Genomic DNA, 57,671 nt, shown 5'->3' with positions numbered 1-57,671 from the left:
CCACGCCCCCTTTCCCCTGCGTTCAATGACGTGCCCTGACATTGCAGGGAAGACGGGCCCGCGCCGCCGAGGATTAAAACTTGGCAAGGTCCGGTATCGCCCGTCGAGTTCGCTGCAGCGCAATATTATGTTGCGGCTCGATTCTCCGGGAATTTCGATGCTGCCTGTATATATCAATGGAAAGTTTTACTCGGGCGGCCTCAACGGCGTTCACCGCGTTGCCGACCGCCTTGTTCGGGAAATCGATGCGCGTCTGGGCGTTCCCGGCGCCCCGCGGGTTACCCTGCTCCTGCCCACTCGCGATGGCGGCGACTGGAAGCCGATGCTGCGCAACATCGCAGTGCGGGAACTGGACGAGGTCGCCTCGCAATATTGGGAGCAACGCAGGCTTCCCGCGCTCTCCTCCGACGGCGTGCTGGTCAACCTCGCGAACCTCGCGCCGCTGCGCCACCGCCGCAAGGTGACGCTCATCCATGACGCGCAGTTCCTGTTCCCTGACAGTTCCTATCCGCTGCGCCAGCGCGTGGGCTACCGGTTCCTGGCCCCGCGCATGGCCCGTTCGAGCGCAGCCGTGCTCACCGTCAGTGACTATTCCCGGCGCGTGCTTGATGTGATGGGTGTCTCTGCGGCGCGGCGCACGCACGTGCTCTACAACGGCGCCGACCATATCCTGGAGGACGATGCTGACTGCTCGGTGCTCGCCGCGCACGGCCTTGCGCTGCGCGGCTACGCACTGATGTTCGGCAGCCCGAAGGCTTACAAGAACAATGCCGTGGTTTTCGCAGCCTATGCGCGAAAAGCACCGGCGGGTGTGCCGCTGGTCGTCGTCGGTGCTTCGCGAGATGCCCTGGCCGCAGCCGGGTTGGCAGTCCCGGAGGACGCGATATTCGTCGGCCCTTGCGGCGATGCCGCGCTGCGCGCGCTCTATGCCGGTGCGCGATGCCTGCTTTGCCCCTCCCGTACCGAAGGTTTCGGCCTGCCTCCGCTCGAAGCGATGCTCTGCGGCACGCCCGCCGTAGTGGCACCGGCGGGCGCAATGCCCGAAGTGTGCCGCGACGCCGTTCTCTATGCCGACGTCGATGATCCCGCATCCTGGGCACAGGCGATAGCCGCGCTCGATCCCGCCGGCCCCCTGTTCGCACATAAAGTGGAATCCGGTCTCGCCCGGGCTGGCGAGTTCACTTGGGGACGCGCCGGAGCCGAGTTGCTCGATACCATCCTCACCCTCAGCGACCGGTCATGGCGGAACCTCGCATGAGAAATCTTCCGCCACGCGTCTCCGTGATCCTGCCGTGCTACAACGGCGAAGCCTTCCTGCGCGAAGCCGTGCAGTCGATCCTCGAGCAAAGTTTCACGGATTTCGAACTCATCATCGTCGATGACGGCAGCACCGACGCCTCGCCCGTGCTGCTGGCCCGCATGGCGCAGGGAGACGAGCGCATCCGTGTGGTGACGCAGCCCAACGGCGGTATCGTCGCCGCGCTCAACACCGCAATCGATCATTCGCGGGGAGAATACATCGCCCGCATGGACGCGGACGACGTGTCATTTTCCCGGCGCCTCGCCTTCCAGGTCGCCTGGCTGGACGACAACCCGCACACCGTCATCGTCGGCGGCCAGGCGGTCTCGGACCGCCATCCTACCGCAGCCAGCATCCGTACTTGCGGCGGGCGGCACACAGCCACCGACCTTTCCGTATTTCCGCCTCGCGTCGCGGTGTCGATGCACCCGCTGATCATGATCCGGGCAACGGCGCTCAAGGCCATGGGCGGCTATCGCAACGACTACCGCCATGCCGAGGACTATGACCTGTTCATCCGCGCCGCCGCCTTCGGCCGGATCGACAACCCGCCGGTCGATGTACTCTTCTATCGCCGCCACGACGGCGCGATTTCGGTTGGAAACGTCGAGGAACAGGAGCGCTCAGCCGTCCGAGCCGAACTCGACGCCCTGGTTCGCGCCGGCTCCGCCCTGCCTCCGCGCCTGGTGGTGAAGGCCTATGTCCGGCTGCGCGTATTTCGCCGCTACCGTGCGATCTCGCGCGAAAAAACGCGGGCAATGCGACCCGCCATGCTGGCGAGCCTGTGCGGTGTCGTGCCCGCGGCGCTCGCATCGAGCCGTTTCCGGCGTCTGCCCTTGTTGATCGGGGCCGCCCTCGTGCGCTCGTTGCGCACGGCATGAGCGCGGCCCCAGACTCTCAACTCGCCTGCAGAGCGAGTGTCGCCGCGACCCAGTTCGACGTGGCGGAGATCGTGTAGGCCGCCGGATCCTCGGCACCCGCGCCCAGTTTCCAGGCGGTGGCGTTGGTCGATTGGCCGCTCGCGCTCGACACGCGCGACGTGATGCCCGAATACCCCGTCGGCCCCGAGGAGATGGTCGCGGTACCGTCCAGCGCGAGCGCGGCTATATAGAGACTTGCGCCGCTCCAGCTTGGCGTCAGCGCCGGCGGATCGGCCGCGACGGCATTGCCCCGCGCATAAGTCGAAACTTCCGCCGCACCGCGTGCTCCCGTCACCCGCAACACACGGGTCACGGCCTGCTGCGCACCAGAAAGCCCCACGTTGAGCACCTTGCCCCCCTCGGTCCCGTCCGCAGTCCTGGTGAATATCGCCAGCAGATGCTGGTTGGAATTCGCCGAGTAGGCGGCGCGCTGGGTCCATGCTCCGGCGGTGGCGTTGTCCCACCCGACCGTGACGGTGCCATCCACGCTCATCACGGCGACGAGAACGTCTCCGGCATTGACCGTGGCCGGCATGGTGACCGTCACTGCGGTCGCATCGGCGGTATTCCAGCTTTCGGTCTGATCGGCCACCGCGATCGTCGCCGATGCGGCCACGGTCAGGTCAAATTCCGCCTGCGCCGCCGCGCCGAGGCTGTCCGTAGCGCGCAGGATCACGCCGGAAGTCGTGCCGGATACCGTCGGCGTTCCCGAGATCACGCCCGTCCCGGTATCGAGCGAGAGGCCCGCAGGCAGCGGAGCGGAGCCGGTTGCCAGCGCAAAGGTGAACGGTCCCGTGCCCTTGACCAGCCGTGGCAGGTAACCCGTGTACGTCAGGCCCTGCTGTGCAGGCTGGGCGACGTACTTGAGCGTGAACGGGATCGCGGCATAGGCTGCCAGCAGGTGCGCGGCGCGCGCGCCAGCATGCACCTCGTTGGGGTGAACCCCGTCCGACGAATTCGCGGTCATCGCCATGCCTCGCCCGGCATCGGTTTCCGCATCGGAAAGAACGAACCCGGCGTCGCTAGCCACAAGGTCGATCGCATCGAAGCAAGGCAATCCATCCTCGGCTATCGGGTTGGAGCGCAGCCAGGCATTCCAGGCATCGCGCGCACTTTCCTGCGCCGCGGTGAAGCTGGTGTCGGCATAGGCCTGCTGCCAAACCACCGTGGAGAACCCGTAAGCCCGCAAACGCGCCGCCATTCGCCGTGCCTGCACCTTCATCGCCTCCACTGCAGAGAGCGCGGTCGCACTGTCGGTCACGTACGACTTGATGTCGTTGTGGCCATAGTCCGCGAAGTAGACGTTCGGCACGCCCGGCGTGATGTAGCCGGCCGAGACGGTGTCGAAATCGTTGTAGTGCTGATCGAGCCTGTGCCCGGCAATCCCGATGTTGCGCAGCAACACCGACGCTGCCGAGCGGTGGTGCATGGCCGCAGTGATCGTGCGATTGTTCGCGCCGCCGGTCCCGAAGACGATGCTGTCACCGCCGCCGAGGAACGACAGCGTAGCCGGTTCGCAGGTCCCGAATACCGTCTTGAGCGTCGCCTTGATCCCGGTCACTTCGGCATCGGACGGGGCACTGCCATAGACTACGAACGCGCGCCAGTCGGTCCGGCCGCCATATTCGATCGCCTCGCCGACTTCGCCGCCAGCGTTGAGGGTTGCGGGGGCAGCGGCAGGGTATGTGGCGGTCTGCTCGTCGCGGTGCACGACTTGTTTCGAGGCGTTCGAGACGAGGCCGATGACCGCCAAGTTGCTGACACTCAGTGCCTGCGCATTGGTGGCGGTCGCCGGAATCGACGCGCTCGCGACCATCGGCTGCATTGCAAGATTGCCCGCCGTGCGCGGACTGGTGAGGCCGTAGTCGGTCGTGCCCGCGCCGAAAGCCCAATACGCGCAGGTGGCGGCCTGCCCCGGCGTTCGTGCGACCATGAAGACCGCGCAGTCCGCGCGCGGAATGGCCAGTGTCGCCGGGATCAGCATAGGGCTGTCGGTGTCGTAGTTGGTCACGGTCGGTCCGCCCTCGCCCAGCCATAGAGACGGTTGCGCAGATGCGCTCGGCTGCGTGAGATGGCGGCCGTTTCCGGTCTGATCGTAGACTAGCGCGACACCGAGCGTGGAGGTGCCCATGAACGCAGCGGCCGCCGCGATATCAAGCGCTTGCCCGGCGAACCCGATGTCCTGCTCGGCACCGTCGGAGGCGCGGCGGACCCGTAGGGCCGGCCCGTCATACCCGGCGACAAGCTTGCCCAGGCCATAGGCTCCCGCGAGCGCGGCGCTTGCAGGCAGCCAGGTGCCCTGCTCCGGAGCCGCCGTCGCGCCGGTCAGCGTCACGGCATATTCCACCGCGCGCAACGACAGACCGGATCCCGCGCTCTCCCGGATCAGCGCGACCTGGCTTTCCCCCGCCGCAAGGGCCGAGGCGGCAGACACAAGTTTGCCGGAGATCGAAAGGTTCGCATGGCTACCCGGACGCAGGCTGAAGGTCGAGCCGGCGCCGAGCGAGCGCGCCAGGGCCAGCAGGTCGCCATTGCCGGATACGGTTCGGGCGCGGTTGGCGACGCCGCCGGAACGACCGCCGGAAACAAGGCGCACCATGCTCACGCCTCCCCGACGAGATCGGCGGCAGTGGTCCCGGTTGCCCGCACATAAAGCGCGCGTACGGCGACGAAGCTCGCATCGGGAAGATTGCGGTAAGTCACGTCGGTCGTGCCGTCGATGCCGCGCAACACGATGTCGCCTCCGGTTCCGACGTAGATACCTTTGGGCACCAGCGCCAGTTGCTCGGTATCACTCGGCACGATGGGATAAGGTGCGCGCGAAGGGGCGAAAGCGGCATCGGATTGAGTCTCGAAAGGATCGGACATGGCATGCTCCGGCTGGATGGCGAAGAGTTCGACGCGACTCGTATCGCATCGATGTTCGACTTATGTTCCATCGGATTCGGTGTAGGAAAGTTGTTTGTGCGCGAATCCGCGTCACAGGTTTCGCGCAGCGCTCAACGCCAGATTTTGTCGCATCCGGCGGCGCGACAGGCGATCGAACGACAAAGCTGCATCCAGGCATGCGCCTGCGGCCGTTCGTCCCTCTCGGGGCAGCACGGGCACGTCGAAGCGGTCGGCCACCACGCGAACTTTGGCAGTGCCGTCCTCCACCGCTAGCGCAGGAGCATCGGCGAGGATCGCGAAGATCAGCGCATGAAGGCGATTGGTCACCACCAGCGCGGCTTCGCGATAGAGCGTCACCAGTCTGGCAAGGTCGTAGCCGTCAAAGACCGTGATCTCCCGGTCCGGCCAGCGTGCGACCAGACGCGCGGCGACGGCCTTGTCCATGCAGGCGCGCGGGTCATGACAGGCAATGGCCAGCCCCGCTCCCGGCAGGCGGTCCAGAGCCCGGGCCACTACCGCGTCGAGCGCGTCGCCCTCGATCGAGCGCCCCTCGCTGGGATCGGCACAAGGCGCCACGATTATCCATCGCCGTGGCCCGCCTCCCGGTATGATCGCATGCGCTCCGCCGGTCGGCAGGAACACCATATCGGCATGAACGGCCCGCGCTTTGCCCGGAAACAGCCGTTCCAGATTTTTGCTCGAGCCCTCGTCTCGCAGATTCACCACGCCGCACTGCGCGAGAATCGCCTGCCACAAAGCCCGCCGCAACGGCGACCTGATCACGCTCACGCCAAGTCCGCGCGTGACGAGCGCTCCCCCGCCAAGCCTAGCGCTGACGATCGCAAGCAACAGCCCGACAAGCGCCGCGATCGAGACGTTGTCCCGAACGAGTTGCCCGCCTCCCAGCACGATCTGCGCTCCGAAAGCCCGGCGCGCGAAACCGAGCACCGCCCGTCCGGACACGAGTTCGCCGCCAGCAGTGATCACTTGACGCTCGATTTCTGCGGGAAGAGGCGCCCAGCGCCGCACGATCCCGCCGCGCCCCTCCGTTAAGGCGAGGTTCTGCAGCAACAGCTTCAGATCGCCCAGATTGTGGAGATCACCGCAGACGAACACTTGTCGTCGCACGCGCCCGCGCGCGGGGCTACCGACCGCATCGAGGGGTGACGCCGGCATGCTCACATCTCGAGAATTCGGCGGGGGTCCACTCGTCCGCGCAGGCAATCGAGCAGCGCGATGATGTTCCCCAGCAGGCGTCCGCGCCGGTCGATCAGCGGCTCCGGCCACAGGCTGCGGCACGCGTTCGACACAAGGTTCTGCATCATCAGCCGGTAGCCGAAATCGCGCCGCATCGTGCCCTTGCGCTGCAGGTAGACCACATTGGCGACCTGCGAGTAACCCAGACGCTTTCCGGATGTCCGCCCGCCGCTGACGCCGAGATGAACACCCGTGACGGCTCCCGTCGAAACCTGGCGCCCCTTGCGCCCCAGTCGGCTGGTGAAGTCGATGTCTTCCTGCCAGCCGTACAGAGGCAGATTCTCGTCGAAACGCATGCCCCTGGCGGCGCTCATGCGGATCGACATGTTGCACCCGTAGAGTTCATGCCTGTGGCGCATCGCGGCCGGTGGGGCGGCAGGACTGGCAAGGATCGCCTTCGCCTCTGCGACGCTGAAACCGCCGCGCCGCACCCCGTCCGCGCGCAGTTCGCCGGTAATGCCGACAAGTTCCGGATGAGCAACGAAAAGCGCCTCGACACTGGCGAGATAATTGGGCGCAGGAACGAAATCGTCATCGAAAAAGACGATGATGTCCGCCACGTTCTCCAGCGCATCCAGCGCGCGGTTGCGCTGACGGCAGAGCCCTTTTTCCGAGAACAGCACTTGCGTCCGGCCACGTGCGGAATCGATGCCGGCCACGTCTTCGGGATCGACTGCGGCGACAAGCACGCCGTCAGCGCGGCGTGTCTGATCCGCAAGAAGGTCCACCGTCTGCCGCACCACCTGCGCGCGGCCGACGGTCGCGATCACGACATGGATACTGGGCAAGCGACTGTTCCTCGTGTTTCGACGTCATCAAGATCAAATGGGCGTAGAAAAATGGCCGACAAATACATCCATCGCCAACCGAATACTTTTATTCGCCACAAAGGTACGGCCATGACGGCGATCATCATCGTTAAAATACATTCACCATCTGCGAAGAGCCGATCAGTTCTGTTACGCCATGCTCCGAAGACATGACCTGCCGGTCTGCGCCATGGAGTTGCTTACGAATGAACGCCTCGTCCAACGCCATACGCCCGGCCATGGCGCCGGACGGAAGTGCACAAGACGAAGCGCGTTTGCTTTCACGGATTGTCCTGCTCAATGTGAAGTACAGCCCCAACCTGGGCGACGGCTTGCTCAGCGAATGCCTGGAACGGGAACTGGCGCGCGCACTGCCGGATTGCGAAGTCACTTCCATCGATCTGGCGGGGCGCACCGGTTATCCGTCAGGCTACGGCCGAACACGCGGGATCGCACTTGCCCTGCTCGAGCGACTGCCCGGCAGGCTGCGCCGCTGCGCCGCGTGGACGATGCTGCGCCTTGTCATCGCGGTACGCCTGCGGCGGCATTACAGCGCCGGGCTCGAGGGCGCCGAAGCGGTGATCGTGGGCGGAGGAAACCTGCTCACCGATGCCGATCTCAATTTCCCGATGAAAATCTCCGGCGCGCTGGCTCAGGCTGCCCGCCGTGACCTGCCTGTCGTGATCTATGCCGTCGGCGTCTCCTCGCGGTGGTCGCGATGGGGTTCGCGGATTTTCGCACAGGCTCTGGAGCGGTCACGGCTGGCCTGGGCCTCGGTACGCGACGAAGGATCGCAGAGAGCCTGGCAGCGGCATTTCGCGGGATACGCAGTCCCACCGGCACAGCTGACCGTCGATCCCGGCGTGCTCGCCAGCAGCCATTACCCGCAGAGCCTGCGCCGTCCCGGCACGCGCAAGATCGGCGTATGCATCACCGATCCGCTGGCAGTACGCTATCATAGCGATGCGGCCTGCGCGGCGAACCTCGAAGCGTGGTATCCTGCGGCGCTGCGATCGCTGGTGGAGCACGGCTTCGAAGTCGTCCTGTTCACCAACGGCAGTCCGGAAGACAGGGAATACCTGCACCACCGGCTTCATGCCTGGGTTCGCCAGGCCAAAGGCCCGGTCATGCTCGCGCGATCGTTCGACACGCCCGCCGATCTGGCCGCGCTGGTGTCCGGGTGCGACGCCATCGTCGGCCACAGAATGCACGCATGCATCGCCGCCTATTCCTTCGGCATTCCGGCGATCGGGCTGCGCTGGGACGAAAAGCTCGACAGTTTCTTCCGACTGGCCGGTCGCGCCGAGCATATGCTGGATCCGTCCGCCATCGCGGCCGAGGAAATGGGCACCCGGACCGCCGCCGCTATCGCCGACCACTTCGATCCCGCCCCCCTTGCCGCCCGCGCCCGCTCGGAAGTCGAAGCCCTCGCAGCCACCCTTCGAACGGCCGCGCTGGCGCGCCCGAGGCGCGTCCGATGATCGATCGCATCGTCCAGATCAACGATCTCAGCGACCCAAAGGGCGGAGCAAGCAAACTCGCGGTCGAAGCGGCCTGCGGACTTGCGGCGCGTGGCCACCCGGTAACTTTCATCACGGGCGATGAAGGACACAGCCCTGCATTGACCGCCGCGGGAGTGGACATCGTCGCGCTGGGGCAACAGCGGCTCAAGGCAAGCGGGCGCTTCAGCGCATTGGCGAACGGCCTGTGGAACCGGGCCGCCCATGCCATGGTCTGCGCATGGATCGCCGCCCACGATACTCCGCAAACCGTGTACCATCTCCATGGCTGGGCACAAATCCTGTCGCCCGCAGTGTTCGGCGCTCTCACCCCCGTGCGCGACAGACTGGTGATTTCCGCTCACGATTTCTTCCTCGCCTGTCCGAACGGCGCGTTTGCATGGCTCAAGTCAGGCAATGTGTGCCCGCATACGCCGCTGTCCCAGGCGTGCCTCATCACACCTTGCGATCGTGACGGCGCGGCGCACAAAGCGTGGCGCAGCGTGCGTCAGGCAATCCACCGCAAGGCTTTTCACCCTCGATCCTCTCCGCCGGTCCTCGCCATTCACGAAAGCATGCGCGAATTTCTTTCCCGAGGCGGAATTCCGGACCACGCCATCGTCACTCTGCCCAATCCGGCCGTCCCTTTCTCACAAAGCCGCATCCCGGCCGAGCGCAACCGGGAGGTCCTTTTCGTAGGCCGCCTGGAAGACTCCAAAGGCGTGGACCTTGCCGCAAGAGCGGCCGCGATGGCCGGAGCACCGTTGAGCGTGGTGGGGGAAGGCCCATTTGCCGATCGCGTCACGGACCTGTACCCGGCGGCGCGCATGCTGGGCCGGCGTTCTTCGCCGGAAATCCGGGAGATCGCAGCCCGGGCGAGAATGCTTGTCATGCCAAGTCGCTATCCGGAGCCATTCGGCCTGGTCGCGATCGAAGCGGCGTGGAGCGGGCTGCCGGTAATCCTTGCAGAAACCGCGCTACTGGCGCCGGACATCATCGGCTGCGGTGCCGGGCTCGCGATTGACCCGCGCGACACGCCGCGCTTCGCAGCCGCAATCCTGCGACTTTCCGAAGACGACACCGCAATTCGCGCCATGAGCGAGGCCGCCTATGCCGCAACGCGGCCTCTTGCCTTGACCCCGCAAACCTGGATCGATCGGATCGAGGGTATACTGCACCAGAGGATCGCCCCATCGCCCATCGAGGATCAGGTAATCAGCGCCACTATCCCCGCCCATAGCGCAAGACTGAGCGCCCCCGCCAGCAGCCACCATTTCCAGACGATGGGCCTGCCGCCGGCGGGCGCAGGACGCGACCGGGCATTCGATGAAGCGGACGGCGGCCTTGCGACAGCGTGTTCGTCCCTCGGGTCGTCACCCGCCATGATCAGCAGTTCTTGCCATGCAACGTCGTAATACCCGCCCTAACGATAGGAATTCTGCCGGGTTTCTAGCATGGCGCTACCGGACGGTCGAGCCGCCGAGGACCGAAACGTGCTGCAGTCGCTAGACTTGTCCGATCCACTCGTCGCACGGCACTACATGGCGGCAATGCACGTCCTGCACGGATTGCCGGGCTTCGACTGGTACGACGGCTGCTTTCTCGCCAAGTTCGAGGCCGCGCGCAGGATGCTGGCTATCGTCAGACCTGGTGAAAGCCGGCGCTTCGCCGCAGCATTCGATACCTTGCGGACGAGGGCGGATTTCGAAGTGCGGCGGGTGCACAACGTCCTGCCGCCGGCTCGCTTTGCGGATTTTCTCGCTCAGTTGCGCGCCGTTCCCGCGTCCAGCCTGCATGGCCACGAACGCGGCGATTTCGGCCGCCGCATTGCCCGCGATCTGCCGATTCTCGCGGAATTGCAGTTGGAATTGATGCCGCTGGTCGCCGAACTGGCAGGCGAAGCGGTGGAGCCCTGCTACACGTTCCTCAGCCTCTACGACGGCGCAGGAACCTGCGCGCCGCATCTCGATGCACCGTCGGCGAAGTGGACGCTCGATCTGTGCCTCGCCCAAAGCGATGAATGGCCGATCCATTTCAGTTCCGTGGTCCCCTGGCCTACCTCCGATGCCGACGGAAACGTGCCGGCCACCACGGCTTTCCGGTCCCATTCGCTGCGCCCCAATGAAGCGCTTCTGTTTTCGGGTTCATCGCAGTGGCACTACCGGGACGCGATTCCTGACGCGGGTTTCTGTCACCTTGCATTTCTGCACTACCATCCTGCAGGTTGTGCCGATCTCGTTCGCCCTGCGCGATGGGCGGCACATTTCGATATGCCGGAGCTGGCGATTCTCGACGCGGTGTTTGAAACATTGCGCCCGGATCGTCGTCAATGAGTGGTTGGACATATGGCGTGTTCGGCCTCGAGGTAGAATTCCCTCGTGAAGTCATGACCTTGCGCAGCGCGCAGGTTACGCCGCAGCGCCCAGCCGACGTCCGCATAGCTTTCGCTGCCGTGCCGCCGCAGCCATGCATGGAAACGGTCAACGATGACCTCGACGTCGCATGGAGCACAGAGGGTCTGACCATCTCCGTCGAAGAAGTCGGCCGCTTTCGCGTGAGCAATGGCGACACGGTGATCGTCGATCCCTGGCCCGGCGCCACACCGGCAGAAATCGACTTATACCTGGCGGGATCGGTCATGGGCGCGGTACTCCACCAGCGCGGAATGCTGCCGCTGCACTGCAATGCCTTTGCATGCGACGGTCGAGCGATCCTGCTTTGCGGCGATTCCGGAGCAGGCAAGTCAACGCTCGCCGCCTGGTTCGAGAGCCGTGGCTACCCGCTGCTGACCGACGATGTCTGCGCCGTCACTTTCACGCGGGAGGGGCACGCGGTAGGTCACCCCGGAATGCCGCGACTGCGGCTTTGGGACGACGCGCGCCATGCGATGGGCCGAAGCAAGGCGCCGGTCTCTTCCATCCCGTGGGCCGAAGGCAAGTTCGAGATCGAGATGCACGCAGATCGCGTCAGGGCCGAGTTGCCGATCGCCGCGATCTATCACCTCCTTCCGGCGGAACCTGACAATCACTTCGGCATCGCCGGATTGCATGGCCTGGGTGCAGTCGATGCCATCACCGCGTCCATCTATCGGCGTAGAATCGCAGACCTTGCCGGAGGGGCGAGGCGATATCTGCGGGAAGCGGTGGAACTGGCCTCCTCCACACCCGTCTTCCGTATTTCGCGAACCTGGGGATTCGAGCATTTTTCAGCACAGTCCCGCCAAATCGAGACACATTTTAAGTCGATTTTGAATGAAATTTCATCACCATGAAATTGTGTTAATCGCTGATTTATAGAGATGATTATTTATACAATCCGAGCGATACATGCATTCGGATAATGATTACTGTGATTCTCATGGAACACGAATTCATTTCCGTACTCATACTCAAATGAAAGGTTGGTTAGATATGGCCAATTCGGAAAATTCCGCCGGCGTATCCGGCCGTCTGTCGTGGCAGCGCCCCTCCGTCGTCCGCATGGGCGCGGCCGATGCGGAAGGAAACACGATGATGTCGATGGTCACGGACACGCTTCGTCCGCGTCGCATGATGGGTTCCTGAACAGGGGAGGCCGGTGCCGATGCCCATTTCGGGGACCGGGGCCGGCTTCTTCCCCGCATTTGCGCCCCATCAAAGGACCGGACCGATCATGGCCACGACGTACCTCGAAACCTTCACGAAGGTTCCCACGACCGCAACGGCCGAGATCGACGGCCAACTCGTGGCGCTCGATATCCAGGCGGGAATCTGCTTCGGACTCGATCCTGTCGCAACCCACATCTGGAAGCTGCTCGATGCGTATCCGACCGCTGACCGCCTTTGCGCGGCGCTGCTGGAACTCTACGATGTCGATCCCGCCACATGTGAAGAGCAGACCCTTTCACTTCTCCACGAACTTGCCGACATCGGCCTGATCAGCCGGGCCTGATCACGGCAATGACGGTGGCCCTACCCGAGATACCCGCGTGACGGCGATCTGCGCCCGCTGGAACCGCGACGGCGCGGACGCTTCCGAGACTGGCCGGATTTTCGCACCGGCCGCGCGGCGATACGGGCGCGCGCAGTGGCATGAATGGAGCGACGGCGCCGCTTTCCTCGGCAAATGCCTCTATCCGCTGATGCCGCAAGACCGTCTGGCGGACCCGCTGGAGGACACTAAGCCTGCAGGTTCATCTCGCTGGATCATTGCCGCCGACGTCCGACTGACGGAACGCGAAGACCTTGCCCGGCAGCTTTCGCTCGATGCCGGCGGCCTGTCCGACAGCGCGCTGGTCGCCGCTGCGCTGGAACGGTGGGACGAGGCGGCGTTCGAGCGCATTTACGGCGTCTTCGCAGTCATCGCATGGGACCGGCACGGCAGGCGCCTGATCATGGCACGCGATGCGCTGGGCGAGCGGCCGTTGTTCTACCATGTGGAAGGCGCGCTCTGCTCCGCCGCATCGATGCCCGACATCCTGCTGGCCGACCCGCAGGTGCCCCGGGCACCCGATCCCGGCCAGTATCGCCAGTTCCTGAGAATGAACACATTCGGCCCGGGATGCTCGGCACTCCAGGGCATCCGTGTCGTCAGGCCCGGTCACATCGTCACGGTCGGCACCGCAGGCGTCGAGGAAAAACTCTGGTGGAAACCCGACCTCACGCCGCTGCAATTGCCGGAGCAGGCCGACTATGAAGCCGCGCTCGGCTCGGCGCTGGAAGCGGCAGTGGCGGCCTGCCTGCACCGCACGGCGGGGAAGTTGGGGACGCACCTCAGTTCCGGGTTCGACAGCACCGCCATAGCGACGACGGCGGCCCGGTTGCTTGCCGCACAGGGCGACAGCATCACCGCGTTTGTCGCCGCGCCCCGTTCCGGCCCGGGGCGCACGATGGCGCCGCGCCACATCGCCGACGAATCGCTGCTGGCGGCTCGAACCGCCGCGATGCACTCGAACATGGACCTGGTTCGGCACGTGCCGCGTAGCGGGCCGCTGGCAGCGCTGCATCGGACGCGCGGCCTCTATCCCACGCCCATCGCGAACTTGTGCAATCTGCCCTGGTTCGAGGAGATCAACGACCTTGCCCGCGATCACGGGGTAAGCGTCCTGCTGCACGGACTTCAGGGCAATACGTCGATCAGCGAATCCGGCGTCTGGGCCTTGCGCGAACTCGCCCGGCAGCGGCGGTTCGGCACCTGGCTGAAGATCGCTCGAGGCCTCGTGCGCGGCGGCTGGATGCGCTGGCGCGGGGTGCTGTTCAACACCATCGAGGATCGCCTTCCCGATCGGCTCTGGCGCTGGGCCATGGGCGCGTCCGGCCAGACCGTGGAGGATGAACGCGCGATGTCGCTGCTCTCCCCCGGAGCATACACGCAGGCTGCCGATGCCCACCGCCGGGCCGCCATCGCTGCCGGAGAACCCGAGCCCGACCTCGACGAGCACGGCCGGGAACGCGGGGTCACCTCGCTCGACTTCCGGCTCGGCGCCCTGCGGACGAACGGGGATGGCGACATGTACAAGGCGATGCTCGCGCAATGGGGGCTCGACCTGCGCGATCCGACGGCGGACCGGCGCCTCGTCGAACTCTCGCTGCGCATCCCGGTCGAGCGACTGATCTGGAACGGCGAACCGCGCGCGATCCTGCGCCGCATCCTGGCCGACCGCGCTCCGCCGGAAGTGCTGGATAACCGGCAGCGCGGCTACCAGAGCGCCGACTGGGCGCAATCGATCTGCGAGGACCGGCAAGCCTTCATCGAGGAGATGGAGCGGCTGGAACTCTACGAGCCGACCGCGGACTTCCTCGACACCGCCCGCATCCGCCGTCTCGTCGACACCCTGCCCGCCGCAGACTCCCCCGAATGGGACAGCGATGAGGCCGAGAACAGCTATCGCCTGGCCTGCCTGCGCACGATTTCGGCGGCAAGCCACATGCGGCACATCGCAAGGAGCAACCTGTGACGCCGGACGCCCGACAAGTCCCCGCAAGCACCGTCCCGATCGATACCCTGCTGGCTTCGGTCCACGGCAATCCCGTCGCCATGATCAATTGCGCGCGCACGCTATTGATCGCGAGCGGCGACGTTACGCGTGCCCGCGCGGTCTGCCATGAAGCGCTCGCGATTGCCCCCGGCCACCCAGAGGCGCTCGCCCTGGCCCGCCCGATCCTGTCGGACGGGATCGGCGCCTGGTATTTCACGATGGTCCTCGATGCCCGTCGCCATGCCCTCTATGCCAAGGCGCTCGGCCAGGTCCTTCGCAGCGGCGGCGTGGTGCTCGACATCGGCGCGGGAACGGGGCTTTTCGCGATGCTGGCCGTCCGGGCAGGCGCAACCCGGGTGATCGCCTGCGAGCGCGATCCGCAAGTCGCGCGGGCCGCGGAGCAAGCCATTGCGCGCAATGGCTTTGCGGATCGCATCACCGTCCTCCCGATCGATTCGCGCGAACTTCGGCTCGGACGCGACCTGCCCGAACCGGCCGACGTGCTGCTGTGGGACAATCTGGCCAACAATTTCTTGGGGGCCGGATGCGCGGCAACCCTGGCGGATGCAAAGGCGCGGCTGGTCAGGCCGGGGGCTCCGGTGTTGCCGGAACGGGCCGAACTCTTCGCCGCCCCGGTCACCGACCTGGAAGCGGCCGAGCACCGGATGGGCGTGGTCGAGGGTATCGACATGAGCGCCTTCAACATCTTGCGCTGCAGTGATTTCACCATTGCGCGCGGCAAGTTCGAACTGCGCGGCGCTCCTGTCACGCTGTTCGACTTCGATGCAGCGGGCGGGCGCATCCACCCTGGCCGCGCCAGCGCAGAAGTCTCGCTAAAGCGGGGCCGGGTCGACGGGATCGCCCAGTGGCTGCGCTTCCACCTCGGCGAGGGGCTGGTCTACGATACGCTGGACGAAGACGTGCGCGCCTTCGGCGCCCAGTTCCACGTCACCGAATGCTTCGAGGCGGACGAGGGCATGAGCGTGCACCTCCATGGCGCCCACGATACCCTCGACACCTGGTTCTGGCTGGAGCGGTGAACCGGGAAGACCTCTCAACGCTGCGCATCAAGTTCGGCCGGTTCGACTGGGAAGAGCGCCGCTGCCTGGCCGAGGCGATGCTGCTCCTTGTACTGGCGGCGGTGGCGTTGCGCATCCTGCCGCTGGGGCTCTTGGGGCGAATCGCGGCGGCAGGACCTTTCGGCGCATCACCGCCAACGCCCGAGCGCAGCGAAGTGCTGACGTGGATGGTCGGCTGGGCGATCGACCGCGCCGCCAAGCGCAGCCCGCTGAGGGCATTGTGCTTCGAACAAGGGATGGCCGCACAGATCATGCTGCGCCGGCGCGGGATCGATTCCACGCTGCTGTACGGTATCGCTGCCATGCCCGGATCATCGCGCCCCATCCGTGCCCACGTCTGGATCGAGACCACGCAGTTCCCGGTCATTGGCGCACCGGAACCCGGCGTCTTCGCCCTCCTCGCGACATGGCCCCGGGGACGGCGCGCGATCTGGGCGGACTGCGCGGCGTGACCGTGCGGTCACTCTTGCGGGCAGAATTCACATTCCTGCTGCTTGCCACCACCTGGCCGCACGATGCGGCAGCGATCGCAGCCATTCGCGCGGCGGCGAAAGACGTAACGGATACAGACCTGCTGATGGCCCTGAGCCGCCGCCATCATGTGACCGGCCTCGTCGCGCGGGCAGTCGGTCACTGCCACCGCTTCGCCGGTTCGCGCCTGCGCCGGGACTTGCAGGCAGAAGCAATGGCGCTGGCGGAGGAGCAGTTCCGGCAACTCATGCAGACGCATCATGCCGTCGCTGCCCTGCGTGCCCAGGACATTTCCGTAGCCGTGCTCAAGGGCGTTCCCGCCGCGCTGGCCGTCTACGGCGAGGTAGGCGTAAGGCGCAGCGTGGACATCGATCTTCTCGTCGGACGCGATCATGTCGATCGGGCGCGCGTCGTGCTGGAGCAGATCGGCTACGCTCGCAGCGCTCCGCCGCCTGGTGCCACCGCGCACGAACTGCAAGGCAGCAGGCGCTACGGCAAGGACTGGGGCTTCGATCACTTCCACAGCGACACCGGCATCGAACTGCACTGGCGGCTGTTCCAGAACCCGCGCCTGCTCGGCTGCGTGGATGCCGGGGATGCGCAGGCGCGCACGGTGGCCCCCGGGTTGAGCCTCCCGGTCCTGCCGCCGCACGTCACCGCACTCTACCTTGTCCTGCACGGTGCCGAGCACGCCTGGTCCCGGCTGAAGTGGCTGGCCGACCTTGCCGCGCTGCTGCGACAGGACACGCACATGCCCGGCCGCATCGCGGCGGCCGCAGCCGCGCAGGGCCTCGCGCAACCGGCGATGGCGGCGCTGCTGTTGTCTCGTGAACTGTACGGGACGCCCATGCCGGAGGAAACGGCGATGCCGGGATGGCGGGCACGTGCACTTCACGCCGTCGCCCGCGCCAGCCTGCTGGGTGCACAGGATGGCGCTGAACTGGAGGATTGCGCAACGGCAACGACGAGGAAGAACCTCAGCCACTACCTGTTCAGCCGTGATCCGCGCTTCTGGTGGCACGAACTTGCCTACGATCTTTTCCATGACGCTGACGGACGCGGTTTGCGACACGTCGCACAGCGGACGCTCAACGTTCTGCGGCTGCCCGCTGCTGCGAAAGTCTCCCCCCGTTAAAGCGGTTTCCGATCCGACTGCATCGGAGAAACCGCTCTAAGTCATTCGTTTACCGCATTTTCCGAGTCATCAGATGTTTCCATCTGATTGGAAAATGCTCTAAACGCGATTTTCAGGATTGGGCGCTAGCGAATAGTCATGAGCTTTCCCGCAGTGACACCGCAGCATCTGGTAATCGCGGCAAGGGCCGCCGCGCCCCTGTGCCTCGGAGGCCTTGCCTGGGCGGTGTTATGGATGGCCTGCACGCCGACCGTCGCCGCTGCAGGGTTCCTTCTGGGCGCGTCGGTCCTGCTCATGGGAGCGCCGCGGATCAGGGCCGCGGACCTGGTCGGTGCACTCCTGGTGTTCATGACCGTGCTGGAATGCATCCATGCAGGAGCTTCGGGAACCCTCGACGGTGCGCGTTGGCAGGCCTGCGTGGCGGCGGCTGGCACCACGGTTCTCTTGCTCAAAATCCAGCATTTGCGCGGGCTTGCCCGGCAGGATGCCTATGTTCCTCTGCGCCATCTGGAGCGCCGGAATGCCCTGTTCGGACGTACCGCGCCCGGTCGCCGCGCAGCCTGAATTACACTGGCAAAGCCGGAGAACCGGCCGAAAATCGCTTGATATTGCAACTTGCTAGCATTAGCGCAATTTCGCGAGAGGGAAGCGAAAGCCCGCAATGCCAACCGGCACGTGCTTTCTCCAGGGGGGAGCGCCGTTCCGCGTGTCCCGCATAGGGGACAAGGCCGAAGTGACGCGCAGAATTCTGTTCCAGATCCATTGGCTGCTGGGCATCACCGCAGGCCTCGTGCTGGCCGCGATGGGCCTGACCGGCGCCGCGATGAGCTTCGAAAACGAGATCATGCGCGTGCTGAGCCCCGCCATCGTCACGCTAAAACCCGGCAACGCACCGCCGCTCTCGCCCGATGCGGTAATTGCGCGCGCCTCCGCCCTGCACGAGGGCCTGAGGGTGGAGCGGCTCACCGTCGAAGCCGATCCGACGCGCGCATGGCAGGTGCAGTTCGAAGCCGGTGCGGACAAGCGGCGCGGCGAGCGCAGCTACGTCGATCCGCGCGACGGCCGCCTGCTCGGCGAACCGGTCGGCGCCGGGTTCTTCCAGACCGTGCAGGACCTCCACCGCTGGCTGGCACTTCCCGGCGGACCGAAGGGCTGGGGCCGCCAGATCACCGGCTTTTCCACGATCGGACTGATCTTCTTCGCCTTGTCCGGCCTCTACTTGCGCTGGCCCCGCCGCGCGCTCGACTGGCGCGCGTGGCTGGTGCTCGACTGGCGCAAGAGCGGGCGCAACCTCTACCGCGAACTGCATGTGGTGATCGGCAGCTGGGTCGCGCTCGTCTACCTGCTCAGCGCGTTCACCGGGCTATGGTGGTCCTACGAGTGGTATCGTCAGGGCGCGATGGTCGTGCTCACCGGCTCGGCGAAGGGCGAGGCCGAGGGCGGGCCGAAGAAGGACAAGGGCGCGCCGCGGCCTCCCGTCCTCCTCGCCCCGGCCTGGAAGACGGTAGAGCGCGAGACCGCCGGCCGCTTCGATTCGGTCTTCGTGACGCTGCCCGAAGCGGGCAAGAAGGCGACTTTCCGCGTGCTGCTGGCCGGCGCGCGGCATGACCGCATGACCGACAACCTCACCATCGACCTCGCCAGCGGCCGTCTGCTCAAGGCGGATCGCTATGCCGACAGGGTACTCGGCAAAGTCGTCGCGACGAGCATGTTCGAAATCCATCGCGGCGCCATCTTCGGGCTCCCCGGCCGCATCGTGATCTTCGTGACCAGCCTTGCCATGCCGCTTTTCGCGGTCACCGGGCTGCTGCTCTACATCGCGCGGCGCCGCCGCAAGCGCGCTCTCGCGCAAGTCCAGGGACTGCCCGCCGGCGGCGCAGCCAACACGGACATGCTGATCGCCTTCGCCAGCCAGACCGGCGGCGCCGAGCGACTGGCGCGGCAGACGGCAGCGGTCCTCGGCGGCGCCAAGGTCCTGCCGCTGTCTTCGGTGGACGGCACGGTGCTGGCGGAAACGCGGCGCGCGCTCTTCGTCGTCAGCACCTATGGCGAAGGCGAACCGCCTGACCGCGTCCGCCGTTTCGCACGCGAAACGATGGCCTTGCCGCCTGCGGCGAAGGACCTCGACTACGCCGTTCTCGCTTTGGGAGACCGCGAATATCCGCAGTTCTGCGCCTTCGGGCACGAGGTCGATCGCTGGCTCCACACAGGCGGCGGGCGGCGACTGTTCGATACCATCGAGGTCGATGGCGAGGACATCGATGCCGAGCGCCAGTGGCAGCAGCAACTGACCGCGCTGGGCGCCGATCCGATGGCGGCGGAATTCGCTCCCGCGCGCTACGGGCGCTGGCGTCTGGCCGGGCGAGAACTGCTCAATCCGGGCAGTCCGGGCGGTCCGGCGTTCCTGATCGCGCTCGAACCGCTCGACGGGGAAACGCTCGACTGGCAGGCCGGAGACATCGCCGAAATACGCCCCGCCAACGACCCGGCGGCGGTTTGCGCCCTGCTGGACAGAACGGCACTCAACGGCACCTACGAGGTACATAACCGCAGCCTTACCGCACACATCGCCGAATCCGTATTGCCCGAAACCCTCGCAGGCACGCCCGAAGAGATAGTCGCTGGACTGCGCCCGCTTCCTCACCGCGAATACTCGATCGCCTCGACCCCGACCGACGGATGCATCGAACTGATCGTCCGGCAGGTCCGGCGCGAGGACGGCAACCTCGGCCTCGGTTCGGGCTGGCTGACCGCGCATGCGCTGCTGGGGACGGAGATCGCGCTGCGGCTCCATGCCAACCCCGGCTTCCGCGTGTCCGAAGAGCAGCGCCAGCTGATCCTCATCGGCAACGGCACTGGCCTCGCGGGCCTGCGCGGCCACCTGCGGCAGGCGGCGGCGGCCGGAAGCGCCGGTCACTGGCTGTTGCTGGGCGAGCGTTCGCGGGAGCACGATGCCTTCCTCGACGCCGAACTGCGAGGCTGGCTGACGGACGGCACGCTGGCGCGGCTGGAGCGCACCTGGTCGCGCGATCCCGATTGCGGCCGCTACGTGCAGGAGGTGATCCCGCAAGTTGCCGACGCCCTGCGCGAAGCGGTAGGGGACGGGGCCACGATCCTCGTCTGCGGCAGCCTGCTGGGCATGGCGCCCGCCGTCGATGCGGCGTTGCGGGCCGTGCTCGGCGATGCGCTGCTGGAGGAGATGGCCGAGGGCGGCCGCTATCTGCGGGACATCTACTGAGCGTCAGTGGAAGTCGCGCGAGCGCGGCAGGATGCGCACGTTGCGCGGGTGGCCGCGTGTCGCATGCCCCGAGGTGGGGCGGTTCGGATCGTAGACCGGATGGCGCACCGCGTCGCCCGGCATCGGCTCGGGCTTGAGCGCGGGCGGAGCCGAGAGACGGGACAGCGCCTCGCTGGCGTCGGTCACGCAGGTGACCATCAGGTGGACGACGCCCTCCTTGCTGTGCTGCACTTCACCGTCGATCACCATCAGCCGCGCGGCCATCACCGCGCGGCGCTGCTTCTCGAAATCACGCGCCCACAGCAGGGCATTGACCACGCCGGTCTCGTCCTCGATGGTGATGAAGATCGCGTTGCCCTTGCCCGGCCGCTGGCGGATCAGCACCACCCCCGCGACGCGCACCTTCCGGCCGTCCTTCGCGGCATTGACCCCGGCGCAGGTCAGCGCGCCCTGCCCTTCGAAATGCGCGCGCAGGAACTGCATCGGGTGGCCCTTCAGCGATAGCCGCTGCGTCTGGTAATCGGCCACGACTTCCTCGGACGGCGCCATCGCCGGGAGCGCGGCGTCGGGCTCCTTCGCCAGTTCGGGCGCATCGAGCGCGGCGAACAGCGGCAGCTGCACCGCCGGAACCCGCCGCGCCTCCCACCCCGCCTGCCGCCGACTCTGCCCCAGCGAGCCAAGCGCATCGGCATCCGCCAGCAGCCGCAAGGCGCGCGAAGGCAGGTTCGCCCGGCGCGCGGCATCTTCGAGGCTGGCGATGGGGGCAACCTTGCGGGCCTTCTCCAGCGCCTCGGCCCAGTTCTCCTTGAACCCGCCGATCTGCCTGAGGCCAAGGCGCAGGATACGTTCGCCTTCCAGCGTGTTGTCCCAGCAGCTTGCGGCGATGTCGATGGGCCGCACCTCCACCCCGTGCTGGCGCGCATCGGCGACCAGCTGCGCGGGCGCATAGAAACCCATCGGCTGGCTGTTGAGCAACGCGCAGGTGAACACCGCCGGATAGTGGCACTTCAGCCATGACGAGACATAGGCCAGCAGCCCGAACGCCTGCGCATGGCTTTCGGGAAAGCCGTATTCGCCGAAACCCTCGATCTGCTTGAAGCAGCCTTCCGCGAAATCCTGCGGGTAGCCGCGCCGAACCATACCGTTGACGAACTTCTCCTGATGCTGGTGGATCGTACCGTTGCGTCGGAACGTGGCCATCGAGCGGCGCAGGCGGTCGGCCTCTGCAGGCGTGAACTTCGCCGCGACGATCGCAAGGCGCATCGCCTGTTCCTGAAACAGCGGTACGCCCATGGTCTTGTGGAGCAGATCCTCCATCTCTCCCGGTGGCCCCGGAAAGACCACCTCCTCCTCCCCCGTGCGCCGCCGCAGATAGGGATGGACCATGCCGCCCTGAATCGGCCCCGGCCGCACGATGGCGACCTGAATGACGAGATCGTAGAGGATGCGCGGCTTCATGCGCGGCAGCATCGCGATCTGGGCGCGGCTCTCGACCTGAAAGGTGCCGATGCTGTCGCCGGTGCACAGCATGTCGTAGGTCGGCCCGTCGTCCGGCGGGACGGTGGCCAGTTCCAGATCGCGCAGACCGTGATCCCGCAGCAGGTCGAAGCTTTTGCGGATCGCGGTCAGCATGCCGAGCGCCAGAATGTCGACTTTCATCAGGCCGAGCGATTCCAGATCGTTCTTGTCCCACTCGATGAACGTGCGGTCCTCCATCGCCGCATTGTGGATCGGCACCAGTTCGTCGAGCCGCCCTTCGCTCAGCACGAAGCCGCCGACGTGCTGCGACAGGTGGCGCGGATAGTTGAGCAACCGCCCGACCATGTCGCGCAAGCGCTCCACCTGCGGATTGCCGGGGTCGAAGCCCGCCTCGGTCAGCCGCGTTTCGGGCAGTTCGTCGCCGCCCCAGCTGCCCCAGACGGTACCCGAAAGCCGCGCGGTGACATCCTCGCTCATGCCCAGGACCTTGCCGACTTCGCGGATGGCGCTGCGCTGGCGATAGCAGATCGTGGTCGCGGCGATCCCGGCGCGCTCGCGGCCGTAGCGACGGTAGATGTACTGCATCACTTCCTCGCGGCGGGAATGCTCGAAATCGACGTCGATGTCGGGCGGCTCGTCGCGCTCGGCGGAAAGGAAGCGCGTGAACAGCAGCTTCTCCTGCACCGGGTCGATCGGGGTCACGCCGAGGAAGTAGCACACCAGCGAATTCGCCGCGCTGCCGCGTCCCTGACACAGGATAGGCTTTTTCAGACCGCGCGCGTAATGCACGATGTCGTGGACGGTGAGGAAGTAATAGGCGATCTTCTGGTCCCGGATCAGGCCGAATTCCTCGTCCAGCTTCTCGCGATATTCAGGCGGCAATCCAGCAGGGAAGCGTTTTTTCGCTCCTTCCAGAGTAAGGTGTTCTAGCCACGGCTGTGGCTCCCAGCCTTCGGGCACCGGTTCGTGCGGGTATTCATACCGCAGATCGTCGAGGGTGAATTGCACGCAGGCCATCAGGTCCTGCGTCGCCGTCAAGGCATCGGGGCAGGCGCGGAACAGGCGGGCCATCTCGGCGGGAAACTTGAGGTGGCGCTCGGCATTGGCGGCGAGGCGACGGCCGGCGGTCTGGACGGTGAGCCCCTCGCGGATACAGGTGAGCACGTCCTGCATCGGGCGGTCCTCCGGGCTCGCGTAAAGCACGTCGTTGGTGGCGATCAGCGGCACGCCCGCGCGGGCGGCCAGCGCCATGCGCTGCGCCAGCCGACGCGCATCGCGGCCCGCGCGCGGCATCGTGGCGGCGAGCCAGAGCTTCGGCGTCAAACCGCGCAGGGTGGCGAGCAGCGCTTCGTCCGCGCCCCCATCTCCCGGCATCACGATCAGCGCCAGATCCTGCGCGTGCTCGGCAAGGTCGCTCAGATGCAGCTCGCACTCGCCCTTCTTCGCCTTGCGGTTGCCCACGGTGAGCAGGCGCGTCAGGCGGCCCCAGCCGTGGCGGGTCATCGGGTAGGCGACGACGTCGGGCGTGCCGTCGGCGAAGACCAGCCGCGCGCCGACCAGCAGGCGCAGCCCGCTTTTCGCCCGGCCCATCTCCTTCCATGCGCGATGGGCGCGGACCACGCCCGCCACCGTATTGCGGTCGGCGATGCCGATGCCGGCCATGCCCATCGCCAGCGCGCGCGCGACCATCTCCTCCCCCGGCGAGGCGCCGCGCAGGAAGCTGAAGTTGGTTGCGGTGACCAGTTCGGCGAAGTTCACGGGAACAGGCCGTGGAGATACCAGCGCGGGTCGGGTTTCTCGCTGAACAGGCCGTGGCGGAAGATCCAGTAGCGGCGGCCCGCGCCGTCCTCGATGCGGTAGTAGTCGCGCGTTTCCCCCGCACCTCCCGGCATGTGGCCGCCGCGTTTCAGCCACCATTCCGCGCCGATCCGCTCCGGTCCCTCGGCCAGCGTGACGTCGTGGAGGCGGCCCTTCCAGCGGAAGCGCTGGGGCGGGCTGTCGGGCACGCCGGCGATCACCTCGACCGGTTGCGGCGGGTCGAGCAGCAGCAGCGGGCGGGGTGGCATGTCTTCGGGCTCCGGCCATGGGGCGCCTCGCAGGCGCAGCGCAGGAACCAGCGCCTGCGCCTTCTCGGGCAAGTGGCGGTCACGCGGGATCAGGCGGCGCACGCTGTCCTCGCCCAGCCGCACGCTGAGCTGGTCCACCAGCGCCGAAACATTATCGGCGTTTTCTTCCTTGCCGCTCTCAAGCAGGATCTGGCGCGAGGGCAGGTGATCGGCGTGGAGCACCGCCAGGGTGATCGCATCGAAGCCGAAGCCGGGGTCGAGCGGGTCGGAAAGCGTGTCGATCCGCTCGCGCAGCAGGCGCATGACGGCGGCGGGATCGCGCACCGCAAGGCCCGTCTCCACCACCAGCCGCCGCCGCTGGTTGTCGCTGCGGTGGAGCGTGACCGCCCAGCGCCGCCCGCCCAGCTGGCGCTGCTCCATCGTGCGCCCGGCCTGCGCGAGCATGTCCTCGACCACCTCCAGCGCATCGTCGGTGCGGCCCAGCGGTTCGGGAAAGCGCGTCTCCAGCCGGATCGGCTCGGTCAGGCGGACGGGAATGACCGGGCTGCCGGTCTCTCCCAGAATGGCGCGCAGGCGGCTGACCGCAAGCTCCCCGAAGCGCGCCGCCAGCCCCGCCATCGGCCGCGCGGCAAGATCGCCCAGCGTCTCGAGGCCCGCGCGGCGCAGACCGGAAAGCGCGCCCTCGTCCAGTTCCAACGCGGCGACCGGAAGAGTGCGAACGTCGTCCTTCCCACCGAAGCGGGCAAGCGCACGGGCGGCGGCAGAGTGAGGCGCGAGGGCGTGGCGGGTAGTCGGACCGACATCCTTCACCACGCGGCGCACCAGCGCCTCCTCCCCGCCGAAGAGGTGCGCGCAGCCGGTGACGTCGAGCAGCAGGCCATCGGGCGCATCGAGCGCGACGAGCGGGGTAAAGGCGATCATCGCCCCCGCCAGCTGCTCCAGCACCCGCGCGTCGGCGACGGGATCGTGCGGCGCGGTGGCAAGGTCCGGGCTGCGCGCCCGCGCATCGGCGAGGGTCATGCCGGAAGACAGGCCCTGCTGCATCGCGGTCACGTCCACGGCAGCGAGGCGCAGCGCCTGTCCATCGCGCGCGACGAGAGCCTGCGGGGCGTCTCCTTCAGGCAGTACGCCGGAGCGGCGCGCGCGCTCGCACGGCAGAAAGGGGAACCACAGTGCCAGGTAGCGGCGGCCCGCGCTCTTCGGTGGCGGGCCGGGTGTCGAGGGGGAGTTCGCGGAAACCGCCATGGTCTTCATTCCATTCCAGCCGCCAGCGTTGCCCCGCCGGGCCGCCGCGTCTGCGTACGAGTTCGACGAGCAGCGTCGCGGCCCCCGGCGCGCGCGTCTCCAGAGGGGCCGAGGGGGCGCTGGAAACCGTCCAGCGGGTATGTGCGGCGCTGGAGCGCGGCTCGGCATCGCCGCGCAGGATCACCACCGGGATGCGCGAGCCTTCCGCCGCAAGGATCAGGCGGCGACTGGCGACGAGGTCGTATTCGCGCATCGCCCCCCAGCTTTCCATCAGTACCGCCGCCGGACCGCTGCTGCGTGCCGCGTCCAGCCCCGCGCGCAGCAGGGCAGCGTCGTTACGGGCATCGACGATCACCAGCCGCGCCGGGTCCACGCCGAGCGCGCGCAGTCCCTCCCCGCACGGCACGAGGCCCGCGCCCTTGCGGCGGGGGCGTAGCAGAAGGATCGGGCGCGCCGCCTCCGCCTCGACCATACCGAAGGCGAAGGCCAGCGCCGAAGCCCAGTCCTCCGCCTCCGCATGGACCTCGTGCAGTTGCGCGCGAGCGAGGGGCGGGAGCGTGCCCGGGGGCGGATCTTCGATACAGGCGGGGGCCTGAGGGCGGGACATGGGACGGGCCTTACGAATCGGGAATTATGTTCTTCTTATGTTCCCATTCTGGAGGCAGGTCCACACCGCCGTTCGATCCCCGCCGGAAAGGCCGTAAGCACATCCCGTCATCCCCGCGAAGGTGGGGATGACGAGGATAGGTGGATAATCGCGCTAATTGGGGGTCAAGCGATTGCCGCGATTGCCTTCGTTCTCAGCCCCGCGAACCGTTCCACCGTGTCTGCCGCCTCGCGCACCGGGCAACGCGTGCCGAAAGTCGGCGTGCCGTCAGCCAGCCACGCGATGCCGTCGATGGTGTAGGTCATGCGCTCGCGCTGCTGCTGGACGTAGTCCCCGTGCGCCGCGAAGGCGCGCTCGATCGCGGCGACGGGGTCGGCGTCGGGGGCGATCACCTCGCCGAAGTGCCACATCGCGTAGTCCTCGCTGTCCTGCCAGTCGACGCCCTTGGCATCGACGAACAGGCACGGGCGCGGGCGGACGAGGAATTCGTAGACCTGGCTGCTGACGTCGCCCACGTAGAGGTCCGCGCCCAGCGTATAGGTCATGTCGTTGCAGCGCGGCGAGCCGAGATCGACGGTGACCTGCCCCGGGATCGCCAGCGCCTCCCACGCGCGCCGCTTCGCCGCCGACCATCGCTTCGCCAGCCGCACGTGCGGCGCGACGACGAGGTTGTAGCGACCGTCCGCCGCCACTGCCGCGATCAGCCCCCGCCCAAACGCCTCGATCGAGGAGAGCTTCTTCGAGAAGTGCGGGTTGTAGAGGATCGTCGGCCGCGCGTTGTCGAACAGCGGCGGCCGGGCCTGCGCATTATCGAGCACGGCGGCCAGCTTGATCGGGCCGGTGACGGTGCAGTCCTGCGCTCTCACGAAGCCCGCTTCAACGAGGCGATCGCGGTCCTTGCGACCTGCCAGCATGACGTGATCGAACAGGCGGAAGCGCGGCTCGAAACCGACAGCGCGGTCGCCCGCACCGTGGGGGATGTGAAGGATCGGCGGGCAATCCCCCGGCAGGCGCTTGAGCATGGTGGAGGTCCGCTCGGCGCAGAGGATCACCGCCGCATCGCGCAGCCGCTTCGCCCAGAGCGTAAGCCGCACGAACTTGTGCATCGAGGACGGCAGCAGCGCAGTGACGGCGGGCAGGCGCATGACGACGATCTCGGGCGCCGCGCCCTGCCCTGCATAGGCCATGGCCGCCGCCACTTCGGCCTCGGCGGAAACGAACAGGCGTACCTGCCCCGGATGACGGCGGGCAAGCTCACAGGCGACCGGCACGATATGGCCGAACTGATGCGCGCCGCCGATGGCAAGCACGTGGATACGGGAATGGACGTTCCGGGAGGGCATTGCGCCTCGTTACAGCAGTGATGTGGAGCGACTCTGGAACATTCGTGCAGATTTGCCCATGTCCGTCCGAACTCGGCGATGGCCGGCGTCGGGGATAATCCCGGTCGCCGCATGCAGATGCTTCTGGTCGAAAAAGGATACGAACAGCAGATCCCCCTCTTGCGAGGGGAGCCCGAAGGCCATGATCAGTGCTGTTCGAATACTGCCTGGTGCGGTCGAGAAGACTCGAACTTCCACGGGCTTTCGCCCACAACGACCTCAACGTTGCGCGTCTACCAATTCCGCCACGACCGCTAAATCTTGGAGCTGGATTTGCATCCGCTCCGGGGCAGGAGCGCGCCACTAGCGCACGAATCCGGACCCGGCAAGTGAGTCTTGCAGATTATTTTCATCCAGCGTCATTTTCCTTCCTCCGGACCGAGAATGCGCCGCTTCATCCGGTGGATGGCCAGCCACACCCCCGCAAGCACCAGCGGAGCCAGCAGCGCGGTGCCCACATGGGCGTGAATCCTCAGGCCCAGTTCCTCCACGCCTTCCAGTACCTTGGCGATCAGGCCGAGCGCGTAGTAGCTCACCGCGACGACCGAGAGCCCCTCCACCAGCTGTTGCAGGCGCAACTGACGCGAGGCGCTGCGCTCCATCGAGGCGAGGAGCAGGCCGTTCTGGTTCTCGATTCGCGTCTCAATTCGCACCCTGAGCAGCGCCAGTGCCTGCGAGGTGCGCTGCGACAGCTGCTCGGCCCGGCGGCGATGCGCGGCGCAGGTCCGCACGGCGGGCAGGAAGCGGCGCTGGGTGAAGTCCGCCAGCGAGACTTGCCCCGGGATCGCGGCGATGTTGAGTTCGGCCAGCCGCTCCTCGACGATGGTGGCGTAGGCGGCGGTGGCGCTCATGCGGAAGTCGGAGGCGCTGGCCTGCGCCACCAGTTCCATCGAGAGGCGGGTCACGTCCTCCAGCAGATCGTCGTCGGTGACTTCAGGGCGGGCGACGGCGCGGTTGGTCTCGCCCAGCATTGCCTCGATGCGGTCGAGCGCGCGCCAGCCCTCACGCGCGACGGGCAGGCCCAGCAGCGCGAGGTTGCGGTAGTTGCCCAGCTCCTGCAGCCGCTGCAGAGTGCGGGAGAAAGCACCGGGAGCCATCCCGCAAGCCGCCGCGAGAATCACCCCGAAGCCGTCCTCGCGCAGCCGAAAGTCCGACCAGATCCGCGCCTGCCGCTCTCCGGGCGCATCGCCGATGTAGCAGGTGACGAGGTCGTCCGCCGCGAAGCCCAGTTCGGGCAGCAGCGCCAGCGCCGCCGCCTCATCCTCGACCAGCTGCACGCGCGAGGCGCGGATGACCTTGCCCGGCAGGCTCCCCGCCCATGCCAGCGCATCGGTGAGAGCAGGCCGGATCGCCGCGCCGCCGGTCACGAACAGCGTCGTCGTACTCGCCTCGCTGTGCCGCTCCCATGTGAAGGCGAGCCCCGGCGCGAGGGTCCCGGAAAGATGGCGAGGCCGACTGCACGGCTCTATCGGCCCGGCCGAGGGCAGCGCGCGCATCGCCGCCAGTTCCTCCTCGCGATCGGCCGAATCGAGCAGCCGCACGAACTGCACGATCGACGCCGGCGCGCGGACCAGAGGCCAGCGTCGCAAGTGCATCTCGCTCACTACCATGCGGCGCAGTTCGTGCTCGTTCAGCAAGTCCGCTCCCCCTTTTGCCCGGCGCCAGACTGCGCCTGCGGGGCGGAGGCGGACAAGTGACCCTTGGTACGATGCCCCTTCGCAGGATGCAGGCCGGGTCCAAAGTCCAATATCGACCCGCCATGCCCCGTGCGAAAGCGACAGGCCACAGGACAGGCTAACGGGAGACATGACATGAACATCAGGCAGAAGCGCGTGGGCCTCGCCGCTGCGGGAGCGCTGGCGCTGATGGCCTGCCTGGGCGGGCAGGCCGCGCTGACCTCGACCGCAGAGGCCGCCCCCGCCGCTCCGGCCGCGCCGCCGGTCTCGTTCGCACGCTGCGCGGTATGCCACAACGTTGCCAAGGGCGCGCCGAACAAGCTCGGCCCCAACCTGTTCGGCACTTATGGCCATAAGATGGGCCAGGGGAAATTCGCTTTCTCGGACGCCGTGAAGAAGTCGGGCCTGACGCTCGACGACGCCACGCTCGACAAGTGGCTGGAGAACCCGCGCGCGCTGGTGCCGGGCAACCGCATGAGCTTCCCCGGCCTCAAGGATGCGGCGAAGCGCAAGGAAATCATCGACTACCTCAAGAAGCAGCGCTGAGTTTCACGACCGACTCTCAAGGGGCCCGTCCGCCGCGACCCAGCGGCGGGCGGGTTTTTCTTACCCCCCGTTCGCCGTTGCGAGCGCAGCGAAGCAATCCAGGGCCGCATAAACCGCCGTGGATTGCTTCGCTGCGCTCGCAATGACGATGGTGGGTGACGATCAGCTCGGAGCCACCACCACCGGCTCCGCCCGCACCAGTGCGCGGCCTGCGGCGTGCCAGCCCTCGATCCCCTCGGCGAGCCAGTAGACGTGGCGCACGCCGCCTTTCGCCAGACGCCGTGCGGCGTTCCAGCCCATCCAGCAATCGGTGCGGCAGAACAGCACGACCGGCAGACGCGGCCTTCCCCGGCGCGCCTCGGCGACCGCCTGCTCCAGCCCGCGCCAGAGCACCGGATCGACCGGACTGCGCCCCGTCTCCGGGTGCCAGAGCGCGCCGGGCACCGTCTCGTGCGGCTGGCTGAGGCGCCATTGGCCGGTCGCGGGGTCACGGTGGCCGGACTCGACCGGAAGCACGTCGATGAACAGGGCTTCGTCCAGCCCGAGCGCGTCCTCCAACGCGATCCGGCGGGCGGGCGCAGGCAGCCGGTCCACCGGCGCGCGGTAGCGGGCGGTGCGGAAGCCATCGGCGTCGAAATCGTCGGCAGCGCGCGCGACCGGGACGCAAACGGCCGCCAGAATCAGCCCTATCGCCAGCCTTCGTCCGATGCGTTCCATGGCTCCTCCCAAGGTCCAATATGACGCGAGCGAGGCCCGGCCTACATTGGCCCTTGGTATGATCCGCAAGAAGATCCTGCTGGCCCTCATCGCCACCCTCGCCGCGCCGGTCCCGGCCGCTTTCGCGCTGCCTGCGGACCCGCTGAAATCGCCGATGTGGGAGTATCACGCCGAGCGTCTGTTCGGCGACGCCACGGTGCGCTTCGACTCTGCCGTGAAGGTCGAAATCCCCGAGATCGCCGAGAACCAGCGCGTCTTTCCCGTCACCGTCGATGCGCGCGCCCTTCCCGACGTGAAGCGCATCCTGATCTTCGCCGACCTCAACCCGATTCCCGTCGCGGTGGACTATGCCCCCCGCGCCGCCGCGCCGTTTCTGGCGACGCGGATCAAGCTCGACCAGCGCACCCCGGTGCGCGCGGCAGTGCTCACGACGGACGGGGTGTGGCACGTCTCGGGGAACTGGATCGATGCGGCGGGCGGCGGCTGCTCGGCCCCGCCGGTCAGCCGGGTCAAGGGCGACTGGGCCAATCACCTCGGCGAAATGCACGGCGCGGCATGGGCACTCAGCGGCACTCAAACGCGCCTCAGGGTGACGTTACGGCACCCGATGGACACCGGCCTCGTCGAGAACATCGCCGCCTACAACATCGAGCGGGTGACCGTGACCTCCTCGGCCGGAACCCCGCTCGCCGACCTGCAGGTCTTCGGAGCGGTGGCCGAAGACCCGGCCTTCACCTTCATCGTCGACGATGCGAAGGGGCCGCTCTCGATCGCCGCGCGCGATAGTTCGGGGCTGGAATTCGACGGCACGGTCACCCCGCGCAGCGCGGCGCTGGCCGCCAGGTGAACCTCACCCGCCGCAGCCTGATCGGCGCCGCGCTGGCGCTGCCCGTCGCCGCCCGCGCCGAGACCTTCGCCGGGGCCTATGCTCCCAAGGCCGAGCCCGTCGCCGAGGGCGTGTGGATGGTGCGCGGCGCCGATGCGCCGATCCTGTTCGACAACGGCGGCATGATCGCCAACAGCGCCATCATCGCCACCGACGCGGGCGCGGTGCTGTTCGATCCGGGCGTCTCGCTGGAGCATGGCAAGGCGCTTGGCGCGCTGGCGCAGGCGGTGACGGGCAAGGCGGTGGGGCGGGTCTACGTCAGCCATCTGCACCCCGATCATGCGCTGGGGGCGGCGGCCTTCGATCCCGCCATCGTCCACGCCCTGCCCGCCACCCGCGCCGATCTGGAGCGCGACGGCGAGGGGTTCTCCGATGCCATGTACCGCCTGCTGTCGGACTGGATGAAGGGCACCCATGTCGTCCTGCCGCTCGGCGACGTGGCGGAGGGGGAGGCCCTGTTCGGCGGGCGCAGGTTCCGGCTCTTCGCGATGCAGGGGCATTCGGCGGGCGATCTCGCGCTGCTCGACGAGGCGACGGGGACGCTGCTGGCGGGCGACCTCGTGTTCCACGACCGCGCGCCCTCGACCCCGCATGCGGATCTGGTGAAGTGGCGGGCGGCGCTCGATCGGCTGACGGCGGTGCAGCATGGGCTGCTGTTGCCGGGGCACGGGCCGCTGGACCGGGACGGCGGCGCGATCGCGCAGACGCGGGATTGGCTGGACTGGCTGGAGGCCACGCTGACGCAGGCGGTGGCCGACGGGCTCGACATGACCGAGGCGGGGGAACTGCCGATCCCCGAGCGGTTCGCCGGGCTGAAGGCGGCGCGCTACGAATTGCAGCGCAGCGTCTCGCATCTCTATCCGGGGCTTGAGGCGCGGTTGCTGCCGAGGTTGTAGGCTCAGTCTCGGGCTCGGGCCCACCCCGCTGCGACTAGGGCCTGCGGCCAAGTCTCGCTGCCCCTCCCGCAAGCGGGAGGGGGTGAAGCGCGTCAGCCCTCCCGCGTGCGGGAGGGCTGGGAGGCTTGGCAGCTTGCTGCCTAGCCGGACGCGGTGGGCCAAAGCCGCCCTCAAAACCGCGCCCGAACCGACACCGTCAGCCTGCGCGGCGCACCCGGAGCATAGGCGCGCGGATTGTCCGCACCGGGCGCCTCGGCCAGTTCGATCTCGTCGATCTCGGAGAACGTGCCCATCGTGACGTAGTGCCGGTCGAACATGTTGCGCAGTTCCGCCGCCAGCTCGATCCCCGGCGCGACTTCCACCCGGCCCATCATGTCGAACACCGCGTAGGCCGGGGTCTTCGCATTGTCGTTGCCCTCATCGCCCACCAGCACCTGCCCGGAGCGCGCGCGCATCGCCAAGCCCAGTTCCCAGCCTCTGCCTGCCCGGCCTGCGTAGAGGTTCACCGAATGGCGCGGCACGCCCGGCAGGCGATCCCCGCGCTGGACTTCGACCAGACCATCCTCGTCCGCCTCGGGGTTGGACGGGCTCGACACCGCGAAGTCCTGCCGGAACTTCGCATCGGTGAAGGCATAGCTGCCCGACAACCGCCAGCCGCCCTGTCGCCAGTCGGCCGAGGCCTCGATCCCCTGCCGCCGCGATTCGCCGAGGTTGGCGAAATAGGCCCGTCCGCGCACTTCCGAGGCGATCATGCGAATGTCGTTCTTCGTGTCCGACCGCCAGCCGTTCACCCGCCATGTCAGCGCTGCCCCAAAAGCATTGGCGCCGCCCGACAGCCCGGCATGCCAGTTGCGCGCGGTCATCGCCTTCAGCGGCGGATCGGCGATGAAGAAATTCGCCAGCGTGCAGGGCGATTCCGGATCGGCGCAGGACAGCTCCGCAGGCGTCGGATTGCGGCTGGTTAGCGCGAAGCCCGCCGTCGCATGCACATCCGCGCCCACCGCATAATCAAACTCGATCGAGGGATTGAGGCGGCTGAACCGGTGGCTGCCGTCGAGCGCATCGCCCAGCCGGTCGTCCAGTTTCACCGTGTTGCGCGACCAGCGCCCCCCGGCCTCGACCGTCAGCGCGGGGGTCAGCGGAACTTCGGCGCTGGCGAAAAGCGCCAGGTCGCTCATGCGGGTGACGACGTCGACCGGGGTGATGCCGCCCTCCTCCGAGGTCAGCAGCAGGCCGAGGCCCTCGACCGAGCGGTCCTCCTCCAGTTCGCCCAGTTCGGTGGTAGCGGTGAAGCGGGTGCGCGCGCGTTCCCACGAAGCGCCCACGGCGAAGCGGCGGGTGCCGTTCTCGGTCTCGCGCTCGTCGAGCCATTGCAGCATGGCACCGCCGCTGCGGGTCCGCTCGCGGCCTCGGTTGAACACGGCGTAGTCGTCCACCGCCGGGTCGTTCACCACGCGGGCGCCGTTCGCCAGCAAGGGTTCCTCGAACTCGTCGTCATCGCCGAGGCAGAGGTAGCCCGCATCGTCCTCGCAGGCGCCGAAGTCGGCGAGGTCGCCGTTGGCGCTCTTGCGGGTGAGGGTCTGCCAATGGGTGCGCAGTTCGATGCGCCCGGTCTCGCCTGCCGCGATCCACGGTGCGGCGACCAGCCGCGCGAAGCGGGTGTGGGTGACGTCGGGCGTGGTGAATACCGCGTTCCACTTGGCGGCGAGCAGTTCGACCGGGGCGACGCCGTTGCCGGTGAGATCGGTGTCGGCGGCGAGGCCCTGCACCTCGATCCCCCATGTTCCGGCATCGTGGACGCCCTTGGCGAACACGCGTTTCAGCGTCGAGGGCGAGGCGACGCGCCAGCCGTCGTCATGCCGCGCCTCGGCGACGACGAGGAGGTTGTCGGCCTTGTCGCCCAGCCCCAGCGAGGCGCTGCCGCCCAGGCTGCCGACCGTGTCCACGTCCGCCTGCAGGCGCAGGCCGGAGAGGCTGACGCCATCATGCGTGGTCAGCAGCAGCGAGCCCGCCAGCGTATTGCGGCCCAGCACCGGGTTGGCATCGTTGAGCTGCGCGTTCGCCAGCGCCATCTCGGGCACCACGTCGAGCAGCACCACGTCGCCGAACGGCTGGTTGAAGCGCACCCCGTCGAGGTAGACCGCCATCCCCTGCTCCGCGCCCTGCAGCGCCGAGGCGGAGAACCCGCGCCAGGTGATCGCTGCCTGCCAGGGGTTGCCGGTCGATTCGGCCAGCGTCAAGCCCGGCACGGTACGCTCCAGCGCGCGGCCGAGATCGCGCTTGCCCGCGATGTCGAGCGCCTGCGGGTCGATCTCACGCGCTTCGTCGAGGTCGATCGCGCCGCCCGGCGCGGTGACGACGATGGGCGCTTCCTCGGCGCATACGGGTGACACCGAGGCGAGCAGCCCGGCCATGACAAGACTTGTCTTTCGCATCCCTCGTGGCGCCTTTGCGGCGCCCTCCCCCTTCGAATGGCGCCTAGAGCATCCGGCGCAGCACGCCGTCCTTCAGCATGAAATGATGGCGCAGCGCCGCCGCGATATGGCCGAGCACCAGCACCAGCAGCACCCAGCCGCCGATCTCGTGGAACTCGTGCCCCGCGCCGTAGATCGCGCTGCCCTTTACGACCGCGAGCTTGGGCCACTCGAACACCCCGAACCACGACAGCGGGTACTTGCCCGCCGACGCGATGATCCAGCCCGACAGCGGCATCGCGATCATGAACAGGTAGAGCACCCCATGCACCGCATGGGCGAGGCCGACTTCCGCGCGGCTCATCGAGGCCGGGTACGGCGGCGCCTTCCACGCCATGCGCCAGCCGAGCCGCGCCAGCGAGAGCACCAGCACCGTCAGCCCGATCGCCTTGTGGACGGGTATCGCGAAGTGCAGCAGCCCGCTGGCGAGGTTGCCGATGATGAGCAATGCGATGATCCAGTGCAGCGTGCGCGCGCCGGCGTTGTACTTCATGGTGTTCATGGGTCTGACCTCCCGTGCGGCCCCGCTTCGGGCGGGCGTTCCGGAGGTAACTTACGATATTCCATCATGGCTGCGACTCCGGTGATGGTGGCGCGTCGCCCCGGTGCATGCCGGGACGACGCAAGGATCAGAAGAACAGGATGCCGCCCAGCGCGAGGGCGTCGCTCGACGCCGCGTTGCCGGAATGCGCCTTGGCCTTCGAATGGGTGTACTCGCCGATCAGCGTGACCCAGCTGGTCAGGCTGTAGCGGACCTGCCCGACCCAGCTCGAATTGGTGTCGACGAGGTTCGGGCTGGCCAGCGCGTCGGCGGCGTTGGCATAATGCAGCGAACTTTCGCCGTAGCTGCCGCCCACCGCGAACTTGCCGAAGCTGGCGAGCGCCTGAAGGTAGAAGCCGTCGCTCTTGCGGGCGTTGCCGAAGCCGTCGGTGTCGTGCAGGCCCAGTACCGTCGTGCCGAGGCCCTTGGCGGTGTAGTAGTAGCCCACCGCCGTGATCGGACCCGCCGTCAGCTTGCCACCGAAGTCCAGGCCCTGCCCGGTGTAGCTCTGGCCGGTGATCTCGTTGTGGCGCTGCGTCACGCCGCCTGCCCAGGCGCGAAGGCCGATGCCGCCGAGCGTCGCGTCATAGGTGATCTTGCCCTGGAAGCCGGGCTGCGAGTTCTCCTGCGCCGGGCCGGTCAGCGAGGACAGCGGCTGGAACACGCCCACCGATGCCTGCACGCCGCCGAAGCTGGGCGAGGTATAGGTGATCTGCGGCTGGAAGTCGGTGTAGATATAGCCCACGCCGATGCGGCCGAGCGTCGTGTTGCCCGGCGCCACGTTGCCCCCCGGCGTACCGGATGAAAGCAGCGTGATGTCGTTGAGGATCGCCTCCGACCCGAACAGGCCGATGTCGCGGCCGATCTTGAAAGTGCCGACGGTGGGCTTGCCGAAGGTCAGGTAGGTCTGGCGGAAATCGATGCCCGCCGTCGCCAGCGCGGTCGGCTGGCCGCCGTTGTTGGCGCCCAGCGCCCCCCATGCGGCCGAGTTGATGCCCGGATACATGCCGAAGAAGGCGCCGATGTCCCAGCCCTCCTGCTTCGTGCTCACCTCGACCTTGAGGAAGCCCGGCAGCAGACCGTTGCGCACCGCGCTGGAATTGCGCGTGCCGACGCTGGCGACGCCGCCGGTGACGGCGGTGGTGGCCGATGCACTCGCCGGGTTGTCGTGGACGTAGAAGCCGTTGACCGAGCCCGAGAACTTGATCGTCGCCGGGCCGACTTCGAGGCCGATGCCGCTCTCGGTACGCTTGACGTAGAGGCCGGGGTCACCGGCGGGCGCGGCTGCGGCGGGTGCCGAGGCCGGAGTTGGAGCGGAAGCTTCGGCCTGCTCCTGCGCGAGCAGCTCGGTGTAGTCCTCGTCGCTGAGAATGCCCTTTTCGTGCAGGCGCTTCAGAAGCGCCTCGCTGCTGCCTGCGTAGGCGGGTGCTATAGCCAGGGCGAGTACGCCCAGCGCGGCACCGCCGCGTAAAATGATCCGCGAAATCATGGATCCGTCCCCCGTTGGAAGTTGTCGTCTATTCCTGCGACTGAGGCGGACCATGCGGCCGGGGCGGGCGGCGCGAAATTGGACTTTGGGCAGTGGTACTTTGGGAGGATGGCGTTTGACCGAGGGGGCTTCGACAAGCTCAGCCTGAGCGGAAATGGGGAATGAGAGCGGGGCCGGGGATTGGAAATTAACCCAAACCCCGCTCGTCCTGAGCTTGTCGAAGGACCACAGCGCTACCTCAGCGCCCCAGTGCCACGCCCCACGGCCCCTCGCCCGCCGGGATCGTCGCAGTGACCTTCATCGCCGCAAGGTCCACCAGCGAGAGGTCGTCACTCGCCCCGTTGGCGACCAGCGCGCTACCCCCGCCGGGCAGGATCGCGAGGTGCCACGGCCGCGCGCCGACCTTGACGTAGCCGCGCACCTCCCCGCTCGCCACGTCCACCAGCGCCACGCTGTCCGCCCGGCCGAGCGCCACCACCGCCGTCTTCCCGTCCGCCGTGAAGCGGATGCCGCAGGGCATGACCTTGTAATCCGGCGCGCCCGGCGGGGCGAAGCGGATGGTCTTCACGACCTCCTTGCTCGCGACATCGGCAACCTGCACCACCCCGCCCACTTCCGCCGCGATCCAGACCTGTTTGCCATCGGGCGTGAATTCGACATGGCGGGGCCGCGCCTCGGTCTCGGTCTCCCCGGTGACGGTGTGGGTGGCGAGGTCGATCCAGGCGACCGAATTGTCCTCCTCGCTGGTGACCAGAAGCCATTCGCCGTCCGGGCTTTCGGCGACGCCTTCGGGCTCCTTGCCCACCGTCACCTGCCAGGCGACCTTGCGCGCGGAGAGATCGATCGCGGTCACCGCGCCGTCGTCCTCATTGGCGGCGTAAAGCAGCTTGCCATCGTGCGAGGCGAAGAACTGCTCCGGGTCCGCGCCCGAAGGCAATGTCGCCACCAGCGCGCCGGTGGCGGGGTCGCGCACTTCCACCGCATTGTCGGCGCTGGCACAGACGAGCACGTACTTGCCGTCGCGCGTCATGGTGATCCCGCGCGGGCGCTTGCCCACCGGCCACTGCGCCACGGCCTTTCCGCTCGCCAGATCGACGACGGTGACGGTCGAGGACCGCTCGTTGCTGACATAGGCGCGCGTGACGGCGCCATCGGCATCCTGCGCATGGGACGGGGCCGCATAAAGGGCGCAAAGCGCCAGCGCGAAAGTCTTCAGGCTTCTCTCCATGCCCGGAAACCTACGCCTTCCCGTGCGCACGGCAATGCGACCTTGGTCTTGTACCATTGGCCAACTGGTCACCCGCCCGGACCCAAGGTTATCCGAAAGCAACATTCGGGAAGAGAAGCCAAGCGCAACCCGAAGTCGCAGAGGACACCTGATCCATGACCATTCGCATCGGCCGCGCGGTCCTGACCGTCGCCGCCGCCATCACCTCGCTTTCGATCGGCACCAATCTCTACGCGCACGGCGACGTCGTGCCGCAACCGGTGGACACCTCTGCCCTGCCCGATATCGAAGGCGGCAACGACGTGTGGAAGACCGAGAACCCCTACACCGGCAATGCCAAGGCGATCGCCATCGGCCAGTCCGCCTACGGCCAGAACTGCGCGCGCTGCCATGGCCTTGAAGCCATTTCCGGCGGCATCGCGCCTGACTTGCGCTACCTCGAACTGGGTGCCTCGGGCGACGAATGGTTCGTCGAGCGCTTCCGCCACGGCTCGGCGCATGACGGCAAGGTCTACATGCCGCCCTTCGGCGACGTGCTGGGCCAGAAGGCCGGCTGGGCGATCCGCGCCTGGCTGGAATCCAAGCACACGGACGAATAAGCGGTGGACCGCCGGTCCCTTCTCAGGGGTCTCGGGGCTGTAGGGGCGCTTGCGTCCCTGCGGCCCGCGTCGCTTCTCGCCGCGCCGCTGGAGAAGGTGAAGGCGCTGGGCGCGCTGCGCGTCGGCCTCTACACCGACAACCGCCCGTGGTCGTGGGAGGATGGCGGCAAGCCGGCCGGCATCGACGTCGATCTCGCCCATGCCCTTGCCGAGAAGCTGGGCGTGCGCGCCGACATCGCGCTGTTCACGGCGGACGAGGATCTGTCCGACGACTTGCGCAACGTCATCTGGCGCGGCGGGCTGCTCGGCTTCCAGCCCTGCGACGTGATGCTGCACGTCCCCTTCGACCGCCAGCTGATGGCGCGCGAGGACAACGTCACCTTCCTCGCCCCCTACTACCGCGAGAGCTTCGGTGCCGCCTGCGGTGAGGCAGCGGACTGCGAGGCGATGCCGGTGCGCTGGAAGGGCAAACGGATCGCGGCGGAACTCGACTCGATCCCCGACTTCTACTTGCTCGGCCATGCGGGCGGGGCCTTGTCGAAGGACGTGATCCATGTCCCCACCGGCTACGAGGCGGTCATGGCCGTCGGCAAGGGCGAGGCCGACGCCGCCGTCGCCAGCACCGCACAGATCGAGGCCGCCCTGCACGACGCGCCCGATGCGGGCATCGCGCGCCGCAAGGGTTTTCTGCCCGCGATGCTCTCGCCCGGCTGGGACATCGGCATCGCGGTGAAGGAAAACAGCCGCAACCTGGGCTTCGCCATCGAGGAACAGTTCGCCGCGATGGCGAAGGACGGCCGCATGAAGGCGATCTTCGCGCGGTACGGCGTCGAGTGGAAACCCGCGCTGGCCTCGCAGACCGCGTAAAGCTCCGGAGGGGGACGGGGGTGCCGACTGCGACCGGCGCCCCCCGAACCGGATTGATCCATGCGTTGTGCGCGCGGCCGGGGCTTCGACAAGCTCAGCCTGAGCGGGGTGGAGAGGTTTACACGACCTCCGCTCACCCTGAGCTTGTCGAAGGGTTAGGTGCAGCCTGTCGAAGCCCCATCGCACAAGGCCCCATCCTCCCAAGGTGCAATTTTGCCGCCCCTCTTACAGTCCTAGGCTGCATGCCGACGATCGGGGTTCGGGGGCATTTTCCCGAGACACGCACCCCCGGCCGAATACCCAAAAACGGAGGGACAGGATGAAGCGGCGTTTCACACATATACTCGCAGCCCTGACGGCAGCCAGCAGCCTCGCGGCAGTACCGCTCTCGGCCGCCGATGGCCCGACCAGCGCCGATCTGCTCAAGGACGCCGACACCCCCGGCGACGTGCTGACGTATGGCATGGGGCCCTGGCAGCAGCGCTTCAGCTCGCTCGACCAGATCAACACCGGCAACGTCGCCAAGCTGCTCCCGGTCTACGCCTCCTCGCTCGGCGGCGAGAAGCAGCGCGGGCAGGAGGCGCAGCCGCTGGTCTATGACGGCACCATCTACGTCACCGGATCGTACTCGCGCCTGTTCGCCTTCGATGCGCGCACCGGCGAGAAGAAGTGGGAATACAATGCCCGCCTGCCCGATGCGATCATGCCGTGCTGCGACGTGGTCAACCGCGGCGCCGCCATCCATGGCGACAAGATCATCTTCGCCACCCTCGACGCGCATCTGGTGGCGCTTAACCGCAATACCGGCAAGGTGGTGTGGAACAAGAAGACCGGCGACTATCAGGCGGGCTATTCGGCCACTGCCGCGCCGCTGATCGTCGGCGACAAGGTCATCACCGGCAACTCGGGCGGTGAATTCGGCGTCGTCGGCGCGGTTCAGGCGCGCAACGTCGATACCGGCGAGCTGATCTGGGAACGCCCGGTGATCGAGGGCCACATCGGCACCCTCAACGGCCAGCCCAACGGCATGACCGGCAAGCTCAATGCCACCTGGCAGGGCGACTTGTGGAAGACCGGCGGCGGCGCGACCTGGCTGGGCGGCACGTACGATCCGGGCACCAACCTCGTCTACTTCGGCACCGGCAACCCGGCGCCGTGGAACAGCCACCTGCGCCCCGGCGACAACCTCTACACCTCCTCGACGCTCGCCATCGATGCCGACACCGGCGTCATCAAGTGGCACTACCAGACCACGCCGCACGACGGCTGGGACTTCGACGGCGTGAACGAGTTCATCCCCTTCGACGCCACCATCAAGGGCAAGGCGATGAAGCTGGGCGCGAAGGCCGACCGCAACGGCTACTTCTACGTGCTCGACCGGACGACCGGCAAGTTCATCTCCGCCAACCGCTTCGTAATGCAGACCACCTGGGCCGACGGCATCAACCCCAAGACCGGCCGCCCCAACGTGATCGACGCGGGCCGTCCGGGCGCGCCCAGCGGCACCGAAAAGGGCAAGCCGGTGTTCTCCAGCCCGTCGTTCCTAGGCGGCAAGAACTGGATGCCGATGGCGTACTCGAAGGACACCGAACTGTTCTACGTCCCCTCGAACGACTGGGGCATGGACATCTGGAACGAACCGATCGCCTACAAGAAGGGCGCGGCGTACCTCGGCGCGGGCTTCACCATCAAGCCGATCGCCGAGGACCACATCGGCGTGCTGCGTGCGATGGACCCCAAGACCGGCAAGATCGTGTGGGAGTACAAGAACAAGGCCCCGCTGTGGGGCGGCGTGCTGACCACCCACGGCAACCTCGTCTTCACCGGCACGCCTGAAGGCTATCTCAAGGCGTTCGACGCCAAGACGGGCCAAGAGCTGTGGAAGTTCCAGACCGGCTCAGGCGTAGTCGGCTCGCCCATCACCTGGGAGCAGGACGGCGAGCAGTACGTCGGCGTCATGTCCGGCTGGGGCGGCGCGGTGCCGCTGTGGGGCGGCGAAGTGGCCAAGACCTTTAAGGAAATCAGCCAGGGCGGCATGCTCTGGGTGTTCAAGATCCCCAAGTAACGCAACCCTGAAATGGCGCGCCGGTTACCGCTGGCGCGCCATCCCTCCCCGGGATAAAGACATGGAAACACTCGCCGTCACGGAAAACAACATGGGCGAATATGGGGCACCCGACCGCGTTCTGATCGTCGACGACCACTCGCTGGTCCGCGACGGGCTACGCTCGATCTTCGACGATGCCTTCCCCGACTGCACGATCCTCGAAGCGGACAGCCTCGAAGCGGCGCTCAGGGTGCTGGACGAAGCGGGCGACGTCGATCTCGTCCTGCTCGACCTCAACATCCCCGACGTCTCGCACCTTTCCGGCCTGCAGGCGGTGCGGGACAAGTTCCCCGCCACGCCGGTGGTGATGGTCTCGGGCGTGACCGACCGCAACGTGGTGCGCGACGCGCTGGCGGCGGGCGCGGCGGGCTTCGTGCCCAAGTCGCTGAAGCGCGCGGCGATCGTCGATGCGCTGCAGCAGGTGCTCTCGGGCGAGATCTACATGCCCGACCTGCCCGGAGACGAAAGCGCGGCCGCCGAGGAAGACCTGATCCGCGCCCGGATCGACACCCTCACCCCGCAGCAGCGCGTGGTGCTGGGGCATCTGGTGGCCGGAAGGCTCAACAAGCAGATCGCCTATGAACTCGACGTCTCGATGACGACGGTGAAGGCGCATGTCTCGGCGATCCTGCAGAAGATGAACGTGTTCAGCCGCACGCAGGCGGTGATCATGGCGGGCAAGATCGGCTTTCGCGGGTAAGGAAGCGCTGGCGCTCCGCCGCCGGCGTTCCTAACACTGCCGCCTATGAGCCGAGACCCCTTGCGCCCGCGCGCCGCCTACCGTGCTTTCGTCCCCCTGACGACGCGGTGGCATGACAACGACGTCTACGGCCACGTGAACAACGTGGTCTATTATTCGTACTTCGACACGGCCGTAAACACATGGCTGATCGAGGCGGGCCTGCTCGATATCGAGACCGGCGACCCGATCGGCGTCGTGGTGGAGACCGGCTGCCGCTATGCCGCCTCGGTGCATTTCCCGCAAAAGCTGGAAGTCGGCATGACGGTCGCGAAGCTGGGCACCAGCAGCGTGTCTTATCACCTCGGCCTGTTCGTCGAGGGCTCGGAGGAACCGGCCGCCGAAGGGCATTTCACGCACGTCTATGTCGGACGCGAAAGCCGCCGCCCGGTAGCCTTGCCCGATAACTGGCGCGAGAAGCTGGCTATGCTAGCCTGATCAAGCAGGGCCTTCGACAAGCTCAGGCTGAGCGGATTCGGATCGTCATTGCGAGCGCAGCGAAGCAATCCAGAGCGGGCCAAGACTGCCCTGGATTGCTTCGCTGTGCTCGCAATGACGAAGGAAAGCGCTTTGGATCCGCTCAGCCTGAGCTTGTCGAAGGCCCCACAGTCACAGCACGTCCATCTGCCGCAGCAGCGCCCGCAGCTGCGCCGGCTTCACCGGCTTGTTCAGCAAGGGCAGCGCCAGTTCGGCCAGTTGCGCCTTGGTTTCCGGCCCGCGATCTGCGGTGATGACCATCGCCGGGACCGCCCGCCTGGCCTTCTCGCGCAGCATAGCCACCGCGCGGTCACCGGTCAGCCGGTCATCGAGGTGGTAGTCCACGATCAGCATCGCCGGTCCCTGCTCCAGCGCAGCCAGTGCGGCCGCGTCGGATGGATCGTTGGCGGTCACCACGTCCAGCCCCCAGTTCTCCAGCAGTGCTTCCATGCCCGCAAGGATGCCCGGATCGTTGTCGATCACCAGAACCAGCCCGCCTGCCCCGGCGCGCGGAGCGGCGGGCATCGCGCCCGGCTCATCCAGCGAGGCAACCGGGTCCACGCGCGGCAGGCGGATCGAGAAGGCCGCGCCCGCCCCCGGCGCAGTGTCGAGTTCGATCCCGTGGCCCAGCATCGTCGTGACGCGGCGCACGATGGCGAGGCCGAGGCCCTTGCCGGGTATCTTCTGCGTCTTGCCGACGCGGCGGAATTCCTCGAAAATCTCGTCGCGATCGACGTCGGCGATGCCCGGCCCGGTATCGCGCACGGTGACGACGACGTCCGCGCCCTGCTCCACCACCTCCACCGTCACGCTGCCCTGCTCGGTATAGCGGATCGCGTTGGACACGAAGTTCTGCAGCACCCGGCGCAGCAGGCGCGCATCGGAGCGCACCCACAGCGCGGTATGGGGCACCGTGAACGCCAGCCCGCCCGCGCTCGCCAGCGGCGCGAACTCCACGCGCAAGGCCGAGAGGATCGCCCCAAGCGAGAGGTCCGCGAACTCGGGCTGGATCGCCCCCGCATCGAGGCGCGAAATCTCGAACAGCGCTTCGAGCAAATCCTCGACCGAATCGAGCGCGGTGGATGCCTGATGCACCAGCGAGCGCGGCCGTTCGGCCATGGCCTGACCGTCCATCGCCGAAACGAACAGCCGCGCCGCATTCAGCGGCTGCAGCAGGTCATGGCTGGCCGCCGCGATGAAACTGGTCTTGGAGCGGTTCGCCGTCTCCGCCTCGTTCTTCGCCTCGACGAGCTGGCGGTTCACCTCGACCAGTTCGGCGGTGCGCTCGGTGACGCGGCGCTCCAGCGTTTCGGCAGTCTCGGTCAGCGAGCGTTCGAACTGGATATGATCGGTCACATCATCGAACGTGAAGACCATGCCGCCGTTCTTGAGCGATACCGAACGGACGGTGAAATAGCGCCCGCGCATCGTGCAGTTGGCGACGACCCGCGCGCCGCCGCCCTCGCGCCAGTCGAGCGCTTCCACCCGGTCCAGCCCGCATTCGCCGGTGCACCAACCCGACAGCGCCTCATGCGTGTCGATGGCGGGACCGTCCTCGGCCAGCGCCAGCACCGTGAGCATGCCCTCGTTCCACGCCTGAAGCTGGCGCTGGGCGTCGAAAAGGCAGACGCCTTCGGAGAGCGTATCCAGCGTCGCCTGCAGCGCCAGGTTGCGTTCGGCCAGTTCGCGGGCACGCTGGCGGGCATCCTCGGCCTTGACGGTGGTGATGTCGGTATAGATGCCGACGGTGCCGCCTTCGGTCGTGCGCAGCTCGTTGATCTGGATCCAGCGGCCGTCGGCCAGCGCCTGCACGTGCGCGCCCTGCGCCCGCTGATGCTGCGCCATGCGGTCCTTGAGCCAGCGCTCGGGCGCCATGCGCGAGCCCATGGTGGCGCCGGTCTGCGCGAGGCGGCTGGCGAGTTCGGCGAATTCGGGCGCATCGCCCTGCACGCCTTCGAAATTGGGAAAGATCTTCAGGTAAGCGCGGTTGCACAGGACCATACGGTCTTCCGCATCGAACAGCGCGAAGCCGTCCGACAGCGATTCAATGGCATCGCGCAGCATCACGCGGGCGGCGGTGGCATCGCCATGAGCGGCGGCGAGCTGCGCATTGACCGTGTTGAGCCGCTCCAGCGCCACCTCCAGCGCGCCGGTGCGGTCGCGCACCATGGCGTCGAGCGAGATCGCCGTCTCGAACATCGAGAACGCCCCGCCCTGCATGTCGGTGGAGCGCTCCACCCGGTCCATCAGCGCGGCGTTGATCTTCTCCAGCTGCGCGATGCGGGCGCGCAGGCGGGCGGTTTCGGTGTCGCGGGCTTCGGGGTCAGTCAGGGCCATGATCGTCTCCCGACCTCACACCCACTTCGTCATTGCGAGCGCAGCGAAGCAATGACGAGGGAGGGGGCAAGGCATCGTCATGGCCGTGCCGGTTCATCCACCGCCCGCCCGATCGCCAGCCCGCTGAAGGTCTGGTTCATGTGCGCGGCCAGGAACTGCTCGCCGTACGTGCTGAACCCCAGCACGTTGTTCTCGACATAGATGTCGGAAACTTCGCGAAGGATCTGCCGGTCCTCGGCATCCAGCCGGTTGAGCACGCAGTCGAAGCCGATGATATGGTCGATCTCCCCCACCTTGCGCGAGACCGACTGGAACAGCTCGCGCATCCAGGTCAGCCGGTCCACCGGCTCGCCGATGGTAAGGACGACGCCGGTGTCGATCGCGCAGTAGAAGGTCAGCGAACCGTCGGGGTTCGCGCTCTGCACCGAGCGGACGTGGAACTGGCCGCCGGTGCGCACCATCGGCGGATGGGCGGCGAAGAAGTGGACGTCGAGTTCCTCGCCCGGAGAGCCGGAAAGCCGCAAGTATTCCTCGGCGGCGGGGGCGGCGTTGATCTCGTAGACGGTGCGGGTTTCCGGGTCCGCCTCGGTGATGACCATCTTGGCCGGGCCGGGGCGGTAGTGGTTGGCGCAGAAGACGTGCATCGGGCGGCGGCTGGTCAGCACCGCGATCACCGCGGCGTCGGAATGGAAGCGTCCTTCGTGCAGCACCGCCGTCTCGCGGAACGAGAGGCCGTCGCCGCTGGAGCCGCCGATCAGCTGGACGTCGCCCAGCGCGTGCTGCGCGGTCATCGTCAGCAGTTCCTCGCGGTGCGACAGGCCGTCCACGAAGAACAGCGCCACCTGATGCAGATCCTCCGCCGCGCCGTGGTCCAGCCGCGCCCCCGCGACGAGCTGGCGGATAGCGCCCTGCGCGGTCACAGGGTCGAAGTTGTCGAGATCCTCGAACCGCAGCGAAGCCATCGAAAAGCCGGCAGCGGGAAAGCCGATCAGCAGCAGGCTGTCGGTGTCGTAACCCCGGCTGGTGAGTTCGCCCGCGCTGGTGCAGCCGATCAGCGGCACCCCCGGCAGCCTTGCGGTGAGCACGCGCGCCAGTTCCTCGCGCGGGTAGCGGTGCGAGCAGAACAGCAGCGCGCCTGCCAGTTCCACGCCGCCAATGGCCTCGACCAGTTCCGCGACGGCATCAGCCGGGTCCTGCGCGTGCGAGGCACAGGCCACCAGCGGGCGGTCACCGTCGTGAATCTGTGCTGCCATTCGCATGTCCCTCTCCTTCCGGCCGCCCTCTTCGGTGCGGTCCGTGACCCAAGCGCGAAAATTCTAGGCCGAACCGCTCCCGTCGCCAAGCGCATTCACGGCATCGCCCCGCAGTGGATCACCTGCCGCTTCGAGCGCGGCGTTCTCCTCATCGCTGAAGATGCGGCTGCGCACGATGAAGCGTACGCCCTCGGGCGCCTCCAGGCTCATGCCCGAACCGCGTCCGGGCACTACATCGATGGTGACCTGGGTATGGCGCCAGTACTCGAACTGCGCCGCGCCGATCCAGACACGGGTGTTGCCGATGAGCGAGCCGAGCAGCACGTCCTGCGCGCCGACGCGGAACTCGCCCTCGGTGAAGCACATCGGCGCGGAGCCGTCGCAGCACCCGCCCGACTGGTGGAACATCAGCGGGCCGTGGATAGCGCGCAGCCGCTCGATCCATTCCTCCGCCGCCGGAGTGGCGAGGATGCGGGCCGGGAGGCTCATGACGCCGAAAAGCGGCGGATGGCGTGGGGGCCATCCGCCGTTTCGAGGTATCCGGCGCCGTTATGGTGGCGGGACGCCGGGTTGAGAGCTCTTGGCGAACCCGCCACGATCAGAAGAAGCCGAGCTTCTTCGGGCTGTAGCTGACGAGCAGGTTCTTGGTCTGCTGGTAGTGATCGAGCATCATCTTGTGGTTCTCACGACCGATGCCGGACTGCTTGTAGCCGCCGAACGCCGCGTGGGCGGGGTAGGCGTGGTAGCAGTTGGTCCACACGCGGCCCGCCTGAATGCCCCGGCCAATGCGATAGGCGCGGGTTCCGTCGCGCGTCCACACCCCGGCGCCGAGGCCGTAGAGCGTGTCGTTGGCAATCTCCAGCGCCTCCTCGTCGGTCGAGAACTTGGTGACGGCAAGCACCGGGCCGAAGATCTCTTCCTGGAACACGCGCATCTTGTTGTGGCCTTCCAGCACGGTCGGCTGCACGTAGTAGCCCTGCGCCAGCTCGCCGTCATGCGAGGCGCGCTCACCGCCGGTCAGCACCTTGGCGCCTTCGTCCTTGCCGATCTGGATGTAGCTGAGAATCTTCTCCAGCTGGTCGTTCGATGCCTGCGCGCCGATCATTGTCGCGGCGTCCAGCGGGCTGCCCAGCTTGATCGCCTCGACCCGCGCGATCGCCTTCTCGATGAAGGCATCATAGATCGATTCGTGGACCAGCGCACGGCTCGGGCAGGTGCAGACCTCGCCCTGGTTGAGCGCGAACATGGTGAAGCCTTCGAGCGCCTTGTCGAGGAAGTCGTCGTCGTGGTCCATCACGTCGGCGAAGAAGATGTTCGGGCTCTTGCCGCCCAGCTCCAGCGTGCAGGGGATCAGGTTTTCCGACGCATACTGCATGATCAGGCGGCCGGTCGTCGTCTCGCCGGTGAAGGCGATCTTGGCGATGCGCTTGTTCTGCGCCAGCGGCTTGCCCGCCTCGATGCCGAAGCCGTTCACGATGTTGAGCACGCCCGGCGGCAGCAGATCGGCGACGATCTCGGCCAGCACCAGGATCGACATCGGCGTCTGCTCGGCGGGCTTGAGCACCACGCAGTTGCCCGCTGCCAGCGCCGGGGCCAGCTTCCACGCGGCCATCAGGATCGGGAAGTTCCACGGGATGATCTGGCCGACGACGCCCAGCGGTTCATGGAAGTGATAGGCGATGGTGTCGTGGTCGATCTCGGCGATCGAGCCTTCCTGCGCGCGCAGGCACGAGGCGAAGTAGCGGAAGTGGTCGATCGCCAGCGGGATGTCGGCGGCGGTCGTCTCGCGGATGGGCTTGCCGTTGTCGATCGTCTCGGCCAGCGCCAGCTTGTCGAGGTTGGCTTCGAGGCGGTCGGCGACCTTGAGCAAGGTGTTCGCGCGCTCGGTGGGCGAGGCCTTGCCCCAGGCGTCCTTGGCGGCGTGCGCGGCGTCGAGCGCCAGTTCGATGTCCTCGGCCGTCCCGCGCGCCACCTGGCACACGACCTGCCCGGTCACCGGCGAGATATTGTCGAAGTACTGCCCCTTGACCGGGGCCACCCACTTGCCGCCGATGAAGTTGTCGAACTTCTCGCGGATGAGCGACTCGCCCGCGAATTTGCCAATCGCCTGTTCCAGCATCCCAAATCTCCGAACCTGACCCCCGTGGGGTTTCGACAGGCAATGTGAGCCGATGGGCGCGGCAGGCCAATTGTACCTTGGGACGATGCCCTTCGACAGGCTCAGCCTGAGCGGGATTTAAAGACCGGCTCTTAAAACCGCTCAGGCTGAGCCTGTCGAAGCCCCCTCGCGCAAGACGCAACCTCTGGATAACCCCCCGTCCCGCTTGCACCCCGCCCCCCGCTTTGGCACTAGCCCGGACGTGAGCGCGAACATCGTCATCGGCACCGCCCAGCGCGGGGAGCCGGTAGAGATCGACATCAAGGAACTCTTGGCGACCCGCCTGCTGGTGCAGGGCAATTCCGGGTCCGGCAAGTCGCACCTGCTGCGCCGCATCCTCGAGGAGAGCGCCGGGATCGTTCAGCAGGTCGTGATCGACCCCGAGGGCGACTTCGTCAGCCTTGCCGAGCAGTTCGGCCACGTCGTCATCGACGGCTCCGCCTATGGCGAGGCTGAGATCGCCCGCCTCGGCGCGCGCATCCGCCAGCACCGCGCCTCGGTTGTCCTCGCGCTCGACGAGCTGGAGATCGACCAGCAGATGAAGTGCGCCGCGCAGTTCCTCAACGCCCTGTTCGATGCCCCGCGCGAGCAGTGGTATCCCGCGCTCGTGGTGGTGGACGAGGCGCAGATGTTCGCCCCCGCCGCCGCCGGTGAAGTCTCGGAAGAGGCCCGCCGCGTCAGCCTCGCGGCGATGACCAACCTCATGTGCCGCGGCCGCAAGCGCGGTCTGGCGGGCGTGATCGCCACCCAGCGCCTTGCCAAGCTGGCCAAGAACGTCGCGGCCGAGGCCAGCAACTTCCTGATGGGCCGCACCTTCCTCGACATCGACATGATCCGCGCCGCCGACCTGCTCGGCATGGAGCGGCGGCAGGCCGAGACGATCCGCGACCTCGCGCGCGGGCAGTTCCTTGGTCTAGGCCCCGCGATCGCGCGGCGGCCGGTGTCGGTCAGCGTCGGCACGGTGCAGACCGGCGCCAAATCGGTGACGCCGGGGCTCGCCCCGCTGCCCACCGCGACCACCGAGGAACTGCGCGAGCTGCTGCACGACAATCTCCACGTCGAGCCGGATCGCCCCGAATTCCACCGCCCCGCCCCGCGTGTGGACGATGCCGAGACGCTGGCCCGCCGCATCGCCGCGACCGAACTGCTCGAACCCACCACCGCGCAGGCGCGCGAACGCGAGCGTGAAAGGGAGCGCAACGAGCCCGGCGCCGAGGAAACCCGCGCGGCGATGATCGAGATCATGAACGTGATGGCCGAGGAGCCGGACTGCACGTTCCAGTCCGCGACCACGCTGTTCCAGGACTTCACCATCCGCTGCCGGATGAAGGGCATCTCGGTGCGCGGCCTCGACGCGACGATGTTCCGCCGGGGCTTCGCCGCCGCGCTCGCAGGGATCGAGAACCCCGACGACGCGCGCTGGGAAGACCTCATCAACTTGTCGAAGCACGTGCCCGACGATGCGCTGGCGACGTTCTATGTGATCGCCCGCGCCGCGATCGACGGCAAGCCGTGCCCGGACGACATGGACCTCGCGCGGATCTACGGCACCAGTTCGCCCCGCCGCGTGCAGCGTCTGCTCGACTATCTGGAGAAGGACGGCCTGATCGTGGTGCGCACCGATTTCTCGGGCAAGCGCTCGGTCGGCCTGCCGGATCTCGGCGTGACAACCGCGCCGGTCGAGGCGTAAGGTCGGGCCATCATGGCCGAGATCATCAACCTGCGCATGGCCCGCAAGGCCAAAACCCGCGCCGCCGACAAGGCCGAGGCGGCGGCAAACCGCGCCCAGCATGGTCGCACCAAGGCCGAGAAATCCGCCTCGCAGGCTGAGATCGCACGGATCGATCGCACCCTCGACGGGGCCAAACGGGAAGACTGATGCGCACCACGTATGACGACGCCAGCGTGCGCCTCTACCATCTCGACGGCGGGGCCGAGGGCGGCGCGGCGAACACGCTGTTCTACGGCCCGCTGTCCGAGGCCATGCGCATAGCCTCGCTACAGAGCGAGGACGTGCAGGACGGCCTGTTCCTCGCCACCGACAACGATGTGGTGGCTTACGTGGACCTGCTGGAAAGCTGAATTCGGCTGCGGGGACTTCGACCCTTCGACAAGCTCAGGGTGAGCGGGGTTGGAGTAGGCCTCCCAATGGCAGGAGTAGTGCAAACCTCTCAATTCCGCTCAGGCTGAGCCTGTCGAAGCCCCCTCGATATCAGAACTTCGCCTGCACGCCCGCCGCGACATAGTGATCGCCGACGTTCACCTTGCCCGAGAGGAACGGCGCCAATGGCATCGCGGCGGTGCCGTAGGCGCGCAGGTCGTTACCGATGAAACGCGCACCGAGACCAAGAGTGAACGACATCGGCAGCGTATAAGTCGCCTCCACCTTGCCGAAGATCTTGGTGCCCGAATTATCGCAATGACCGTCGCCGACCTGCTCGTCGTTGGAGCGGCGGAAGCACTGCGAGTTGTCCTCGTAGTACCCGTCATGGTCGCGCTTGTGGAAGAACGCGCCGACGGCCGGGGTGATCGCGAAACCACCGTCCTGGATCACCGGCACGCCGACGGCGAGTTCGCCGCCCCAGCTGCCTTCGGAGCGGGCGACATTGGCCTCGGCGGTGACGGTCGCCGCATTGGCGGAACTTGCGGCAAAAGCGCAGATGCCCGCGAGGGCGATCAGGCGGATCTTCATGGGCGGGGGACTCCCTGTATCCTTGGAAACAATGCCAATCGGCTAGATTCCACGCATCTTGCGGACAAGAGGCCCGGATTCGCCCTGCCCCGTTAAGGACTCGACCCGTCCGTTTTCACGCCTGGAACAGAACTTCGGTTCCCGAATGGACCATCTGCGCAAGGCGCGCCGCGTCCCAGTTGGTCAGGCGCACGCAGCCATGGCTTTCGGTGCGGCCGATCTTCGCGGGCTCGGGCGTGCCGTGGATGCCGTAGTGGTCCTTGGACAAATCGACCCATACCACGCCGACCGGGCCATTGGGGCCGGGGGCGAGGCGCTTTGCGGTATCGTTCTTGTTGGCGTCCCAGAACAGATCCGGATCGTACTGGTAATCCGGATTGCGCGAGGTGCCCTTGATCTCCCACTTGCCGAGCGGGAGCGGATCATGGCCGCTGCCCGTGGTGACGGGGAATTGCGCGATGAGTTTACCTTGCTTGTCAAAGGCCTGCAGCGTGCCCTCGGACTTGTCGACGACGATCTTCTCGGCTGTCGGCTGATCGCCCGCGACGCCGAGGCGCTGCAGCGTGTCGGACCAGCCGCGCTCGTCACCCTCGATCTTCGCGACGGGCACGTTGGCGATCGCGGGAACGCGCACCGTGGTGCCCGAACCGACTTTCGTGCCGTGGCCGTTGAGCGCCACCAGCGTATCGGGGGTGGTATGGAAACGCTCGGCCAGCGCCTCGGTCAGCGAGCGGTAGCCGAGATGGTCGAAGCCGGCCTGCTGGGAGGTTCTGGTCGGCAGGTTGCGCGTGAAAGGCCCACGCGCGAAAGCATCGGGGATCACCACCAGCCGCGTCGCCGCCATGTTCTGTGCGGGGAACAGGGCCTGCTGGGTTGCCGGATCGAGCTGTCCGCTACGGGGAAGCCCGCGCGCTTCCTGGAAGCCGCCGAGCGCCAGCTTGTAGGACTGCCCATCCTTCCCGTCGATCACGCCGGGCGAGAACCCAGCACGGTCGAGCGCCACTTGCGCCCGCATCAGCAGGCTGTCGGCCGCCTCGGTCTCGCCGCCGCCGGGGGCATCGGCGAAAGCCAGAGTGTCGGAACTCTTCGCGGGAGCCTTCGCCTGTTCCGTCTGCGGCCCGCAGGAGGCCAGCAGCACGAAACACGAAAGGCTGAGGGGAACGAGACGTTTCAAGCATCACCCAAAGTTATGGTTCTGTTGCCTTGAAAACGCCCCGAAACCGGGAAAGCTCCGCAAACGAAAAGGGCGGCCCCGCAGGAACGCCCTTCACTGTTCCGTTTCGGGACCGATCAGCCTTCGCTGACGGTCGCCTTGACGATCTTGCCCGGCTCGCGCGGCGGCTCGCCCTTGGGGAGCGCGTCGACGTGCTCCATGCCTTCGACGACCTGACCCCAGACGGTGTACTGCTTGTCGAGGAAGGTCGCGTTGTCGAACACGATGAAGAACTGGCTGTTGGCCGAGTGCGGCGCGCTGGTGCGGGCCATCGAGCACACGCCGCGCACGTGCGGCTCGGCGTTGAATTCGGCCTTCAGGTCGGGCTTGGACGAACCGCCCATGCCAGTGCCGTTGGGGCAGCCGCCCTGCGCCATGAAGCCCGGGATCACGCGGTGGAACTTCACGCCATCGTAGAAGCCTTCGCCGGCCAGTTCCTTGATCCGCTCGACGTGGCCGGGGGCCAGGTCGGGGCGCAGCTTGATCTTGACGTCGCCGCCTTCGCCGTTGCCGGTGTCGAGCGAGAGTGTGAGCAATTCGTCAGCCATTGCCTGTCTCCATGAGGCCGGGCGCGATCGCGCCGGTAAACTTTGGCGCCCGATATAGGCGATGGCGCGGCAATGTCACGAGGGGGCGTGAACCAGCACCATGCCGAAGGGACTTCGACAGGCTCAGCCTGAGCGGGTTTGGGAGGTTTACACCACCTCCGCTCACCCTGAGCTTGTCGAAGGGTCACGGCTGAACTTGTCGAAGCCCGCGCAGTCCCGAGTGACCATGGCAAAGCCCTGTTGCAATTGCGAGATAGCTGCGTAGACCGGCCCGCATGAGCGACGCGGACCTCAAGCACGACCCGATGGACCACACGGAAGACACCGTGCGTCAGGACGCGCCCGAATCCGAATCGCTGGACGAGGACAACCGCCTCAAGCCCGAATTCGTCCGCAGCGTCAAAGACGCGCTCGACGATGAAGACACCGATCGCGTCTACGACCTCGTCGAAGGGCTCCACCCCGCCGACATCGCCGACTTGTTCGAGCTGTTCGACGAACGCGAGCGCCTGACGCTGGCCGGCGCGATCCGCGACCTGATGGGCTCGGAAGTCATTGCCGAGTTGAACGATTGGGTCCGCGAGGCGCTGATGGAAGCGCTTCCGGCCGACGTCGTCGCCGAGATCGCCGAACAGCTCGACACCGACGACGCCGTCGCGATGCTGGAGGATCTCGACGAGGCCGACCAGCAGGCCGTCCTTGCCGAGATGGAGCCGGAAGACCGCGCCGCGATCGAGTCGGCGCTGTCCTACCCCGAAGAATCCGCCGGCCGTCTGATGAGCCGCGAACTCGTCGCGGTCCACGAATCGATGACGGTGGGCGATCTCATCGATTTCCTGCGCGAACATCGCGAATTGCCGACCGAGTTCTGGGAAGTGTTCATCGTCGATCCGATGCACCGCCCGATCGGCACCTGCTCGCTTTCGTGGATCCTGCGCACGCCGCGCAACATCCCGCTCTACGACGTCATGGCCCGCGACCAGACGCTGATCCCGGCCGACATGGATCAGGAAGAAGTCGCGCTGCGCTTCCAGAAGTACGCGCTGATCTCGGCGGCGGTGGTGGACCCTGCAGGCCGCCTGATCGGCCAGATCACCGTCGACGACATCGTCCACATCATTCAGGAAGAAGCGGGCGAGGACGCCCTGCTGCTCTCCGGTGCAGGCGACGGCGACATCAACGAGCCGATTCTGTTGACCGTGCGCGCGCGTCTGACATGGCTGGTGGTGAACCTTGCGACGGCAATGCTGGCGGCCTCGGTCGTCGGGCTGTTCCAGGGGGCGATCGCGAAGTTCGCGCTGCTGGCGGTGCTGATGCCGATCGTCTCGGGCATGGGCGGCAACGCGGGCACGCAGACCCTCGCCGTGGCGGTGCGCGCCATCGCCACCAACCAGCTGACCGATTCCAACACCGTCAGGATGATCCTGCGCGAATTCCGCATCGCGCTGGCCAACGGCTTCGCGCTGGGCCTGCTGATCGGCGTGGGGACGTGGCTGATCTTCTCCAACCCGCTGCTGGGCGCCGTGATTGCCTCGGCGATGGTCATCAACAACCTGGTCGCGGGGCTGATGGGCATTCTGGTGCCGGTGACGCTGGACAAGTTCAACGTCGATCCGGCGGTGTCCTCGGCCGTGTTCGTGACGACGGCGACCGACACGATGGGCTTCTTCTCGTTCCTCGGCCTCGCGGTGGTGGTGGGGCTGGCCTGACGCCCGCGGTTTTCGGCTGGGGCAGGGCGCATGCAATGGCGATCTTTCATGCCCGACCGTAAGCGACTATCTCCCACCCATGCCGCTCAACATGACCAAGATCGCCTTCTCCGCCGAAAGCCCCGCCTCCTTGCGCGCATGGCTGGAAAGCCACCCGGATGAGGCGCTGATGACCACCCGTTATCTCCCCAAGCGGCATGAGGAGATGATCGGCGGCTCGCTCTACTGGATCTTCGAGCATGCGCTGATCGGCCGGTCGCCGATCGTGCGGTTCTCGCAGCGCGAGGACGGCCGCTGGCACATCCACCTCGAACCGCGCCTGATCCCGGTCGTCACCCAGCCCAAGCGCGCGCATCAGGGCTGGCGCTATCTGACCGAGGAAGCCGCCCCGCGCGACCTTGCCGAAGGCGAGACGGCGAGCGACGCCATGCCGCCCAAGCTGGCACGCGAACTGGCGAAGCTGGGGCTGGTCTAAGCCCCGCGCTCCACCCACCACTTGAGCAGCACATGCGCCACCGCATGCTTCGGCGGCGCCCCGAAAGCGCGGCCCATCTCGCCCACAGCCACGGCTTCGAGCGCGTCGACGCATTCCTCGCGGGTGAACCAGCGCACGTCTTCCAGTTCGGTCTCGTCGATGACGATGGCCGGGTCGTCGGCGAAGGCGTGGCAGCCGATCATCAGCGACGAGGGGAACGGCCAGGGCTGGCTCGCGACATACTCGACGTCACGCACGCGCACGCCCGCTTCCTCGAAGACTTCGCGCGCGACGGCTTCCTCGATCGTCTCGCCCGGCTCCACGAAGCCCGCCAGCGCCGAGTAGCGGTGCGCCGGAAAACGCGGCTGGCGGCCGAGCAGCAGCTTGCCGTCATGCTCGACGGTCATGATCGTGACCGGATCGACGCGCGGGAAATGCTCGGCGCCGCAACCGGTGCAGGAGCGCTGCCAGCCCCCCTTGGCCAGCACCGTGGCCGCGCCGCAGACTGCGCAGAAGCGGTGCCGCGAATGCCAGCCGACCAGCGCCCGCGCCCCGCCGTAAGCCGCGAGTTCGCCCGGCTCCAGCGTGTTCATCGCGTTCCAGCTCGGCGCCCCGGCAGCGGGGATGCCCGGCAGCACTTGCGCGAAACACCCGCGCTCCCCTTCGAGGCCGAGGAACACCAGTTCCGCATCGCCTTCCGCATCGGCGAGGCTGCCCCAGACGAGGCCGCCCTCCGCCGTCATCACCGGGTCGAGGCCGTCCAGCTTCAGCAGCCGCGCACTCGGCCCCATCAGTGCGGCGATGGCGTCCGGGTCGCCGCGCACGTGGTCGGCGCGGTCGATCGGCGATCCGCCGAATGCGATAGGGGCAGCGGGAGTAGTCAGCAGCACGTCAGTGTTTCTCCAGGATCGCCAGCACGTCGGCCTTCAGGGCCTTCTGGAATTCGGGCAAGAGGTCGAAGGCGTTGGGCGGCATGAACTGCACGAAAATCTGTGAGCGCAGGCCCTGGGCCATGTCCACCATGCCCACCGTGCCCGCCGCGCCCGACCAGCCGTAGAGCCCGCTCTCCGCCCCCTGCCCGACGCGCCCTCCAGCGCCGAAGCCGCTGGGACCGCCGAACATCTCGGGCACGAGGACGCCGGGCGGGAGCAGGTTGGAGGTGCCCATCCGCACCGCGCTCTCGGACAGCACGCGCACACCGTCGATCATGCCCATCTGCGCCAGCATCCGCAGGAACCGGTCGTAGTCGCGCGGAGTGCTGACGAGACCCGCTCCGCCGAAGGGGAAGGCCGGCTTGTCGAGGTAGATCGAGGTCTCCCCTTCGTCGATCGGCGCCAGCACGCCGCCGACGGCCGCGTAATTGGTGGTGAGGCGATGGGCGTCGGCGGCCGAGACCCGGAAACCCGTGCTGGTCATGCCGGCGGGGCCGAAGATCGTGTCCTGAAGGTAGGCGTCGAACGGCCTGCCCGAGACCACCTCGATCACCCGGCCCATCAGGTCGAGGCCCATCGAATAGCTCCAGCGCGTGCCGGGATCGGCGACCAGCGGCACTTGCGCCAGCCCTCGCGCGAACAGGTCCAGTCCCTTGACCGGCTCTCCCCGAAACAGACCGGGCAGCTTCATCCGGCTGATCTGCCCGGCGACGAGGCCCTTGTCCTCCATCAGCGCCTTGATCGGCCCCTGCTGGATGATCGTGTAGCCGATCCCGGAGCTATGCGTGACCAGATGCCGCATCGTGATCGGCCGGAGCGCGGCGTGCAGCGCGGTGATCGAGCCGTCGTACTCGTCCTGCACCATCATGTGCGCATATTCAGGCAGCACGTCCGCCACGGGCTGATCGAGGCCGATCCTGCCCTGCGCCACCAGTTCCATCGCCGCCATCCCGGTGAGCGGCTTGGTCATCGAATAGATGCGGAACAGGCTGTCGGCGGTCACCGGATCGGCGTCGTTGAAGCCTTCCGAGCCACGCGCGACATATTCCGGCTCGCGCCCCGGCAGGCCCAGCGAGGCGACCATGCCGGGGAACTTGCCCGGTCCCACCCAGCGCTCGACGACCGCGCGGACCTGCGGGATAAGCTCGGGCTGCTGCGCCGCGCGCGCCAGCCGCGGCAGCATCGCCCCGAGCCCCGCAGCCGCCCCCATGCCCAGCAGCATGCGACGGTCCAGCGCGGCTTCGAGGCGACCGATCATGCGTCTTCCTTCTCGGCAAGAGCGAGCCGCGCGGCCTTGGCGAAGAGCGTGGGCAGCCCCGCCTCGTTGAGCCGATCAAGCGGCCACCATTCTCCATCTTCCAGCCCCTCGAACCCGTCACCAAGGTAAACCGCCAGGTTCAGTTCCAGCGCAAAGTGCGTGAAGACGTGGCCGACCTTGCCCGCGCTCTCCCATGGCCCGGTAAGCGGTCCCTCGCCCGAGCCGTCGATACGCGCCGCCCAGCCATCGTCGGGCAGCGCCCGCATGCCGCCGAGCATGCCGCTGCCGGGACGGCGGACCAGCCAGACTTCCGCTTCGTCCCGCTCGATCCAGAAGGCGCGGCCCTGACGCACGGCCTTGGCCTTCTTTGCCGCCTTTACCGGCAGCCTTGCGGGATCGCCCATGCGCCGTGCCTCGCAAGGCCCCGAAATCGGGCAGAGCAGGCAGCGCGGACTGCGCGAGGTACAGACGGTGGCGCCAAGATCCATCATCGCCTGCGCAAAGTCACCCGCGCGGCGCTGC

At 67.3% G+C, this 57,671-nt stretch carries 51 protein-coding genes and 1 tRNA gene (1 of these 52 only partly in view); 27 read left to right on the top strand and 25 right to left on the bottom strand.

The features are described from left to right. Positions 1-157: 157 nt before the first annotated feature. Entirely contained in the window at positions 158-1,258 is a 1,101-nt protein-coding gene (locus tag BES08_RS16180) for a glycosyltransferase family 4 protein (protein WP_069708922.1), read from the top strand. Then, the gene (locus BES08_RS16175; protein ID WP_069708921.1) at positions 1,255-2,181 is read left to right on the top strand and encodes a glycosyltransferase family 2 protein; all 927 of its coding nucleotides are present in this window, start codon (positions 1,255-1,257) and stop codon (positions 2,179-2,181) included. The genes BES08_RS16180 and BES08_RS16175 overlap by 4 nt, the downstream gene beginning before the upstream one ends. Before the next feature lie 16 nt (positions 2,182-2,197). Here the strand turns inward: BES08_RS16175 and BES08_RS16170 are convergent, their stop codons facing one another. The 4 genes from BES08_RS16170 to BES08_RS16155 all read right to left on the bottom strand — a co-directional run bounded on the left by BES08_RS16170 (position 2,198) and on the right by BES08_RS16155 (position 7,154). Then, on the bottom strand, positions 2,198-4,819 hold the full coding sequence (locus BES08_RS16170; RefSeq protein WP_069708920.1) for an Ig domain-containing protein: 2,622 nt from the start codon (positions 4,817-4,819) through the stop codon (positions 2,198-2,200). Positions 4,820-4,821: 2 nt separating this feature from the next. Further along, positions 4,822-5,088: a spike base protein, RCAP_Rcc01079 family gene (locus BES08_RS16165; RefSeq protein WP_069708919.1), complete on the bottom strand. Its 267-nt coding sequence runs from the start codon at positions 5,086-5,088 to the stop codon at positions 4,822-4,824. A gap of 111 nt (positions 5,089-5,199) precedes the next feature. Further along, positions 5,200-6,285, bottom strand: a complete 1,086-nt coding sequence (locus BES08_RS16160; protein ID WP_069708918.1) for a polysaccharide pyruvyl transferase family protein — start codon at positions 6,283-6,285, stop codon at positions 5,200-5,202. Positions 6,286-6,287: 2 nt separating this feature from the next. Further along, on the bottom strand, positions 6,288-7,154 hold the full coding sequence (locus tag BES08_RS16155) for a glycosyltransferase family 2 protein (RefSeq protein ID WP_069708917.1): 867 nt from the start codon (positions 7,152-7,154) through the stop codon (positions 6,288-6,290). A gap of 227 nt (positions 7,155-7,381) precedes the next feature. On the opposite strand from BES08_RS16155, the gene BES08_RS16150 reads away from it, so the two are divergent. From BES08_RS16150 to BES08_RS16100, 12 genes are all read left to right on the top strand, one after another. Next, entirely contained in the window at positions 7,382-8,656 is a 1,275-nt protein-coding gene (locus tag BES08_RS16150; RefSeq protein WP_197524399.1) for a polysaccharide pyruvyl transferase family protein, read from the top strand. After that, positions 8,653-10,089, top strand: coding sequence for a glycosyltransferase family 4 protein (locus BES08_RS16145; protein ID WP_069708915.1), 1,437 nt, complete (start codon positions 8,653-8,655; stop codon positions 10,087-10,089). The genes BES08_RS16150 and BES08_RS16145 overlap by 4 nt, the downstream gene beginning before the upstream one ends. Positions 10,090-10,128: 39 nt before the next feature. After that, positions 10,129-11,007: a hypothetical protein gene (locus tag BES08_RS16140; protein WP_156799886.1), complete on the top strand. Its 879-nt coding sequence runs from the start codon at positions 10,129-10,131 to the stop codon at positions 11,005-11,007. Positions 11,008-11,024: 17 nt separating this feature from the next. After that, positions 11,025-11,945, top strand: coding sequence for a hypothetical protein (locus BES08_RS16135; protein WP_156799885.1), 921 nt, complete (start codon positions 11,025-11,027; stop codon positions 11,943-11,945). Between the two features lie 55 nt (positions 11,946-12,000). Next, positions 12,001-12,237: a hypothetical protein gene (locus BES08_RS33655; RefSeq protein ID WP_197524398.1), complete on the top strand. Its 237-nt coding sequence runs from the start codon at positions 12,001-12,003 to the stop codon at positions 12,235-12,237. 88 nt (positions 12,238-12,325) lie between these two features. Continuing rightward, entirely contained in the window at positions 12,326-12,604 is a 279-nt protein-coding gene (locus tag BES08_RS16130; protein WP_051211520.1) for a PqqD family protein, read from the top strand. Positions 12,605-12,641: 37 nt separating this feature from the next. After that, entirely contained in the window at positions 12,642-14,609 is a 1,968-nt protein-coding gene (locus tag BES08_RS16125; protein WP_069708912.1) for an asparagine synthase-related protein, read from the top strand. After that, positions 14,606-15,670, top strand: a complete 1,065-nt coding sequence (locus tag BES08_RS16120) for a 50S ribosomal protein L11 methyltransferase (protein ID WP_069708911.1) — start codon at positions 14,606-14,608, stop codon at positions 15,668-15,670. Before BES08_RS16125 ends, BES08_RS16120 begins: the two co-directional genes overlap by 4 nt. Then, the gene (locus tag BES08_RS16115) at positions 15,667-16,161 is read left to right on the top strand and encodes a lasso peptide biosynthesis B2 protein (protein ID WP_069708910.1); all 495 of its coding nucleotides are present in this window, start codon (positions 15,667-15,669) and stop codon (positions 16,159-16,161) included. The genes BES08_RS16120 and BES08_RS16115 overlap by 4 nt, the downstream gene beginning before the upstream one ends. Beyond that, positions 16,158-17,315: a nucleotidyltransferase family protein gene (locus BES08_RS16110; protein WP_197524397.1), complete on the top strand. Its 1,158-nt coding sequence runs from the start codon at positions 16,158-16,160 to the stop codon at positions 17,313-17,315. Before BES08_RS16115 ends, BES08_RS16110 begins: the two co-directional genes overlap by 4 nt. Positions 17,316-17,453: 138 nt before the next feature. Next, complete coding sequence (locus BES08_RS16105) at positions 17,454-17,879, top strand: hypothetical protein (RefSeq protein ID WP_156799883.1); 426 nt, start codon at positions 17,454-17,456, stop codon at positions 17,877-17,879. A gap of 169 nt (positions 17,880-18,048) precedes the next feature. Continuing rightward, positions 18,049-20,553 (top strand): PepSY domain-containing protein, encoded by a 2,505-nt coding sequence (locus BES08_RS16100; RefSeq protein ID WP_069709305.1) that lies wholly within the window; start codon positions 18,049-18,051, stop codon positions 20,551-20,553. Positions 20,554-20,556: 3 nt separating this feature from the next. Here the strand turns inward: BES08_RS16100 and BES08_RS16095 are convergent, their stop codons facing one another. From BES08_RS16095 to BES08_RS16070, 6 genes are all read right to left on the bottom strand, one after another. Next, the gene (locus BES08_RS16095) at positions 20,557-23,790 is read right to left on the bottom strand and encodes an error-prone DNA polymerase (RefSeq protein WP_069708907.1); all 3,234 of its coding nucleotides are present in this window, start codon (positions 23,788-23,790) and stop codon (positions 20,557-20,559) included. Further along, positions 23,787-25,223 carry a Y-family DNA polymerase gene (locus BES08_RS16090; protein WP_231958241.1) on the bottom strand — a complete coding sequence of 479 codons (1,437 nt, stop codon included), beginning with the start codon at positions 25,221-25,223 and terminating at the stop codon, positions 23,787-23,789. Before BES08_RS16090 ends, BES08_RS16095 begins: the two co-directional genes overlap by 4 nt. Continuing rightward, positions 25,216-25,950 (bottom strand): ImuA family protein, encoded by a 735-nt coding sequence (locus BES08_RS16085; RefSeq protein ID WP_069708905.1) that lies wholly within the window; start codon positions 25,948-25,950, stop codon positions 25,216-25,218. Before BES08_RS16085 ends, BES08_RS16090 begins: the two co-directional genes overlap by 8 nt. 164 nt (positions 25,951-26,114) lie before the next feature. Continuing rightward, on the bottom strand, positions 26,115-27,293 hold the full coding sequence (locus BES08_RS16080) for a glycosyl transferase (protein ID WP_069708904.1): 1,179 nt from the start codon (positions 27,291-27,293) through the stop codon (positions 26,115-26,117). Between the two features lie 207 nt (positions 27,294-27,500). Beyond that, a tRNA-Leu gene (locus BES08_RS16075) sits at positions 27,501-27,587 on the bottom strand. Positions 27,588-27,691: 104 nt separating this feature from the next. Then, positions 27,692-28,969, bottom strand: coding sequence for a DUF3422 family protein (locus BES08_RS16070; RefSeq protein WP_083274709.1), 1,278 nt, complete (start codon positions 28,967-28,969; stop codon positions 27,692-27,694). Between the two features lie 174 nt (positions 28,970-29,143). Between BES08_RS16070 and BES08_RS16065 the strand changes: the two genes are divergently transcribed. Beyond that, on the top strand, positions 29,144-29,554 hold the full coding sequence (locus BES08_RS16065; RefSeq protein ID WP_197524396.1) for a c-type cytochrome: 411 nt from the start codon (positions 29,144-29,146) through the stop codon (positions 29,552-29,554). A 162-nt stretch (positions 29,555-29,716) separates the two neighbouring features. Here BES08_RS16065 and BES08_RS16060 read toward each other — a convergent pair whose 3' ends face one another. Next, entirely contained in the window at positions 29,717-30,271 is a 555-nt protein-coding gene (locus BES08_RS16060) for a rhodanese-like domain-containing protein (RefSeq protein WP_069708903.1), read from the bottom strand. A gap of 58 nt (positions 30,272-30,329) precedes the next feature. Between BES08_RS16060 and BES08_RS16055 the strand changes: the two genes are divergently transcribed. Next, complete coding sequence (locus BES08_RS16055; RefSeq protein ID WP_069708902.1) at positions 30,330-31,118, top strand: quinoprotein dehydrogenase-associated SoxYZ-like carrier; 789 nt, start codon at positions 30,330-30,332, stop codon at positions 31,116-31,118. After that, the gene (locus BES08_RS16050) at positions 31,115-32,053 is read left to right on the top strand and encodes a quinoprotein relay system zinc metallohydrolase 1 (protein WP_069708901.1); all 939 of its coding nucleotides are present in this window, start codon (positions 31,115-31,117) and stop codon (positions 32,051-32,053) included. Before BES08_RS16055 ends, BES08_RS16050 begins: the two co-directional genes overlap by 4 nt. A 170-nt stretch (positions 32,054-32,223) precedes the next feature. Here BES08_RS16050 and BES08_RS16045 read toward each other — a convergent pair whose 3' ends face one another. The 4 genes from BES08_RS16045 to BES08_RS16030 all read right to left on the bottom strand — a co-directional run bounded on the left by BES08_RS16045 (position 32,224) and on the right by BES08_RS16030 (position 37,785). Continuing rightward, on the bottom strand, positions 32,224-34,467 hold the full coding sequence (locus tag BES08_RS16045; RefSeq protein WP_231958056.1) for a TonB-dependent receptor: 2,244 nt from the start codon (positions 34,465-34,467) through the stop codon (positions 32,224-32,226). A gap of 64 nt (positions 34,468-34,531) precedes the next feature. Next, entirely contained in the window at positions 34,532-35,029 is a 498-nt protein-coding gene (locus BES08_RS16040) for a cytochrome b (protein ID WP_069708899.1), read from the bottom strand. Positions 35,030-35,156: 127 nt separating this feature from the next. Beyond that, entirely contained in the window at positions 35,157-36,557 is a 1,401-nt protein-coding gene (locus tag BES08_RS16035) for a porin family protein (protein WP_156799882.1), read from the bottom strand. 238 nt (positions 36,558-36,795) lie between these two features. Beyond that, the gene (locus tag BES08_RS16030; protein WP_083274708.1) at positions 36,796-37,785 is read right to left on the bottom strand and encodes a PQQ-dependent catabolism-associated beta-propeller protein; all 990 of its coding nucleotides are present in this window, start codon (positions 37,783-37,785) and stop codon (positions 36,796-36,798) included. A 155-nt stretch (positions 37,786-37,940) separates the two neighbouring features. Between BES08_RS16030 and pedF the strand changes: the two genes are divergently transcribed. The 5 genes from pedF (at position 37,941) to BES08_RS16005 (ending at position 42,535) form a co-directional block, all read left to right on the top strand. After that, positions 37,941-38,384, top strand: coding sequence for a cytochrome c-550 PedF (gene pedF, locus BES08_RS16025; RefSeq protein WP_069708898.1), 444 nt, complete (start codon positions 37,941-37,943; stop codon positions 38,382-38,384). Positions 38,385-38,387: 3 nt separating this feature from the next. Then, positions 38,388-39,251 (top strand): substrate-binding periplasmic protein, encoded by an 864-nt coding sequence (locus tag BES08_RS16020; protein WP_069708897.1) that lies wholly within the window; start codon positions 38,388-38,390, stop codon positions 39,249-39,251. 319 nt (positions 39,252-39,570) lie between these two features. After that, the gene (locus tag BES08_RS16015) at positions 39,571-41,316 is read left to right on the top strand and encodes a methanol/ethanol family PQQ-dependent dehydrogenase (protein WP_036525939.1); all 1,746 of its coding nucleotides are present in this window, start codon (positions 39,571-39,573) and stop codon (positions 41,314-41,316) included. Positions 41,317-41,377: 61 nt separating this feature from the next. Continuing rightward, the gene (locus BES08_RS16010) at positions 41,378-42,058 is read left to right on the top strand and encodes a response regulator transcription factor (protein WP_008830497.1); all 681 of its coding nucleotides are present in this window, start codon (positions 41,378-41,380) and stop codon (positions 42,056-42,058) included. A 45-nt stretch (positions 42,059-42,103) separates the two neighbouring features. Next, positions 42,104-42,535 carry an acyl-CoA thioesterase gene (locus tag BES08_RS16005; RefSeq protein WP_069708896.1) on the top strand — a complete coding sequence of 144 codons (432 nt, stop codon included), beginning with the start codon at positions 42,104-42,106 and terminating at the stop codon, positions 42,533-42,535. Positions 42,536-42,706: 171 nt separating this feature from the next. Here BES08_RS16005 and BES08_RS16000 read toward each other — a convergent pair whose 3' ends face one another. The 4 genes from BES08_RS16000 to adh all read right to left on the bottom strand — a co-directional run bounded on the left by BES08_RS16000 (position 42,707) and on the right by adh (position 48,283). Further along, the gene (locus tag BES08_RS16000) at positions 42,707-44,911 is read right to left on the bottom strand and encodes a PAS-domain containing protein (protein ID WP_069708895.1); all 2,205 of its coding nucleotides are present in this window, start codon (positions 44,909-44,911) and stop codon (positions 42,707-42,709) included. Between the two features lie 77 nt (positions 44,912-44,988). Beyond that, entirely contained in the window at positions 44,989-46,164 is a 1,176-nt protein-coding gene (locus BES08_RS15995) for an FIST N-terminal domain-containing protein (protein WP_069708894.1), read from the bottom strand. A 63-nt stretch (positions 46,165-46,227) separates the two neighbouring features. Beyond that, a complete protein-coding gene (locus BES08_RS15990; protein ID WP_069708893.1) occupies positions 46,228-46,653 on the bottom strand; it encodes a DUF779 domain-containing protein in 426 nt (141 codons plus the stop codon). A 109-nt stretch (positions 46,654-46,762) separates the two neighbouring features. Next, the gene (adh, locus tag BES08_RS15985) at positions 46,763-48,283 is read right to left on the bottom strand and encodes an aldehyde dehydrogenase (RefSeq protein WP_069708892.1); all 1,521 of its coding nucleotides are present in this window, start codon (positions 48,281-48,283) and stop codon (positions 46,763-46,765) included. 241 nt (positions 48,284-48,524) lie between these two features. Here adh and BES08_RS15980 point away from each other — a divergent pair, with 241 nt between their 5' ends. From BES08_RS15980 to BES08_RS15970, 3 genes are read left to right on the top strand one after another with little or no spacing between them, the layout of a single operon-like run. After that, a complete protein-coding gene (locus BES08_RS15980) occupies positions 48,525-50,012 on the top strand; it encodes a helicase HerA domain-containing protein (protein WP_008831014.1) in 1,488 nt (495 codons plus the stop codon). A gap of 12 nt (positions 50,013-50,024) precedes the next feature. Further along, positions 50,025-50,201 (top strand): DUF4169 family protein, encoded by a 177-nt coding sequence (locus tag BES08_RS15975; RefSeq protein WP_008831013.1) that lies wholly within the window; start codon positions 50,025-50,027, stop codon positions 50,199-50,201. After that, positions 50,201-50,404 carry a hypothetical protein gene (locus tag BES08_RS15970; protein ID WP_008831012.1) on the top strand — a complete coding sequence of 68 codons (204 nt, stop codon included), beginning with the start codon at positions 50,201-50,203 and terminating at the stop codon, positions 50,402-50,404. The genes BES08_RS15975 and BES08_RS15970 overlap by 1 nt, the downstream gene beginning before the upstream one ends. Before the next feature lie 130 nt (positions 50,405-50,534). Here BES08_RS15970 and BES08_RS15965 read toward each other — a convergent pair whose 3' ends face one another. The 3 genes from BES08_RS15965 to BES08_RS15955 all read right to left on the bottom strand — a co-directional run bounded on the left by BES08_RS15965 (position 50,535) and on the right by BES08_RS15955 (position 52,775). Further along, the gene (locus BES08_RS15965; protein WP_008831011.1) at positions 50,535-51,014 is read right to left on the bottom strand and encodes a hypothetical protein; all 480 of its coding nucleotides are present in this window, start codon (positions 51,012-51,014) and stop codon (positions 50,535-50,537) included. A gap of 115 nt (positions 51,015-51,129) precedes the next feature. Continuing rightward, the gene (locus tag BES08_RS15960) at positions 51,130-52,188 is read right to left on the bottom strand and encodes a L,D-transpeptidase family protein (protein WP_069708891.1); all 1,059 of its coding nucleotides are present in this window, start codon (positions 52,186-52,188) and stop codon (positions 51,130-51,132) included. A gap of 116 nt (positions 52,189-52,304) precedes the next feature. Further along, positions 52,305-52,775 (bottom strand): peptidylprolyl isomerase, encoded by a 471-nt coding sequence (locus BES08_RS15955; protein WP_069708890.1) that lies wholly within the window; start codon positions 52,773-52,775, stop codon positions 52,305-52,307. Positions 52,776-53,080: 305 nt separating this feature from the next. On the opposite strand from BES08_RS15955, the gene mgtE reads away from it, so the two are divergent. Then, positions 53,081-54,484, top strand: coding sequence for a magnesium transporter (gene mgtE, locus BES08_RS15950; protein ID WP_231958240.1), 1,404 nt, complete (start codon positions 53,081-53,083; stop codon positions 54,482-54,484). 79 nt (positions 54,485-54,563) lie between these two features. Further along, positions 54,564-54,959 (top strand): DUF1489 family protein, encoded by a 396-nt coding sequence (locus BES08_RS15945; RefSeq protein ID WP_069708889.1) that lies wholly within the window; start codon positions 54,564-54,566, stop codon positions 54,957-54,959. On the opposite strand, the gene nudC is transcribed toward BES08_RS15945, so the two are convergent. The 3 genes in view from nudC to BES08_RS15930 are tightly spaced (at most 1 nt apart) and all read right to left on the bottom strand, a layout consistent with a single transcriptional unit that may run on beyond the window. Further along, positions 54,956-55,849: an NAD(+) diphosphatase gene (gene nudC / locus BES08_RS15940; RefSeq protein WP_083274706.1), complete on the bottom strand. Its 894-nt coding sequence runs from the start codon at positions 55,847-55,849 to the stop codon at positions 54,956-54,958. The two genes, BES08_RS15945 and nudC, sit on opposite strands and share 4 nt — an antisense overlap. Before the next feature lies 1 nt (position 55,850). Beyond that, complete coding sequence (locus tag BES08_RS15935) at positions 55,851-57,149, bottom strand: serine hydrolase domain-containing protein (protein ID WP_069708888.1); 1,299 nt, start codon at positions 57,147-57,149, stop codon at positions 55,851-55,853. Continuing rightward, a protein-coding gene (locus BES08_RS15930) for an A/G-specific adenine glycosylase (RefSeq protein ID WP_069708887.1) crosses the window boundary here: on the bottom strand, positions 57,146-57,671 show its 3' portion. Its footprint extends 527 nt past the window's final position; the window shows 526 of its 1,053 coding nt (coding positions 528-1,053); the start codon falls outside the window, past its right edge; it ends in the stop codon at positions 57,146-57,148. Before BES08_RS15930 ends, BES08_RS15935 begins: the two co-directional genes overlap by 4 nt.

Source organism: Novosphingobium resinovorum, assembly GCF_001742225.1.
GTDB classification, from domain to species: Bacteria; Pseudomonadota; Alphaproteobacteria; order Sphingomonadales; family Sphingomonadaceae; genus Novosphingobium; species Novosphingobium resinovorum_A.
This window is presented reverse-complemented; position numbering and strand designations above follow the sequence as displayed.

Coding starts and splice junctions, on each gene's coding strand:
- BES08_RS16085 (WP_069708905.1), bottom strand. CDS start 25,950: ATGTCCCGCCCTCAGGCCCCCGCCTGTATCGAAGATCCGCCCCCGGGC.
- BES08_RS16015 (WP_036525939.1), top strand. CDS start 39,571: ATGAAGCGGCGTTTCACACATATACTCGCAGCCCTGACGGCAGCCAGC.
- BES08_RS16170 (WP_069708920.1), bottom strand. CDS start 4,819: ATGGTGCGCCTTGTTTCCGGCGGTCGTTCCGGCGGCGTCGCCAACCGC.
- BES08_RS16035 (WP_156799882.1), bottom strand. CDS start 36,557: ATGATTTCGCGGATCATTTTACGCGGCGGTGCCGCGCTGGGCGTACTC.
- BES08_RS16065 (WP_197524396.1), top strand. CDS start 29,144: ATGAACATCAGGCAGAAGCGCGTGGGCCTCGCCGCTGCGGGAGCGCTG.
- BES08_RS15990 (WP_069708893.1), bottom strand. CDS start 46,653: ATGAGCCTCCCGGCCCGCATCCTCGCCACTCCGGCGGCGGAGGAATGG.
- BES08_RS33655 (WP_197524398.1), top strand. CDS start 12,001: ATGCATTCGGATAATGATTACTGTGATTCTCATGGAACACGAATTCAT.
- BES08_RS16060 (WP_069708903.1), bottom strand. CDS start 30,271: ATGGAACGCATCGGACGAAGGCTGGCGATAGGGCTGATTCTGGCGGCC.
- BES08_RS16010 (WP_008830497.1), top strand. CDS start 41,378: ATGGAAACACTCGCCGTCACGGAAAACAACATGGGCGAATATGGGGCA.
- BES08_RS16000 (WP_069708895.1), bottom strand. CDS start 44,911: ATGGCCCTGACTGACCCCGAAGCCCGCGACACCGAAACCGCCCGCCTG.
- BES08_RS15945 (WP_069708889.1), top strand. CDS start 54,564: ATGCCGCTCAACATGACCAAGATCGCCTTCTCCGCCGAAAGCCCCGCC.
- BES08_RS16040 (WP_069708899.1), bottom strand. CDS start 35,029: ATGAACACCATGAAGTACAACGCCGGCGCGCGCACGCTGCACTGGATC.
- BES08_RS16165 (WP_069708919.1), bottom strand. CDS start 5,088: ATGTCCGATCCTTTCGAGACTCAATCCGATGCCGCTTTCGCCCCTTCG.
- BES08_RS16105 (WP_156799883.1), top strand. CDS start 17,454: ATGAGCTTTCCCGCAGTGACACCGCAGCATCTGGTAATCGCGGCAAGG.
- mgtE (WP_231958240.1), top strand. CDS start 53,081: ATGGACCACACGGAAGACACCGTGCGTCAGGACGCGCCCGAATCCGAA.
- BES08_RS16150 (WP_197524399.1), top strand. CDS start 7,382: ATGAACGCCTCGTCCAACGCCATACGCCCGGCCATGGCGCCGGACGGA.
- BES08_RS16145 (WP_069708915.1), top strand. CDS start 8,653: ATGATCGATCGCATCGTCCAGATCAACGATCTCAGCGACCCAAAGGGC.
- pedF (WP_069708898.1), top strand. CDS start 37,941: ATGACCATTCGCATCGGCCGCGCGGTCCTGACCGTCGCCGCCGCCATC.
- BES08_RS15995 (WP_069708894.1), bottom strand. CDS start 46,164: ATGGCAGCACAGATTCACGACGGTGACCGCCCGCTGGTGGCCTGTGCC.
- BES08_RS15955 (WP_069708890.1), bottom strand. CDS start 52,775: ATGGCTGACGAATTGCTCACACTCTCGCTCGACACCGGCAACGGCGAA.
- BES08_RS16045 (WP_231958056.1), bottom strand. CDS start 34,467: ATGGCCGGGCTGCTCGCCTCGGTGTCACCCGTATGCGCCGAGGAAGCG.
- BES08_RS16055 (WP_069708902.1), top strand. CDS start 30,330: ATGATCCGCAAGAAGATCCTGCTGGCCCTCATCGCCACCCTCGCCGCG.
- BES08_RS15935 (WP_069708888.1), bottom strand. CDS start 57,149: ATGATCGGTCGCCTCGAAGCCGCGCTGGACCGTCGCATGCTGCTGGGC.
- BES08_RS16140 (WP_156799886.1), top strand. CDS start 10,129: ATGGCGCTACCGGACGGTCGAGCCGCCGAGGACCGAAACGTGCTGCAG.
- BES08_RS16180 (WP_069708922.1), top strand. CDS start 158: ATGCTGCCTGTATATATCAATGGAAAGTTTTACTCGGGCGGCCTCAAC.
- BES08_RS15970 (WP_008831012.1), top strand. CDS start 50,201: ATGCGCACCACGTATGACGACGCCAGCGTGCGCCTCTACCATCTCGAC.
- BES08_RS16130 (WP_051211520.1), top strand. CDS start 12,326: ATGGCCACGACGTACCTCGAAACCTTCACGAAGGTTCCCACGACCGCA.
- BES08_RS15965 (WP_008831011.1), bottom strand. CDS start 51,014: ATGAAGATCCGCCTGATCGCCCTCGCGGGCATCTGCGCTTTTGCCGCA.
- BES08_RS16080 (WP_069708904.1), bottom strand. CDS start 27,293: ATGCCCTCCCGGAACGTCCATTCCCGTATCCACGTGCTTGCCATCGGC.
- BES08_RS15975 (WP_008831013.1), top strand. CDS start 50,025: ATGGCCGAGATCATCAACCTGCGCATGGCCCGCAAGGCCAAAACCCGC.
- BES08_RS16175 (WP_069708921.1), top strand. CDS start 1,255: ATGAGAAATCTTCCGCCACGCGTCTCCGTGATCCTGCCGTGCTACAAC.
- adh (WP_069708892.1), bottom strand. CDS start 48,283: ATGCTGGAACAGGCGATTGGCAAATTCGCGGGCGAGTCGCTCATCCGC.
- BES08_RS16030 (WP_083274708.1), bottom strand. CDS start 37,785: ATGGAGAGAAGCCTGAAGACTTTCGCGCTGGCGCTTTGCGCCCTTTAT.
- BES08_RS16005 (WP_069708896.1), top strand. CDS start 42,104: ATGAGCCGAGACCCCTTGCGCCCGCGCGCCGCCTACCGTGCTTTCGTC.
- BES08_RS16160 (WP_069708918.1), bottom strand. CDS start 6,285: ATGCCGGCGTCACCCCTCGATGCGGTCGGTAGCCCCGCGCGCGGGCGC.